Below are 57,671 nucleotides of genomic sequence, written 5' to 3'. Positions count from 1 at the left end.
TTAAAAAGAGTGGATTTTCCAACGTTAGGGCGCCCGACAAGCGCGACCACAGGTACCATGTTTGAAGCCTCATAAAATTCAAAATAACGTCGCTTTCGCGGCGTTTTTAAAAATGTCAAAACGGCTCCTGAGTGAACAGGAGCCGTTTAGTATACTACAACCGCCGGGTAATTAACGCGTGATCGCGTACAGCGTGCCGTCTTTTGCCTGAATCAGCAGTTTGCCGTCAGCCACAACCGGGTCGGTGAGGAAGCCAGAGCCGTCGACTTTTTGCTGCGCAGTAAAGCGACCCGTCTCCGGATCGATCCAGTGCATATAGCCTTCGCTATCTCCCACCACCAGGCTACCGTTGTACAGTGCCGGAGCGGTCAACAGACGGTGCAGCAGATCGCTTTGCGTCCACAGCGTCACGCCGCCATCGGTGCTCAGCGCCAGCAGACGGTCGTTCTGGTCAACCATATAGATACGGTTACCATCAACAATGAAATCATTCACTGAGCCCAGTTCACGTTTCCACATGATCTGGCCACTGCGCAGATCCAGCGCGGTCAGGTTGCCGTTGTACGCCAGCGCATAAACCACACCGTTGACGATAACAGGCGTCGTGTCGACGTCGTTCAGACGGTCGATTTCAGTTGACCCCGTCGCCTGAGAGATACGCTGCTGCCAGATCATCTGACCTTGCTGCATCAGTACCGCGCTCACGCGACCGTTATCCCCCCCCACAATGGCTGCACCAAAGGCTGTCGCCGGGGCAGATTCACCGCGCAGGGAGAGTGATGGCATATCCAGGTTTACGGTCCATTTCACCAGACCATCGGCTTCATTCAACGCCTGCAGCTGGCCATTGCTGGTGTGGATCAGCACCAGGCCGTCGCTCACCACCGGACGAGACAGAGACTCACCGGCAACCGTCGTTTGCCAGGCAACAGAACCATCGCTTGTGTTCAGGGCATAGACCTGTGCTTTTTCGCTACCCACATACACGTGGCCACCGGCAACGGTCAGGCCGCCAGAAAGCAGTGCAGGTTTACGGGAGAACCAGCCGTCTTTCTCCGCCAGGTTAATGGACCACACTTCTTTCCCGTCATCGGCATTAAGCGCTTTTACGGTACCTTTGCGGTCAGCCGCATAGATAACACTGTCAGCAAAAGCCGGATGCAGGTTGGAGTAGAAATCACCAATTCCATCACCGACGGAGGTGCTCCACGCGGTTGACGGGGTAAACTGGTTTTCAACAGTCGGCAGCGGGGACATTTTCACAACGTCTTCTTCGCCACTGAACAGTGAACAGCCACTCAATAACGTAACAGAAAGCAGTCCTGGCAGAAGTAATTTACGCAATTGCATCGGGTCCCTCTCAGACGGACAAATTATTTATTTTCATCTGCATCATTTCGCTCAGCGCAGGTGACGCTTTGCTATCCACACCAGCTTGCCACGCTTTACGCGCGCCCGCTTTATCACCTTTGCTCAGCAGTGCTTCACCGCGCAGATCGGCAACAATGGCAGCAAAACCTTCGCCTTTGATGGTATCGAGCGTTTTCAGCGCTTCGTCAGCTTTTTTCTGCTGAACCTGGATACGGGCCAGGCGCAGATTGATAACCGCTTTCAGGTTGTCATCGCTGGCGGCCGCAAGCCCCTGCGACAGCTGGGCAGCCGCTTTATCCAGTTCGTTCTTATCAATGTACTGCTGAGCCACTTCCAGCGCGGCCAGCGCACCGTAGGTGTTTTTATTGTCAGCGGCAAATTTCTCCGCAGCCGTCAGCGTTTGTGGCTGATCGGCACGAATTGCGCTTACGGTATTTTCATAAGACAGAGACGCGCCGCGCGCGGAATCCGCCTGATGATTGTTCCAGTAGCGCCAGCCAATCAACGCACCCACACCTAAAATAACCCCAACAACCAGCGCTTTGCCGTTTTCAGCAAAGAAGCGTTTGATCGCGTCGACCTGGTCGTGTTCGTTCTCGTAAATTTCCACGCCGTCCTTCTCCTTAGCCCAATAGAGTGCGCAAGTGCGCCGCAACGCCGTCCTGCGTTACCGTTGTCTGCTCACCAGAGCGCAGGTCTTTCACCACCACTTCGCCGTTAGCCACTTCGGACTCACCCAGCACCAGTGCGATACTTGCGCCCCACTTATCGGCACGAGCAAACTGTTTTTTGAAGTTGCCGCCGCCATGGTTGGTCATCAGCTTCACGTCCGGCAGTGCATCACGCACGCGTTCGGCAAGCTGCATTGCCGCAGACTGCGTTTCCGCGCCTGAGGCCACCAGGTATATATCGACAACAGAATCTGCTTTAAATTCCGGATTAACTGCCTGAACCAGCAAAACAAGTCGCTCAAGGCCCATCGCGAAGCCAACCGCAGGCGCGGCACGACCGCCAAGTTGCTCAACCAGACCGTCATAACGGCCGCCAGCACACACGGTGCCCTGCGAACCGAGGCTGGTGGTAACCCACTCAAACACGGTACGGTTATAGTAGTCCAGACCGCGTACCAGGCGCTGATTAACGGTATAGGCAATGCCTGCCGCTTCGAGCAGTTTGCACAGACCGGCAAAGTGTTCGCGAGAATCGTCGTCCAGATAGTCGCCCAATGCAGGGGCGTCATTCAGCAGCGCCTGCACATCCGGGTTTTTGGAATCAAGCACGCGCAGCGGGTTGCTGTACATGCGACGTTTGCAGTCTTCGTCCAGCTTCTCTTTGTGCTGCTCCAGGAACGCCACCAGCGCGTCGCGGTAATTCGCACGTGCTTCCAGAGAACCGATAGAGTTCAGCTCCAGTGAAACATGCTCAGAGATACCCAGCGCGCGCCACCAGCGGGCGGTCAGCATAATCAGCTCAGCGTCAATGTCGGGTCCTTGCAGACCAAACACCTCTACACCCAGCTGATTGAACTGGCGATAACGACCTTTCTGTGGACGTTCGTGGCGGAACATCGGGCCGATATACCACAGGCGCTGCTCCTGATTGTACAGGAGACCATGTTCGATGCCGGCGCGTACACAGCCCGCCGTACCTTCCGGACGCAGCGTCAGGCTGTCGCCGTTGCGGTCCTCAAAGGTATACATCTCTTTTTCAACCACGTCGGTCACTTCACCGATCGCGCGTTTGAATAACGGGGTCTGCTCTACAATCGGCAAACGGATTTCGCTGTAACCGTAGCTGCCGAGCACCTGCTTCAGTGTGCCTTCAATGCGCTGCCAGATGGCGGTTTCGCCAGGCAGATAATCGTTCATGCCGCGGATGGCTTGAATGTTTTTTGCCACGTTTATTCTCTTTCTATATACAAAAAAGAACCCAAAGAATGGGTTCAATCATACATGGGAAGCACTTCGCTTCCCATCACGTTATTTTTCAACCTGCTGAACGCTGATGCGCTGCGCTTCGTCCATCATCGACGCTTTGGCACGAATGCGCGCTTCAAGCTGGTCGATCATATCACTATTATCCAGACGATCTTTACGAACGCCATCTTCATAGAGACCACTTTTCTTGTTACCGCCGGTGACGCCCAGCGTTGACACCAGCGCTTCACCCGGGCCATTCACCACACAACCGATGATGGAGACGTCCATTGGGGTGATGATGTCTTCAAGACGCTGCTCCAGGGCATTCACGGTTCCGATGACGTCAAACTCCTGACGTGAACAGGTTGGGCAGGCGATGAAGTTGATCCCACGCGCACGGATACGCAGCGATTTCAGAATGTCGAAGCCGACTTTGATCTCTTCGACCGGATCGGCCGCCAGCGAAACGCGCAGGGTATCGCCGATCCCTTCCGAGAGCAGCAGACCCAGGCCGATGGCTGACTTGACGGAGCCACTGCGCAGGCCACCCGCTTCGGTGATCCCGAGGTGCAAAGGCTGATCGATCTGTTTTGCCAGCAGACGATAAGACTCTACCGCCAGGAAGACGTCGGAGGCTTTTACGCTGACTTTGAACTGATCGAAGTTAAGACGATCCAGGTGATCAACGTGACGCATTGCGGATTCAAGCAGCGCCTGCGGCGTGGGTTCGCCGTACTTTTCCTGCAGATCTTTTTCCAGTGAACCGGCGTTCACGCCGATACGGATGGGGATGTTCTTATCACGGGCGCAGTCCACCACCATGCGGATACGCTCTTCGTTACCGATGTTGCCTGGGTTAATACGCAGGCAGTCGACGCCGTATTCGGCGACTTTCAGCGCAATGCGGTAGTCGAAGTGGATATCTGCTACCAGCGGAACACTGACCTGCTGTTTGATCAGTTTGAACGCCTCAGCGGCGTCCATTGTCGGCACGGAGACGCGAACGATGTCCGCGCCTACGCGTTCTAATGCTTTGATTTGGTTGACCGTCGCTTCCACGTCCGTGGTGCGCGTATTGGTCATCGACTGGACGGCGATAGGGGCACCATCGCCGATTGGCACATTCCCAACGTAAATCCGTTTCGATTTTCTACGTTGAATCGGAGCCTGGTTATGCATGAAAAATCTCCCGCGTAGCCCGTCTGTTACTGTGCTGCTGATTGTTCGGCATTAACGGTAAGACGTGCAACCTGGTTAGTTCTGATAAAGCGGCTCAGATCGACAGGTTTTCCTTGATACTGGATCTGTACCGCTGCCGGAGCGCCGATTTTAAGTTTATACGGAGCCTGGCCGGTTAGGTTTAACGTGCCATCTTTACGCTGCAGACCGCTGAACAGTTTTTTACCTGTTGCGTCAGTGACTTCTAACCAGCAGTCAGCAGTGAAATTCATCACCAGCGCATTTGGATCCGCCGCCGGCGTTGCCACGCCCGCCTGGTCAGTCGGCAGTGGTACCGTGCTGTTGGCCGCCGGTGCATTCGTTGCGGTATCCACAGGAGCCTGAGACGGTGCAACCACCGCGTTTTGATCCTGAGTCGGAGCCTGAGTCTGAGGCGCTGGCGTGTTGGCCGTTGCTGCTGGAGCCTGCGTCGCGTCCGTTGCTGGCGTATCAGTCGTCGTGGTTTGTGGTTCGCTGGTCGTTGCCGCGCCGTCGGTGCTCAGTGGAACGCTCTGCGCGTTGCCGTTTCCAGCCTGGTTAAGTTCCGCGGAGGATTGATCGGCCATTGTGGTGATCTCTTCCTGCTGCGCCTTGTGGTTTTGCCACCACCACGCGCCGGTCAGGCCGACAACCACAAACAGCACCAGCCAGGTAAAGCTCATCAGCCAGCCATCACGTTTTTTACGACGTTTCCCCAGGGAGAAAGTTTGCATCGGCGCAACTTTTGCTGCACGCACCGGTGCCTGCTTCTCCATCATCGGCAGTAATTCGTCTTCGGGGATATGCACCAGTTTTGCGTAAGAGCGGATATACCCGCGCAAGAACGTTGAAGCCAGATCGGCAGGCGCCTTATCTTCTTCAATATCGCGAACCGTGGAAACCTTCAGGCACAAGCGTTCTGCAACGGCTTGCTGGCTGAGTCCGAGTTGTTCACGGGCGTTGCGAAGACGAACGCCAGTGGAGAGTGCTTCATGTTGGTCGTGAGTGGCTTCAGTATTCATTCGCTACAACTACTGGTACGTGAAAAATAAGGGTTCAGGTGCCGGTGAGTCACAATGCCACCCGCACCGCGAAACTTCTGGTCAGTTAACCTTGAACAGTCAGTATAAGACTGTCAGCCCGGAGATGACAGTGCAGCCCTGCCCGTGAAGCTAAACTGTTGTTACGTCGTTACATACTGCCCGAAAGTCGTATGAAACGCACCGTAATTATTACTCAGCCATCACGAATCTGACTGATTATTCAGTAAGATTATGCTTCACGGCGCAATAATGCGCCGTGATTGCATAATAATCAAACAGCTTTGACCGCAATCGTCTCGCCCTGCATGCGTTTACGCAAGGTACGTTTGGTTCGGTCAATCACATCACCCGCCAGCTGTCCGCATGCGGCATCGATATCATCACCACGGGTTTTACGCACGATGGTGGTGAATCCGTACTCCATCAACACTTTCGAGAAACGGTCGATACGGCTGTTCGAACTGCGGCCATACGGCGCGCCCGGGAACGGGTTCCATGGGATCAGGTTGATTTTGCACGGCGTGTCTTTCAGCAGTTCAGCCAGCTGATGCGCGTGCTCGGTACCGTCGTTCACGTGATCGAGCATCACGTACTCGATGGTTACGCGGCCCTGGTTAGCGTTGGATTTTTCCAGGTAGCGACGCACCGCCGCAAGGAAGGTTTCGATATTGTACTTTTTGTTGATCGGCACAATTTCGTCACGAATTTCGTCGTTTGGCGCATGGAGGGAGATCGCCAGCGCCACGTCAATCATGTCGCCAAGCTTATCCAGTGCCGGAACCACGCCGGAGGTAGAGAGCGTCACGCGGCGCTTGGAGAGGCCAAAACCGAAATCGTCCAGCATGATTTCCATCGCCGGAACCACGTTGGTCAGGTTCAGCAGCGGTTCACCCATCCCCATCATCACCACGTTGGTGATGGGCCGGGTACCGGTCACTTTCGCCGCGCCGACGATTTTCGCGGCACGCCAGACCTGGCCAATGATTTCAGATACACGCAGGTTGCGGTTAAAACCTTGCTGCGCGGTAGAGCAGAATTTGCACTCCAGCGCACACCCAACCTGAGAAGAGACGCACAGCGTGGCGCGATCCTCTTCCGGGATATAGACAGTTTCAACGCGCTGATCGCCAACGGCAATCGCCCATTTGATGGTGCCATCTGACGAGCGCTGTTCTTCCACCACTTCCGGTGCGCGGATTTCAGCCACTTCTTTGAGCTTATTACGCAGCACTTTGTTGATGTCCGTCATGTCATCAAAGTTGTCGCTGCAATAGTGGTACATCCATTTCATGACCTGATCGGCACGAAACGGCTTCTCGCCCATCTCTTTAAAGAACTCGCGCATCTGCTGACGGTTCAGATCCAGCAGGTTGATTTTTCCATTTTTATTTGGAACCGCAGGCGTGGCGACTTCGGAGGTATTCACTAATTCAGACATAATATTTTCCGGCCTCGTTGTTACACGTTATGGCCCATGGAGGGTTGAAAAGAAACGCCCCGGAAAGCGTTCTGCTCGTCCGGGGCGTTGCATTGTACAAAGTCTGGCGCAGGGATGCCACGTTTGCACGTGGCATTTACGAAAATAATGTGTAAACGAAACCGTTAAATTAACGGGTACGTGGACACACTTCGCCTTCTGCGAAGAAGAACGCGATTTCGCGCGCAGCAGATTCAACAGAGTCAGAACCGTGGGTGCCGTTCTCAGTGAAGCTGTCAGCGTAATCAGCGCGCAGCGTACCAGCCAGCGCGTTATCCGGGTTGGTTGCACCCAGCAGGTCACGGTGACGCTGTACCGCATTTTCGCCTTCCAGTACGGATACGACGATCGGACCGGAAGTCATGAACTCAACCAGACCGTCAAAGAATGGGCGACCTTCGTGCTCAGCGTAGAAACCACGCGCCTGCTCAACGGTCAGGTGCAGCATTTTGGTGCCAACAATTTTGAACCCTGCAGATTCGAAACGCGCGAAGATGCTGCCAATAACGTTTTTTGCCACCGCGTTTGGTTTGATGATGGAAAAAGTACGTTCAATAGCCATGATAACCTCTGTAAAATGTTCTGTTGTTTTGCATACCTGAGTATGGTGTGGCGCGGATTATAATGAGCAATGGCGCCATTGCCTATGGATTCGGGTAACATTTTTTTAAAATAAGACGAGTTTTAGCAACAGCTCACATCTGAGGCCGCTTTTACCGTTACTGCAGCGTAAAATTCACCGTCGCCACCTGACCCGTTTCATCCATGACCAGCAACTGATAATCGCCCGCTTTATCAAGCTGTAATGTATAGATTCTTCCTTTCACACTCAGCGGCTCTCCGTTTAAAAACCACCAGCGCTCACCGCTGTTACCGGTCGCCTGAAGCGGCAACGAAACGCGAGACTCACCGGGCAGCCGTTTGATAACGGCTCCCTCACGCACGCCAGTCAACATGAGCGGTGCAGGTGCATCCTGCGATAACGGCGGACACGTTGCTGAAGAGGGAGGCACCCTGACCGCACGACGCTCCGGGGCAGGCAGCCATGGCTCAAGCGGTAACGGCCAGACATCCAGCACCTTCTCTGTGGCATCCGGGCAATCTGCCGCCACGCGTTTGCCAGTTTTATCCAGCCAGACCGGGAAACGGATCCCGCGGATGCCCTCCTGCTCCGGCAGCAACAGCGTCGGCGGCTCACTTCCTTCCAGCAGCCAGGTCGACAGGCGTCGACGGCAGTTTTCACTGCCCTCCGGCAACGACTGCCCGCCAGGCCAGCAGATCATGCCTCGCCCGACGCTTTCCGGGCGCGGATCGCGTGGCAGGCGCGCTTCGTCTATCGTTGAGCGCGACTGAAGCAGGTTATTCACCTGATTTAACAGCGGCACGGCACTGGCAAAACCAAACTGCCCGGCCACGGGCGTGCCGTCCGGCCTTCCGGTCCAGATGCCAATCACGTAACGCGCATTCAGGCCAATGGCCCAGGCATCGCGATAGCCGTAGCTGGTGCCCGTTTTCCACGCCAGCGGCGCAACCTGCGGCAGTGCGTTATCCGGTAACGGTTGGGCCTCATTCGCCAGAATACGGCGGATAATCCAGGCCGAGCCAGGTGACAACAGCGGACGCTCAACCAGCGCATCACCTGGCTGTAACCGCAGCCTTCCCGCTTTACCGTGCCGGGCAAAGGCGCTGTAGGCAGCCGTAATGTCTGCCAGCCGCGCCCCTGCCCCGCCCAGGATCAGCGACAGATTTGGCTGCGCGCCCGCAGGCAAAATAAGCGGCAACCCTGCATTGCTCAGCATGCCTGCAAAACGCTTTGGCCCGTAGGCCTCCAGCACCTGCACGGCAGGCAGGTTGAGAGAGCGCACCAGCGCTTCGCTCATACTCACCGGTCCATGAAATCCGCTGTCAAAATTACCGGGACGATAATCACCGGTTTTCCTGGGGACATCCTGAAGCAGCGAGGCGGGATGGATCAGACCATCGTCGAGCGCCATACCGTAGATAAAAGGTTTCAGTACCGATCCCGGGGATCGGATCGCATTCACCATATCCACATGGCTAAAGCGGGTGTCATCATTAATATCCACCGAACCGACCCAACCGCGCACCTTCATAGTAGTATGATCCACAACGATCATTGCCAGCGAACTGCGCGCCGGCAGGCGGGATTTCCAGTTCTTTGCCAGCTCTTCCAGCTGCCGTTGTAAGGGGGCATCCAGGGTGGTGACAATTTTGGTATCACGGCTTTTCCCCAGCATCATGCGTGCGAAGAGCGGCGCCAGCTGAGGCATCTGCCGGGGAGCCAGCCATACCGGCTCCTCACGGGATTCGTTAACCTGTCGGGCTGACCAGACGCCCTGTGTCACCATCCGATCGAGCACTTTGTTGCGCGCTGCTTCCGCGCGCGCCGGCCAGCGGTCGGGACGTAAACGGCTGGGGGCCTGGGGTAACACCGCCAGCAGGGCCGCTTCGGAATAGCTGAGCTGTGACGGCGGTTTCCCCAGGTAGGTCCAGCTTGCGGCACCTATCCCCTGCAGCGTGCCGCCAAACGGGGCCCGGTTAAGATAGAGCGTGAGGATCTCGCGTTTGGAGAGGTGCCATTCAAGCTGCATCGCCCGCCAGAGCTGACGAATTTTTCCGCCAAAGGTGCGCGGATGCGGATCCAGCAGACGCGCGACCTGCATGGTCAGCGTGCTGCCGCCGGAGACCACCTTACCGGACGTCAGATCCTGCCAGGCGGCGCGCAGCACAGAGAAAGGATTCACGCCTGGATGATCCCAGAACCAGCGATCTTCATACTGGATCAGGGCCTCAAGATAGCGGGGAGAGACCTCTTCAATCGTGACCGGATAGCGCCAGATCCCGTCGTTGTCGGCAAAACGCCAGAGCGGTGTGCCCTTCTCATCCACCACCACCCGGGCGGGGTTAACCTCTTTCAGCGGCAACGGCCAGAGGCGGTCGGCGGCGACAATCAGCCCCCCTAAAATGAGAAGCGCCCCCGCCAGCCACAGCCAGCGGGAGCGTATCAGACGTGCAACTGACATATTACGGTACAACAATCAGCGGGCCACTGGCCGCACCCGTTGCCCGCCACTGCGGAACATACATGGACTCCACCAGCGGCACCGGTACCTGATACGTTCCCGGCGTCACGGCGCGCGCCAGATAAACCAGCGTCACCGGTTGCCCTTCGTTAACCGGCACGGCGGCCACAAAGCGGTCGTCACGGAACTCCATATGCTGAATATCCGCCTGCTGCATCTGGCTAAGCAGGTTCTGCACTTCGCTGCCGCTGTCCTGCAGGCTGGCGCTGCTGCTCGCCAGGTTCTGGTTCTCCAGCTCCAGACCCGCCGGGAGGAGATCCACCACCAGCGCATCTGGCACGTTCTGGCTGGCTTTCACTTCCAGCCATACCAGCACCAGCTCACCGCTCTTCAGCGAAGAGAGCGATTTCGAACTGCCGTCGGTTGCCAGAATATGGCGTTCAATCTGCAGCACATTCGAGGATGGCTGAGGGGCTGAGTCCGGGTAACCGGTGCTATCCAGACGCACCCACAGCGGGGCCGTGCCGGTGTTGGTGACCTGCAGCGCACCAAGCTGATCGCCATTCATATTCTGCACCAGCGCCTTGTCACCGCTCAATGCGGTACCCGAAAGTGAGGTTTCCGCCTGCCATGCTCCGGACAAAGTCTGCAGCGAACGTCCGGCCAGGAACAGCGCGTTACTCTCCTGTGTTGACAGCCAGCGCTGGCTGAAGGCCTGTTCAGACAGGGCATTCAGCAGCGTATTTTGCGCATCCGGCAGCAGCTTGTACTCCTCCAGAAGGGAGAGCATCAGCGCGTTATCGCGAAGCTGGCTGCCATAATCCGCCATCCAGTTTCTGCTGTCGTTGCGCGGCGTTTTAAGGGCCAGATCCAGCGCCTGCTGGCTGCGCGGGGCATCCCCCATCAGTTTGAGTGCCATACCGAGCTGCATCAGCGGCAGACCCGAAGCCGCCTGTCCGTGACGCTCCCAGATTTCACGCAACGCCCCCAGCGGGGCTTTTTGCTGGCGCGCCAGTACCAGTGCAGCATAGGCCTGCACGGCAAATTTGCTGGCCTGGGTATCGTCGCTGTAGCGGATGGACATCATGCCCGGATCCTGCAGGTAGCGGAGCAGTCGGCTATTGGCATTATTGACCGCATCCGTCGGCACGCTGTAGCCTTGCTCACCGGCACGTACCAGGAAGTCAGTGACATAGGCAGTCAGCCAGTACTCTTCCGGACCGTTTTTATCCCAGAGCGCAAAACCACCGTCGTCACGCTGCATCTGCAGCAGGCGGGAGATGCCAATATCAATGGCAGCACGACGCTTGTCGTCCGTGTCGCCTTTAATGCCAAGCGCCTTCAGCTGTGCCGCGTTGGTATAGAGCGACGGGAACAGGCCACTGGTGGTTTGTTCAAGACAGCCATAAGGATATGCCTGCAGCTCACGGATATAGCGCGCCAGATTAAGCGGCGGTTTGCCGCTAAGCAGCAGTTGTCCCTGCAATGTAGCGGGAGAGAAGCCGTTGATATGCTGCCCTGGCGCAGTCCAGGACTCACCCGGGTTCAGCATGGCCCCGGTATTCACCGTCTGCGCCGGGAACGCAGGACGGACGCCGATTTTCCAGCTCTTCTGCTGCGGAGCGAAAGTCTCGCCAGGCAGTTGAAGCCCTGTTACCTGCGCCGTCACTTCGCCATCACCGTAACCGTCCAGTGCACGCACCGGAATAAACAGCGTGCTACGCGCACCCGGTGGCAGTTTGACAGGCTGCGGCTGCGCCCCTTCCAGCGACAGCTTGCCGGTCGCAGTTAAGGACACATTGAGCGTTTGCGGCCGATCGGTCAGGTTGGTGAGATCCAGCGTCAACCGTGAGGTATCGCCGCTTGCCAGGAAGCGTGGCGTATTCAGTTCGGTAATGACCGGCGCGGCCACAATCACTTTGCTTTCGCTGCTGCCGAAATCCTCTTCCGTCCAGGCCTGCGCCATCAGACGCAGCTCGCCGTTAAAGTCTCCAATTGGCAGAGTGATGGATCCTTCACCATTCGCATCAAGCGTCACTGGCTGTGCCTGCTGAGCGATAATGGTGACATGGTTCACCGGTGGCTTACCGCCGCGTTTAAGCTCATCGCCGTCACCACCAAAACGCAGCGCGGCCATACGTCCCTGGCCTTCAATCACCTGGCCGTAGATATCGTAGATATCCGCGCCATAGCGCTTCTGACCAAAGAAGGCCTGCCAGGGATCCGGCGTGACGTAATCGGTAATGTTCAGCACGCCGCTGTCCACCGCGGAGACCAGCACGTTCACTTTTTGTGGTACCGGGCCCTCTTTCACGCTAGCTTTTACCTTCACAGAAAGCGTCTGGTTCGGGCGCATTTTTTGCGGGTTATCCAGCGCGATATTCAGACGGCGATTTTCATCCCCCATCGGCAGATGCAGCAGGCCAACCGCCCGCTTTGGCGTGGCGGATTTGGATTTATCGCCAGGACGAACCACCAGCGTGCTGAGATAGAGGTCGTGGCGTTTCCATGCTTTGTCTACCGGAATAGAGAGATCCAGCCCGTTGGCCGGCACGTCGATCTCTTTCCACCACAGCGGTCCTTCGCTGGATTCGATCATCGCATAGCCTTTACCCGCCGCCGGTGCGGCGATATGCAGCTGGACAGTGTCACCCGGCTGGTAAGACGGCTTATCCAGTTTCAGGGTCACGCGATCGGGCCGCGCGGCTCCCGTGCCGTCACTGTTATCCTGCCAGCTGTACCCGGCCCAGAAACGCACGCTGCTGACCATGTCATCAGGCGCTTTCACTTCCAGACGATAGGAGCCCCACTCTACCGGGAAAGTCACTTTACCCGTTTCATCGGCCTTGAGGGTCAGTTCCTGCTCGCCTTCAATGAGATCTTTTTGATCAAACTGAGACTGCCAGCCATCGCTTTCTGACCAGTTCCAGTAGTAGTCGCGGCGTTCGCGGATCAGGCGCACCTGTAACCCGGACACAGCCTTTTTCGCCCCGCTGGCATCGGCATAGACAATGTCGAAACTGGCGTTGCCGTTTTCATCGACGATAGGCTGGTTAACAGTGGTATCGGTGCGGTAATCATACACCGCCTTGCTGGCGAACTGAGGACGAATACCCGGTAATTCGGCTGCTGGCCAGATAGCCTGTTCAGCACGACGCGTCACCGGACGACCGCCTGATTCCAGCAGGCTGGCCTGCAGGATCAGCTGAAGCGGAGAGTGCACCTCTTTCCACTGGCTTTCTGTTGAGACCTGCCCACGCCCCTGTTCATCAAGCGTAAGCTGCACTTCATCCAGGCTGCGACTCAGGTTGTCTTCGGCGATATCACCAAACTGGAAGCCAGGCAATGCCGGAACCGCTTCACGCAGTGGACGCAGGAAAAGTTGCCCCTGCAGGGCATTACCGTTGGCCGGTGCGCCGTACAGGTAATATCCCACCACGTTAAAGTCGACGTTATCCTGCGGTGAAACCGGCGTTTTTTGTCCGCTGAGATTCAGCGCCATACGCTCTGGCATGAAATCTTCGACGTGGAAGTCCCACAGACGCTGCTGGTTATCGCCCGTATTGGCGCGGATATGCCACATGCCGGTTTGCGCCCCGCTGTCCAGCGGATAGTTAAAGCGATAGAGACCGTTCTCCGGCTGGACGACGACGGTACGCGCCACCTGCCCGTCCGGACGCAGGACATCCAGCTTCACCGGCTGCGCGGGCAGCGGTTTACCGTCGCTGTCACGCAGTAAGCCGTTCAGGATCACCGTTTCGCCTGGGCGATAGAGGTCACGCGGGCCAAACATAAAGAATTGTTTGCTGTAGCCAGGGCTACCGGCAATGTCGAACTCCGCCAGATCGAGCGCCGGCAGCTTGAGGTCAAGCAGCGTGGTCTGGCCGTCTTTACTGGCTAGCAGCAGCGCGGCTTCTTTGTCAGTTTCGAGCTTTGCATGGCCGTCGGCATCGCTGTTCGCCTCAGCCAGGGTCTGCCCTTTATCGTTTAACAGCGTGACGGTTACGCCGGATTGCGCCGCACCGTTTTCCAGGCTCTGGGTGAAGATATCGAGACGGTTATGATAACGGTGAGCGGACAGCCCAATATCGCTTAAGGTGAAGAGCGTGGCGGCATTGCTGTAGTTATAGTGCCCTGCCTGATTCATCACCGCGATATAAACGCCAGACTGCTGGAGCGGCTTGATATCTTTCAGCGGCAGCAGCAGTTTTTCACGCGTGTTGCGCGCCGGGTTAAGATCGAAACGGCCGGTATAAACCAACTCGGCCATCTTCAATAAATTGTCAGACTCCCAGTTGGTCAGCGAGTTACGGTATTCCCACTGGCTAACGAACGAAGCCAGCGATTCAGGCTTCACGCGGTAGAAATTCACGTCCACGTTGTTAACGTTAAGCGCCATCACCGGCAGACCTTCCACCACCTTACCCGGCAGCAGTGACCCGCGGCTGGCGAAGCCGACCGTCGGCTCGATATCCCGGGTGGTCAGGGCTTTTTCGTAGTCGATGCCAAAAGTCGCTTTGTTCAGCGCCTGCAGATCGCGTTCCACGGTGACGACCAGATTGCGGTTGGGCTCCAGATGGCGCAGACGAAGCTCTTTCAGGTTCGGCGCCAGTTCCCACGCCCCGTCAACCTTGCCGCTTTTCTTATCCACGACATGCACGGTTTTCGAGAAATCCTGATCCGGATTCAGTGGAACAGAGAATGTCAGCACCAGCGTGGCGGCGCCGTCCAGCTGCACTTCAGAGGCATCAAGCAGAGTGAGCGCTTTGCCCTGACTTTGTGCCGCCAGTTTTGCCAGCTTGTCAGCGTCTGGCTTTTCCGCCGCTTTTGGTGTGGTTGCTGTAGATGCCGCGGGAGCCGCAGCCTGAGGTTTATCGTCGCTGTTATCACAGCCGACAAGCGTAAACGTGGTGAGCAGCGCAAGAGAGAGCGCGGCTAAGCGAAACGGTTTCATCCTTTGTCCCTGGCCCATGGAGCCTGTTGGTCGTCTTCCGGATAAGTATTATCCGCAAGTTTCGTTAATACAAAAAGTCCATTTTTAGGATCTGGAAGGCGGCTCGCATCGTCAACGTGGTGATGTTACGCCGATCACAACGTCAAACGTCACATGTTACCTTTCACGTCATTTGTTTTTAAAACAAGAAGATAGCTGGATAAGCTCGCCGGGAGCCTGCTAGTTTTAAGCTCAAGACGCACCCCGAGTGCGCGGTTCAATAAGAGAGAAAGCCATGAAACGAGCCGTGAACGCCCTACAAAATTTCGGAAAATCATTGTACGGACCGGTACTTATTTTACCGATCGTCGGTCTGTTTATCGCCTTTGGCAATGTGCTGGGCAATGGCAACCTGGCCGAGTATCTGCCGTTTCTCGGCCATCCGCTGATCCAGAATATCGGCCAGCTGATCGCCAAATCTGCCGTGTCGGTGCTGGTTAACCTGGCCCTGGTGTTTGCCGTCGGCATCCCGATTGGTCTGGCAACACGGGACAAAGGCTATGCGGCGCTGATTGGGCTGGTAACGTTTGTGGTGTTTATCAACGCCATGAACGTCACGCTACAGCTTCAGGGCGAACTGGCACCCGCAGCACAGATGAAAGCCGCCGGGCAGACCATGGTGCTGGGCGTTCAGGTGCTGGAGATGGGCGTGTTCGCCGGGATCCTGACCGGCGCGCTTTCCGGATACCTGTACAACAAATACTCCGGCGTACAGTTTAACGGTGCGATGGCGATTTACTCTGGCCACTGTTTTGTCGCCATTGTGATGCTGCCCGTTTCCATGCTGCTCGGCGTAGTGATGAGCGAGCTGTGGCCGTTTGCTCAACACGGCATTAGCGCAATGGCGCTTGCTATCAAAGGTTCCGGTCCGTTCGGCGTGGCGATCTACGGCTTCCTTGAGCGCATTCTGGTGCCCACCGGTCTGCATCATCTGGTCTATACCCCATTCCTGTATACCGAACTGGGCGGCACGCAAGAGGTGTGCGGTACGCTTTATCAGGGCGCGCGCAACATTTACTTCGCGGAGATGGCCTGCCCGGAGGTGAAACAGCTCAGCAGCACGGTGGTATGGGATGCGCGCGGCATCAGCAAGATGTTTGGCCTGCCGGCGGCGGCGCTGGCGATGTACATGACCGCAAAGCCGGAGCGTAAAGCGGCAGCAAAAGCGATTCTGATCCCGGCGGCGCTCACTTCGCTGCTGGTCGGCGTCACCGAGCCCATTGAGTTCTCCTTCCTGTTTGTCGCCCCGCTGCTGTTCGTGGTGCACGCGGTGCTGACAGGTATCGGGATGATGCTGTTCTCCCTGCTGGGTGTTCACGCCATCGGCGCTAACGGGATTATCGATTTTATTCTCTACAACCTGCCGCTCGGCACGGAGAAGTCCAACTGGCCGATGTACATCGTGGTCGGGCTGATCATGTTCGCCCTCTACTTCGTGGTGTTCCGCTTCCTGATCCTGCGTTTCAACATGAAAACGCCAGGGCGTGAAGATGAGGACCAGGAGACGCGCCTTTACAGCAAACAGGAGTACCAGGCGAAGGGCAATAACGACGGGCTGGGTGAATCCATCGTCGTCGGTCTGGGCGGCCGGGAAAATATTGAAGTGGTGGATAACTGCTACACCCGCTTACGTGTGACGGTGAAGGATGTCGCCATCATTGATGAGCCGCGGCTGAAAGCGACCGGCGCGAAAGGGATTATCAAACAAGGTAACAACGTTCAGGTGGTCTACGGGCTGCATGTCAAAAAAATGCGAGAAGCCGTTGAGACGTTTCTCTGAAAGGAGCTAAAGATGTTTACACCCCCATTCATTCTGTCGATTGCTGGCGGCGGTAGCACCTACACGCCAGGTATTGTGAAAAGCCTGATGGTGCGTCTGCAGGACTTCCCGCTGGCCGAAATCCGCCTCTACGACATCGACGAGGCGCGTCAGAACACGATTGCCCCGGTGGTGGAAAAAGTGATCCGCGACCACAGCCAGAGCATCAAATTTACCGTCACCAATGACCCGGAAGTGGCCTTCAGCGGCGCACACTTCGTCTTCGCCCAGATGCGCGTCGGCCAGTACAAGATGCGCGAGCAGGATGAGAAGATCCCGCTGCGCCACGGCGTGGTTGGTCAGGAGACCTGCGGCCCCGGCGGGCTGGCGTACGGGCTGCGTACGATCCTGCCAATGGTCGAGCTTATCGATCTGGTGGATCGCTATGCGCATGAGAAAGCGTGGATCGTAAACTACTCCAACCCGGCGGCGATCGTCGCGGAAGGGGTACGCCGCCTGCGCCCGAACGCCCGCGTGTTGAATATTTGCGATATGCCGGTTGCCGCTATGCGTAACATGGGGGCGATTCTGGGGGTTGATCGCCACAAGCTGGAGGTGGACTACTTTGGGCTGAATCACTTCGGCTGGTTTACCCGTGTGTGGGTGGACGGCGAGGACAAGCTGCCGGAGCTGCGTAAACATATCGCGAAGTTTGGTCTGCTGACGGAAGATGCCGCCAAAACCGACCCACAGCACTCCGATCCGTCGTGGGTGAAAACCTGGCGCAACATCAAGCCGATCATGGATAACTTCCCGGAGTATCTGCCGAACCCGTATCTGCAGTACTACCTGATGCCGAACCAGATTGTTGAGCATCAGAACCCGGACTACACCCGCGCTAATGAAGTGATGAACGGGCGTGAGAAAAAGCTGTTTGCCGCCGCCGAAGAATATAAGCGTACCGGGATCCTGCCGGATGCCTTCCACGTTGGCGTTCACGGCGAGTTTATCGTCGATGTCGCCTGCTCGCTGGCCTTCAACCTGCGGAGCCGTCATCTGGTGATGGTGGAAAACCGCGGGGCAATTACCAATCTGCCGTACGATGCGGTCGTCGAGGTACCCGCTTATATCACCTCCGAGGGGCCAGAGCCTGTCCGCGTGGGCCAGGTGCCGCTGTTCCATCAGACGCTGCTGCAACAGCAACTCGCCTCTGAACAGCTGCTGGTGGAAGCAACTATTGAAGGGAGCTATGAGAAAGCACTGCAGGCATTTACCCTGAACCGCACCGTGCCGACCATGGAGCACGCGAAAGCGATTCTGGATGAGATGATCGAGGCTAACCGCGCGTACTGGCCTGCCCTGCAAAAAGCCTGGCTGAACGGCGAAGCGGTGAAAAAATAGGGGCTTGCTCGCGAGTTGAACGTGGTTTGCTTGTCGGTGTCAGAAAAAACACCGACAATCCTTTTTTACGGAAAAGAATGGAGGCAACCCATGTCCACCTCATATTTTGTCGCCGCCGACTGGCTGATTGAGCACGGCGACGATCCTGAAGTGCAGATTATTGACGCGCGTATGGCTCCTCCGGGCCAGGAGCATCGTGACGTTCCCGGTGAATACCGCGCAGGGCACCTGCCGGGCGCGGTATTTTTTGATATCGAAGCCCTCTCCGATCACACCTCCCCTCTGCCGCACATGCTACCGCGCCCGGAAGCCTTCTCCGTGGCGATGCGCGAGCTGGGCATCAGCAAAGACAAACACCTCGTTGTTTATGATGAAGGTAACCTCTTCTCTGCACCGCGCGCGTGGTGGATGCTGAAAAACTTCGGCGTCGAGAAGGTCTCGATTCTGGCGGGGGGTCTGGCTGGCTGGAAGCGCGACGAACTGCCGCTGCAGCAGGGGGACGTGACGCTGCCGGAGGGGGATTTTGACGCGACGTTTGACGCAAATGTGGTGAAACGCCTGACCGACGTGCTGGTCGTCAGCCATGAAAACACTGCCCAAATCGTCGATGCCCGCCCAGCCCCGCGTTTTAACGCTGAAGCGGATGAACCACGTCCAGGACTGAAGCGTGGTCATATTCCGGGGGCGTTGAACGTGCCGTGGGGCGATCTGGTATTTGAGGGCGAGCTGAAAACCACCGATGAGCTACGCGCGATTTTTGATCGTCAGGGCGTGGATTTACACCGTCCGATTATTGCCAGCTGCGGTTCCGGCGTAACGGCCTGCGTGGTGATCCTGGCGCTCGCCACGCTCGGCGTAAACGATGTCACGCTGTACGACGGCGCCTGGAGTGAGTGGGGTGCGCGGGACGATCTGCCGGTTGAACCCGCGAAATAATGGATAACCGCCTGGCCACGCTGTTAACGCGCGGGGAATCGCTGACCCGCGCAGAGTATCGCGTACTCGCCCACCTCACGGAGCATCCGCTGCTGGTGGGTAACATCACGGTGCGGGAACTGGCGCAGGCGACATTTGTCTCTACCGCGACGATTATGCGGCTGTGTCAGAAGCTGGGGTTCAGCGGGTTTAGCGAGTTTATCTGGCACTGCAAACAGCTCCTCACCGACACGCCGCATATTACGAAGCAAGGAAACGCCCTTCCGCAGTTGCCTGCGCTGTTCAGCCAGTTTATTGCCAACTATCAGCAGACATTCCAGTGGGTGACCGATGAGAAGCGTCTGCAGTTTGCCGACCTGCTGCGTCACAAAGAGAGCTTCTTTCTCTACGGTGCCGGGTTTTCCTATCTGTTTGCCGAATACCTGACCAAAAAACTGCAGGTGCTGGGGAAAACGGCGTTTATCTCCGGGCCGGGTGACAGCCGGAACATCTTCCTCAGCAACGCCGCCCGTTATCAGGTATTTATTGCCGTCTCGCGCAGCGGCGAAACAGAGCAGGTGCTGGATAAAGCGCGGATCGCCAAAAACGTCGGGATGACGATTGTCGCGTTTACCCGCGCCTCGGCCAATACGCTGGCGGGTATGGCAGACGTGCACTTCGCTCTCTATGACGAGGCGGTGCATTACGCCGCGGAAGCCGCAGGGGTGACGTCGTTTGAATCGAATCTGGTACTGCTGATGGATTTACTGCTGCTGGAAGCAACGGGGTGACAGTCACCCCGCTGTAATCAGATGATGCGGTTGGTTTTGAGATCGCGCAGGAAGCCGCCCCAGCGACGCTCATAGAACGGTGTGATGTGCTCGGTAATAAAGTGGCTGATGCCCTTCTCACCATTCTTCACCTGGCAGATATCAATTGGCTCATCGCCCGGCAACGTATCGGTGGCCACGCTGCCCGCCGCCTGGATGATCTCGTCGATATCGCTGTCAGCTTCAATACCAATCAACAGTACCGGCTGTTCATCCGCTTGCTCTTTAATCGAACAGAGGAACGCGCGTCTTACCGGCTTCAGGGTTTTGAACAACGTGGTCAGGGAATCGATCATCTGCGCTGGCGGTTCGGCCACTTCAGAGAGCAGCAGCGTTTCGCCCCCTTCCAGCACTTCCTGGGTGCTGAGCGGGTTACCCTCTTCACCAATCAGATGGCTGATTTCACGCGGCGTGAACTCTTTCCCGGTCGGCAGTTTCGCGTTAAGGAACAGGGTCTGGCCCAGCGTCATTTCAAACAGCGTGCGCACCGGCATCACCACGAACGCCTGTTCGTCTTCAACGGCTTTCTGCAGTGCTTCCAGCGAGGTAAAGAACGGGATGACTGAGGTACCGTCGTCTTTCTCCCAGTGCAGCAGATCCAGCGCGCTATCTTCAACAACCTGCTCACCTTCCGCCGCGGTGCCCGGCACCCAGACGGTGGATTCCAGCAGCGTGCGGAAAAATGCCGGACGGTGGGCGGGCTCGGTCGCCGCCTGTTCCAGCAGGGTTTCTAATTCGTTTTTGGTTTCTGACATAACAATTCCAGATCTCGAATTTCCCCCTCACCCCGGCCCTCTCCCTCAAGGGAGAGGGAGCAAACCAACCCTCTCCCCGTGGGAGAGGGTTAGGGTGAGGGCAAAAAGCATTACTCAGCCGTCAGCAGGTTCGCCACGGTACGCACGCCCAGGCCGGTCGCGCCCGCAGACCACTGCTCAACCGCCGCTTTACGGTAGGTTGCGGAGCAGTCGATATGCAGCCAGCCTTCGTGATAGTTCTCAACGAAGTGGGACAGGAAGCCTGCTGCAGTGCTGGCACCCGCCGGGTACGCCGCGCTTGCGGTGTTATTCAGTTCGGCAAAGTTAGACGGCAGCTGGCTGCGGTGGAACTCTGCCAGCGGCAGACGCCAGAACGGTTCGTTTTCTGCCGCAGCGCTTGCCAGCAGGCGGGCCGCCAGCTTGTCGTCAAAGCTGAACAGCGCATGGTAGTCGTTACCCAGCGCCGTTTTTGCCGCGCCGGTCAGGGTGGCCATATCGATAATCAACTCTGGCTTCTGGGCAGAAGCATCGATCAGACCATCGGCCAGCACCAGACGGCCTTCGGCATCGGTATTCATCACTTCAACATTTTTGCCGTTGCGATAGCGAATGATGTCGCCCAGCTTGAAGGCATTACCACTAACCATGTTGTCAGCGCAGCACAGGTACAGCTTCACGCGTTTTTTCAGGCCACGGGTAATTGCAAACGCCAGCGCACCGGTGATGGTTGCCGCCCCGCCCATGTCGGATTTCATGGAGTCCATGAACGCGCTCTGCTTCAGGCTGTAGCCACCGGTGTCGAAGGTGATACCTTTCCCGACCAGGCAGGCAAACACTGGCGCGTCTTTATCGCCGGTTGGGTTGTAGTCCAGCGCCAGCAGCACCGGAGGACGCTCAGAGCCACGACCCACGGTGTGAATGCCCATGTAGTTCTGCTCGCGCAGGTCTTCACCTTTGGTGATGCGGTAAGACATGTTGTCGCCAGCCACGCCGCACAACAGGTCAACGGCGCGCTGTGCCAGCTGTTCCGGCCCCAGCTCTTCCGCCGGCGCGTTGATGGTGTCACGCACCCAGTCGATAATGGTCAGGCGGCTTTCCAGCTCTTTTTGACCGGCTTCATCAAGGTTGGCCCACTCAATTTTGCGGGTGCCTTTCGGCCCTTTATAACCAGCCCAGTACGCCCAGCTGCGGTCGGTGTCCCAGCCCTCGCCTGCCAGAGAGACATGCTTAATGCCGAGCCCATCAATTTTGCGCGCGGCGCGCTGGATCAGACCCAGATCGTCGTTGCCCGTCAGGTGCAGGGTAATACCGTCGTTGTTGATACTGTAAGTGGCTTTCTCGCCCCAACGCGCATCGGCGGGTTGCGTAGTGAGCGTAATCTTCATCGCTTCGGTCATTTTATTTATCCTTATTAGCAAACGGGCCGCCTGAAGGCAGCCCGTTACGTGATTTACTCTGCTTCATCTAACCAGACTAACAGAATCGCCTCCAGAATTTTTTCATTGGATGCGTTGGGATCGTCGTCGAAATCCTCTAAATCGCAGATCCACTGATGCATATCGGTGAAGCGTACGGTTTTTGGATCGAGATCCGGGTTAGCGTCGTAGAGCGCTTCGCCGATTTCACGGCTGTCTGTCCACTTCAGTCCCATATCAATGCTCGCGTGCGTGGTTGATGGTGTAACGTGGGAATTCCACGACCAGATCTTCGTCGGTCACCGCCGCCTGACAGCTTAAGCGGCTGTCGGGCTCCAGACCCCATGCTTTATCCAGCATGTCGTCTTCGTCTTCAGTGCTTTCGGCAAGCGAGTCGAAACCTTCACGCACGATGCAGTGGCACGTTGTGCAGGCACAGGATTTTTCACAGGCGTGTTCCACTTCGATACCTGCACGCAGGGCAACATCGAGAATGGTTTCACCGGTCTTCGCTTCCAGAACAGCGCCATCCGGACAGAGGTCCGCATGAGGCAAAATAACAATCTTTGGCATATTAAACCTCGTCCACGGACTGGCCTTTCAGCGCGACGCGGACAGATTTGTCCATGCGGCGAGCAGCAAAGTCCTGGGTTTGTTTATCAACGTTTTTGATGGCTTCTTCTATTGCGTCAGCATCATTGCCCTGGGCGACCACGCTTAAGTGCGAAGCAGCCTCGTCAATCACCTGACGCTCAGCGGCGCTTAACAGCGCGGCATCGGCAGCGAGCGCGCCGTTCAGGCTTTCCAGCACGCGTGCGGCTTCCACTTTTTGTTCGGCCAGCATACGCGCCTTCACATCCTGCTCGGCGTAGCTCATTGAGTCCTGAATCATGGAGGCGATTTCGCCATCGGTCAGGCCGTAGGACGGCTTCACCTGAATGGACGATTCGACACCGGTCGATTTTTCCATCGCCGTGACGCTCAGCAGGCCGTCCGCATCCACCTGGAAGGTGACGCGAATATGCGCCCCCCCCGCAGGCAGCGCCGGAATGCCCCGCAGCGCAAAGCGCGCCAGAGAACGGCAGTCCTGCACCAGTTCGCGTTCGCCCTGCATCACGTGGATGGACATCGCGGTCTGGCCGTCTTTGAAGGTGGTAAACTCCTGCGCACGTGCCACCGGAATGGTGGTGTTGCGCGGAATGACTTTCTCCACCAGGCCGCCCATGGTCTCTAAACCCAGCGAAAGCGGGATAACGTCCAGCAGCAGCATTTCACTGTCCGGCTTGTTGCCGACCAGAATATCGGCCTGGATTGCGGCCCCCACGGCAACCACTTTGTCCGGGTCAATGGAGGTCAGCGGCGTGCGGCCAAAGAATTCGCCCACGCGCTCGCGCACCAGCGGCACGCGGGTCGAACCGCCCACCATGACCACTTCCAGCACCTCGTTCGCCTCAACACCGGCATCTTTCAGCGCACGACGGCAGGCTAACAGCGTACGTTTCACCAGGGGGGCGATCAGATCGTTAAACTGTTTACGGGCGATTTCACCCTGCCAGCCCGCCACGTTCACACTGACTGACTCAGCATCGCTTAGCGCAATTTTGGCCTCGATAGCCGCATCCAGTAGTTCACGCTGTATGCGCGCATCGCTGCGATCGCTGATGCCCGCCTGCTCGCGGATGTAATCCGCCAGCAGATGGTCGAAGTCATCGCCGCCCAGCGCGGAATCCCCGCCGGTCGCCAGCACTTCAAACACCCCGCGGCTTAAGCGCAGGATCGAGATATCAAAGGTACCGCCGCCAAGATCGTAAACTGCAATGACCCCTTCCTGACCGGAGTCGAGGCCGTAGGCAATCGCTGCCGCCGTCGGTTCGTTCAGCAGTCGCAGCACGTGCAGGCCCGCCAGACGCGCGGCGTCTTTGGTGCCCTGACGCTGTGCGTCGTCAAAATAGGCCGGAACGGTAATGACTACGCCGTCCAGATCGCCACCGAGCGTGGCGGTCGCACGCGCCGCCAGCGCTTTGAGGATGTCGGAGGAAACACGAATCGGGTTCAGCAGACCGGCCGCAGTCGCAATCATCGGCAGGCCGTTTTCACTGGCCTGCAGCTGATACGGCAGATGCGGGTAGCGGGTCTGAATATCGGCCAGCGAGCGGCCCATCATCCGCTTAACGGAGCTGATGGTATTCGCCGGATCGCGCGCGGCGTTAGCGCGGGCATCAAAGCCCACCGCGTGGCCCTGCTGCTGGTAGTGGACCACGGAAGGCAGCAGATGGCGGCCCTGCTCGTCAGCCAGCGTCTCCGCCTGGCCGCTACGCACGGTCGCCACGAGGGAATTGGTGGTGCCCAGGTCAATACCCACCGCCAGACGGCGCTGGTGCGGTGCGGCACTTAAGCCAGGCTCACTAATTTGTAATAAGGCCATAATTGCTTCCGAAATTAAAAATCGAGCAGCTTTTCTTCGAGTTGTTCAGCACTGCTTCGCAGTTTATCGAGAAAACGGAGTTTGCGCACAGTGTCTGCCGCCACGTCCCAGGTCTCGTTGTTCAGTTGCTCCACCATCTGCTGATGGCGGGTATCGAACATGCCCTTCACGCGCGTGATGAAACTTTCCAGACGCGCTTCGTCTTTGGCCTGTTCAATCTCATCCAGCTCTTCGCGAAGCGTAAGCTGTTCCATCAGAAACGCCGTGTCGCGTACGGTGTGCTGTTCGCTCGCCAGATCAAAGCCGTGGAGCGAAAGCAGATATTCTGCACGCGCCAGCGGATGGCGCAGCGTCTGCCAGGCCTGGTTAATGGTCGCGGATTGCGACACCGCAGCCAGTTGTTCTGCCTGAGTACCGCTGGCGAATTTGTCCGGATGATACTGACGCTGCAGGTCCTGAAAACGGATCGTCAGCGCCTGGAGATCAATCGGGTATTGAGCGGGTAAACCGAAGAGAGTGAAGTAATCCATAACAATCTCAGGGGTAGCCTGTTAGAAGAAACCCCACGCGCAGCAGATAAAGCCACGGTGGGGTTTCGGATGACGCGCGATTAAACGTGGAAGCTTTCGCCGCAACCACACTCGTCTTTGACGTTCGGGTTCGTGAATTTGAACCCTTCGTTCAGGCCTTCTTTTACAAAGTCCAGCTGAGTGCCGTTGAGGAATTGCAGGCTTTTGCCATCGACCACCACCTTCACGCCCTTGTCTTCAAACACAGTGTCATCAGACGCTGGTTCGTCAACAAACTCCAGTACGTAAGCCATACCAGAACAGCCGGAGGTACGTACGCCCAGTCGCAGGCCAAAGCCTTTACCACGGTTCGCCAGAAAAGAGCTTACTCGCGCGGCAGCGCTGTCGCTAAGGGTAATCGACATACTCAAACCTCAATTATTTTGCTTCACGTTTGCTTTTGTAATCCGCAATGGCGGCTTTGATCGCGTCTTCTGCCAGAATAGAACAGTGAATTTTCACCGGTGGCAGTTCGAGTTCTTCAGCAATATCCGTGTTCTTGATTGCCTGTGCTTCGTCCAGAGACTTGCCCTTCACCCACTCGGTGACCAGGGAGCTGGACGCAATAGCAGAACCGCAGCCGTAGGTCTTGAAGCGCGCGTCTTCAATGATACCTTCATTGTTGACTTTAATCTGCAACTTCATCACGTCGCCACAGGCTGGCGCGCCAACCATACCGCTACCTACGCTCTCGTCGCTGTTGTCAAAAGAGCCAACGTTGCGCGGGTTCTCGTAATGATCGATAACTTTTTCGCTGTATGCCATGATTGAATTCTCCTTATGTACCGATTAGTGATGTGACCATTCAATGCTGTTCAGATCCACGCCCTGCTTGAACATTTCCCACAGTGGAGAAAGGTCGCGCAGACGGCCGATGGAGTTGCGAACCAGCTTGATGGTGTAGTCAATCTCTTCTTCGGTAGTGAAACGACCTAAAGAGAAACGGATAGAGCTGTGTGCCAGCTCGTCAGTCATACCCAGCGCGCGCAGCACGTAGGATGGCTCCAGGCTTGCAGAGGTACAGGCAGAACCGGAAGAGACCGCCAGGTCTTTCAGCGCCATGATCAGCGATTCGCCTTCAACATAGTTGAAGCTCACGTTGAGGATGTTGGGTGCGCCCTGCTCGAGATCGCCGTTCAGATACACTTCTTCCATATCTTTCACGCCGTCCCACAGACGGTTACGGAGCGTGCGCAGGCGCGCCATCTCGGTTTCCATCTCTTCTTTCGCAATACGGTAAGCTTCGCCCATGCCCACGATCTGGTGAACAGGCAGCGTACCGGAACGCATGCCGCGCTCGTGTCCGCCACCGTGCATCTGCGCTTCAATGCGGATACGTGGTTTACGACGAACGTACAGCGCGCCGATGCCTTTCGGGCCATAGATTTTGTGGCCGGAGAAGGACATCAGGTCGACTTTCAGCTGGCTCAGGTCGATAGGCAGTTTGCCCACGCTCTGGGTCGCATCAACGTGATAGATGATGCCGCGCGCACGGCACATTTCGCCGATGGTCGCGATATCCTGCACCACGCCGATTTCGTTGTTAACGTGCATGATGGAAACCAGAATGGTGTCATCACGCATGGCCGCTTCGAGCTCTTTCAGGTCGATGATCCCGTTGCTCTGTGGCGCCAGATAAGTGACTTCAAAGCCTTCACGCTCGAGCTGACGGCAGGTGTCCAGCACGGCTTTATGTTCGGTTTTGCTGGTGATGATGTGCTTGCCTTTTTTCTGATAAAAGTTGGCTGCACCTTTGATCGCCAGGTTATCGGATTCGGTCGCACCGGAGGTGAACACAATCTCACGCGGGTCGGCACCCACCAGGTCAGCAATCTGATTACGGGCGATATCCACCGCCTCTTCAGCATGCCAGCCAAAACGGTGTGAACGGGAAGCTGGGTTACCAAAGTTTCCGTCCAGGGTCAGACACTGCATCATTTTCTCGGCAACACGCGGGTCCACCGGCGTGGTTGCGGAGTAGTCGAGATAAATCGGTAATTTCATTGCTCTATAAACTCCGTACATCGCTTCAATGCAAGGAATCAGGCAACCGGCTGGATGTACGACCGAGTACACGGGGCAGCTTCGCCCCGGCCTGATTCTGAAATACTTATCTTTTTATTACGCGCGTAATTTAACGTCGATAGCGTCCTGCGCGCGGGTGCTGCGTTGAGATTCCTGGCTGTGCTGACGGCCCGATACATCCAGAACTTCCTGGTTATTCACCAGTTCACCGAGGGTGATGTTGTTCAGGAAGCCGGTCAGGCGGTCGCTCAGATCGCGCCACAGCGCGTGGGTCAGGCACTTATCGCCGCCCTGGCAGCCACCTTTACCCTGGCAACGGGTCGCGTCAACGGATTCGTCAACCGCACTAATGACTTCGCCAACCGCAATACTGCCCGCGTCTTTACCCAGCAGATAACCGCCGCCTGGGCCACGAACGCTGGAAACCAGTCCATTTTTACGCAGTCTGGAGAACAGCTGTTCCAGATAAGAGAGGGAGATCCCTTGTCGTTCAGAAATATCAGCCAACGGAACCGGGCCCGCTTCGGAGTTGAGCGCAACGTCCAGCATCGCGGTTACGGCATAACGCCCTTTAGATGTCAGTCTCATGTCTTACTTAACCTCAAACTCGCCCCTGCCCGGGGTTTTTTATAGTAAAATGGGGTATTGCATAGCAGGGCCAAGTCTGACATTCCTGACTAAATTGGTCAACTATTTACTTGACTGTTTTAGTCAGGTATTTAACGTTCCGTGCCTTCATAATATAGGTGCGGCCTGATGCCCTCACCCCAGCCCTCTCCCACGGGGAGAGGGGGAAATCAACACTACTCTTTATTCTTCTGCTCAATCGACGCCAGAATCCCACGCAGGATGTTCAGCTCCTGGCTTTCCGGGCGCGCACGGGTGAACAGACGACGCAGCTTATTCATTACCTGGCCCGGATGCCCTTCACGGATAAAGCCGGTAGAGAGCAGGGTCTGCTCCAGGTGACCATAGAAGCGCTCCAGATCGTCAACCAGGGGATAGGCGGTCTCTTCTTTCGGTTCTACCTGCTGCTCCTGCGTCGCCAGCCAGGCCATACGCACTTCGTAGGCAATGACCTGTACCGCCATCGCCAGGTTCAGGGAGCTGTATTCCGGATTCGCCGCTATCGCGACGTGGTAATGGCACTTCTGCAGCTCGTCGTTAGTCAGGCCGACGCGCTCACGCCCAAACACCAGCGCCACCGGCGCCTGCTCCGCTTCCGACACGCTTTTCAGACCGCATTCGCGCGGATCCAGCATTGGCCACGGCAGCGTACGCGAACGCGCGCTGGTACCGACGACCAGGCTGCAACCCGCCAGCGCTTCGTCCAGGGTATCAACAATTTGCGCGTTGCCAATTACGTCACTGGCACCGGCGGCCAGTGCGATGGCCTGAGAGTCCGGTTTCACCAGCGGGTTAACCAGCCACAGATTCGTTAAGCCCATGGTTTTCATAGCGCGGGCAACGGAGCCCATATTGCCGGTATGCGATGTTTCGACCAGCACGATTCGAATGTTTTGCAGCATAGTTTTTGGATGTCTGAATTCAGTGTCTAAAGAATATTCGGGCATATTATCATAAACGAGAGACATATTCCGATCCCGCTGCTATACTCTGCGCCGATTTTCCTGTTCTTTAACATCCAGTGAGAGAGACCGATGCATCCGATGCTGACCATCGCCGTGCGCGCAGCGCGCAAGGCGGGTAATGTAATTGCCAAACACTACGAAACGCCAGACTCCGTAGAAACCAGCCAGAAAGGCAGCAATGATTTCGTGACTAACGTCGATAAAGCCGCAGAAGCGATTATTATCGAAACGATCCGCAAATCTTACCCACAGCACACCATCATCACCGAAGAAAGCGGTGAACATGAAGGTACCGATCAGGATGTTCAATGGGTTATCGATCCACTGGATGGCACCACCAACTTCGTCAAACGCCTGCCACACTTCTCTGTGTCTATCGCAGTACGCATTAAAGGCCGTACTGAAGTCGCCGTTGTTTATGATCCAATGCGTAACGAACTGTTCACCGCTACCCGCGGTCAGGGCGCGCAGCTGAACGGTTACCGTCTGCGCTGCAGCAACGCACGCGATCTGGACGGCACCATTCTGGCGACCGGTTTCCCGTTCAAGGCGAAACAGCACGCGACCACGTATATGAATATCCTCGGCAAACTGTTCACCGAATGCGCGGACTTCCGCCGCACCGGTTCTGCCGCGCTGGATCTGGCCTACGTGGCGACCGGTCGCGTTGACGGTTACTTCGAACTGGCGCTGAAGCCGTGGGACTTTGCTGCGGGCGAGCTGATCGCGCGTGAAGCAGGCGCACTGGTATGCGATTTCACCGGCGGTCACAACTATATGTCTACCGGCAACATCGTTGCAGGTAACCCACGCGTTGTTAAAGCCATGCTGGCAAACATGCGTGATGAACTGAGCGATGCGCTGAAGCGTTAATCCCGGTAATTCCCTCTCCCTGTGGGAGAGGGTCAGGGTGAGGGCATCAGACCACACCCTACTAAAACGGCCGCAATCCCCTTCCCACCGGCACCGCGCTCATCCACATCGTCACCGCCGCCACCAGCAGAATCACCCCGCCCGCCAGCGCGAGCGTAGTCCACCCTACCTGTCGCCACAGCACCGGCGTTTTATTGCCGCTGAGTTTAACCGCCAGCTGACGGAAGCTGTGTACCAGCAGCGCTAAAGACGAAATGGTGAGAGACGTTCCTGCCGCCATCGCCAGCGCGGACAGCATTCCCCAGCCAAACACGCCGATTACCTTACTGAACAGCAGCACCATGATCGCCCCCGAGCACGGGCGCATACCCATCGAGAGAACAATCATCAGCCGCGCGCGCCAGTCGTCGCCGTTCTGTAATTGTTCCTGCGTGGGTAGATGCTGATGCCCGCATCCGCAGTTTTCATCATGAACGTGGTGCGGCGTAAAGGTCTTGAATTTCGGCTTTTGCAGCAGCACGCGCAGCTTTTTGAGCGCCCGCCAGCAGAGGATCAGCCCCAGCACGCCCACCAGCGCATAGCTCCCTTTTTCAAGCCAGAAGCTGCTCATGTGTAGCTGACGGGCAGGAAGCTGTAAGAGTGAAAGGACTATCAAGACGAGCGCAATCGCCACGCCGCCCTGCAGCAGCGAGGAGGCCAGCGTCAGGCCAATGCTCGATCTCAACTTCGACGGATGGGTAGCAAGCCAGGTGGTGATGACAATTTTGCCGTGCCCCGGCCCCAGCGCGTGCAGAACACCATAGATAAAGCTAAACGCCAGCAGGGAACCGCCCGCTTTTGTCGGGTTCTCCGCCACCGCCTTCAGCAGCCCGCTCATCTGTTGATTGACTTCACGCTGCCAGAGGATGCTTTTCATCATCACCTGCGGCCAGGCCTGCCATAACCACAGCGCGCCGCACACGGCCAGCAATAAAAAGAGCGCCAGCGGCCAGAGATGAAGCCAGCGACGTGGTTTTCGGGCGGGAGACGCGATCACTGACATTGTAACGTCACCTGCTGTGCAAACTGTTTACCCAGTTCCATATCTTCGGGTGGTGCATCCTCTTTATCCAGAGAGACGGCAAAGTTGAGCGTCTCTTCGCTGGGTTTTGGCGTATGAACAGCGAGTTTGCAGGATTTTTGCAGGGTAGTCGGTAGCGTCACATCACTCTCCTTCGCATAGCTCATATCGACGTAATAGGTGGGGTCGAAGGTGGAAAAGGTATAAGTCTGCCCTGCCAGCGGCTGAGGATGCGCCAGCGGAAGAACAAACGTCAGCACCGCCTGATGGCCCTCACGCGACATGCCATACTCCGTCGGGCGATTCATAAACTTCACCTTTTGCCCGTTATGCCAGAACTCGGTGAAGTAGTGCTGCCCCAGCACGTTGGCCATGACCTCCGCCGCCAGCTTTTTCCAGATCTCATCGCCTGGCTTTGCATTTCCCGCGTCATACAGCAGATCGGCCGAGGTGATTTCATCCATCGTCCAGCGCATTTTCAGGCCGCTCAACTGGGTTCCGTCAGTCACCAGCTCGGTTTTGAGACTGATAAAACTGTGAGGATGCGCGCCGGCGGTGAAAGTGATAACCGCCAAAAATAACGCCATCGCGCTGTGTTTAACTGTTTGCATCAATTCCTCACGTCAAAAATTCTGTGATGTTCGCCAGCAATCCTGAGTGAAAGGCCTGCCGGTACGCTTTTCAGCGTCGATCCTTTAGCTATTCTTACCAGACATTCACACTGGATACCCAACAGATGATGACAACGCTTGAAATTCCATCTGTGCTTTCCAGTTCGCAGCGCCGCTGCCAGGTGCTTTTGATGCTTTACCTGCCCGATGCTGCCGTCACCGCACAGAGCATAATCGCAGCCAACGGCGTGGACGACGCCATGGCACGGCAAGATATAGCCGAGACGCGCGATGAAATCCAGCGCTATCACCGGCTGGACATCGTCACGCACCATGACGGCAGCTACCGGATTGAAGGTTCGGTCCTGAATCAGCGTTTATGTTTGCTGCACTGGTTGCGCAGGGCGCTCCGCCTGTGCCCGCAGTTTGTTTCGCATCAGTTTACCCCGGCGCTTAAAACCGCGCTTAAACAGCAGGGCATTGCGCGTCCGCTTTATGACGATACCAATCTGCGGGCGTTGATCAGCTTCTGTTCGCGGAAGCTACAGCGCCCCTTTGACTGCCGCGACGTGCAGTTTTTACAGCTCTTTTTGCAGTACTGTCTGATCCAGCATCATCTCGGCAATACGCCGCAGTTTTCCCCTGTTCAACGCAACTGGACGCAATCGCGAGGGGAATACTTCGCGGCGCAGGAAATCGTGCGTCACTGGAAGCGCCGCGTGCCGCAGGGGACCCACAGCGACGAACAACTGTTCCTCGCGCTGCTGTTTATGATGCTGCGTACGCCCGACCCGGTGCTCGATAGACATCAGCAGGATCAACGTTTGCGCCGGGCCATTGTGCGCATGATTGCCCGTTTTCGGGCACAGACGGGGATGAACTTCAGTGATGAACAAGGGCTGACCGATCAGCTGTATATTCATCTGGCGCAGGCGCTGGATCGTTCGCTGTTTGAAATCGGCATCGACAATAGTCTGCCTGAAGAGATTCACCGCCTTTATCCCCGCCTGTTGCGTACCACCAAAGAGGCGCTGTTTGAGCTGGAAGCGGAGTTTGGTCTGCGTTTTTCCGATGAAGAGATGAGTCTGGTGGCGGTGATTTTTGGTGCCTGGCTGATGCAGGAGTCCGATCTGCATGAAAAACAGGTAGTGTTGCTAACCGGAGAGGATAAATCCTGTGAGGAGGTGATTGAACAGCAGCTGCGCGAGTTAACGCTGCTGCCGCTCAATGTTCGCTATCTGACGCTGCAGGCTTTTCAGAAAGAGGGAGCCCCGCGCGAAGCGGCGCTGGTCATTACCCCTTATCCTACCGCCCTGCCCCTGTTCTCGCCACCGCTGATCCACGCCGTTGAATCGCTGAATGCGCAGCAGCAAGAACATATTCGCGCCATGCTGGAATCATAGTCAGGCGCGCGCGGTCACTTTCGGGCGAATGAACATCGCCGGCAGCGCGACCAGTGCCATTACCCAGAAGACGCCGTGCCCCAGATGCTGGTACAGGAAGCCCGCAAAGACCGTCATTACGGCAATGCTGCCGCCCATCGCCACCGCGGAATAGACCGCCTGCAAGCGGATCACATCCCCGCCTTCACGCGCAGCGATATAGCGCATGGCCGCCAGATGGCACACGGTAAAGGTGCCGCAGTGCAGAATTTGCGCCACAATCAGCCAGGGCAGTTCGGTCGTCCAGCCCATAATGCCCCACCGCGCCACGCCACACACGGCGGAGAGCAGCAGCAGATCCCGCGCGCCGAAGCGGCGGAACAGTTTCTTGCTGAGCGCAAAGATAATCACCTCTGCTACCACGCCAAGTGACCACAAATAGCCGACGGCGGAAGCTGAATATCCCGCGCCCTGCCAGTAGATGGCACTAAAGCCATAATAGGCCGCGTGCGCCCCCTGGAGCAGGCAGACACAGGCGAGAAAACGCCAGCTTTGCGCCACCAGGCTTCGCCAGGCGGGCCAGCCTGCGCTTTCCTGATGACGGCTTTCGCCTTGCGGCATCACCGATGGTCGCAGCAGCATGCCCAGCAGCATGGAGGCGATCCCGATACTCAGCAGAGCCAGGATTGCGCGGTAATCATAAAGGCTGACCAGTTTACCCACCAGCGCAGAGCCAATCACAAACGCAATGGAGCCCCACAGGCGCACGCGGCCGTAGTCCATGGTGATCTGTTTTTGCCAGGTGTTTGCCAGGGCGTCCGTCAGGGGAACCAGCGGAGAGAAGAACAGGTTAAAGCCAACCATCACCACCATCAGCCAGGCAAACTGATGGCTGACCCAGAAGCAGGCCACAAAGACCAGCGTTAACAGGGCAAGTATACGCACCGCCTTGATCAGTAAGGAGGGATCGCTGACGCGCGGTGCAATCAGCAGGCTGCCGAGGAAACGCGCCACCAGCCCCGCTCCCAGCAGGACACCAATGGTCTCCGGAGTAAGGCCAATCCCCTTGAGCCAGACGCTCCAGAAAGGCAGAAAAATACCGTAGCTAAAGAAATAGGTGAAATAGCTGAGCGCCAGCCAGCGCGTGGAATGCAAGACCATGAATCCCTCCCGAAATGGAGGCCATAGTCTGGCGAGAATATAAAAATTAAGCAAGTAGATAGCCTGCTATAAATTAACGAAAAATTAACATTGCATGCAGTCGTCTGGCTTATGGCAGGGAATGAAAATGTGTATTACGTTTAAATTACTCCACTTGCAGAGGTTTTCTGCCATGAACTCACTTCGCTATTTCGATTTCGGTCAGTCACGCCACCTGTTGTTGTTGATTGCCCGCATCGCACTTGTCGTGCTCTTTATTATCTTTGGCTATCCAAAACTGACGGGGTTTAGCGGCACCGTGCAATATATGACATCCCTTGGCACACCAATGCCCATGCTGGCGGCCATTATTGCGGTGGTGATGGAAGTCCCTGCCGCGATCCTGATCGTGCTGGGCTTTTTCACCCGCCCTCTCGCCATACTGTTTGTTTTCTACACGCTGGGCACGGCGATTATTGGTCACCATTACTGGGATATGACCGGTGACGCGGTTGTGCCAAATATGATTAATTTCTACAAGAACGTCAGTATTGCTGGTGCATTTATTCTGCTGGCGATTGTGGGACCGGGAGCAATATCCCTCGACCGACGTTAAGCCATAAAAAAAGGCCGCAAGCGCGGCCTTTTTTATTTCTGCAAAGCAGAAGAATTATGCGTATACCGGGAAGCGTGCGCAGATATCCAGAACTTTACCTTTAACGCGCTCGATAACCGCTTCGTCATTGATGTTGTCCAGAACGTCACACATCCAGCCAGCCAGCTCTTTCACTTCCGCTTCTTTGAAACCGCGGCGAGTGACAGCCGGAGAACCGATACGGATACCGGAGGTCACGAACGGGCTCTTCGGATCGTTTGGTACGCTGTTTTTGTTCACGGTGATGTTGGCGCGGCCCAGGGCGGCGTCAGCTTCTTTACCGGTCAGGTTCTTATCAACCAGATCCAGCAGGAACAGGTGGTTTTCAGTGCCGCCGGATACCACTTTGTAACCACGGTTCAGGAACACTTCCACCATCGCTTTGGCGTTTTTGGCAACCTGCTGCTGGTACACCTTGAACTCTGGCTCCATCGCTTCTTTCAGCGCGACGGCTTTTGCCGCGATAACGTGCATCAGCGGGCCGCCCTGTGCGCTTGGGAACACAGCGGAGTTCAGTTTTTTGTACAGCTCTTCATCACCGCCTTTCGCCAGGATCAGGCCACCGCGTGGACCCGCCAGGGTTTTGTGGGTAGTGGTGGTCACAACGTGCGCATGCGGAACCGGGTTCGGGTAAACGCCCGCAGCGATAAGACCGGCAACGTGCGCCATATCCACGAACAGGTAAGCACCGATGCTGTCTGCGATTTCACGCATTTTTGCCCAGTCAACAATACCGGAGTAAGCAGAGAAACCACCGATGATCATCTTCGGCTTGTGCTCTTTAGCCTGCTTAGCCATGTCTTCGTAGTCAATTTTGCCTGACTCATCAATACCGTAAGGAATGATGTTGTACAGTTTGCCAGAGAAGTTTACCGGGGAGCCGTGAGTCAGGTGACCGCCCTGCGCCAGGTTCATACCCAGAACGGTATCGCCCGGCTGCAGCAGCGCGGTGTAGACCGCGAAGTTTGCCTGAGAGCCGGAGTGCGGCTGGACGTTAGCGTAGTCAGCACCAAAGAGTTCTTTCGCACGGTCAATCGCCAGTTGCTCAACGATATCCACGTACTCACAGCCGCCGTAGTAGCGCTTGCCCGGATACCCTTCAGCATATTTGTTGGTCAGCTGAGAACCCTGCGCCTGCATGACGCGCGGGCTGGTGTAGTTCTCGGAGGCGATCAGTTCGATGTGCTCTTCCTGACGTACTTTTTCCTGCTCCATAGCCTGCCACAGTTCGGCATCATAATCGGCAATGTTCATTTCACGCTTTAACATCCGCATCTCCTGACTCAGCTAACAAGTAAATTTTGGCCTGAAAAGGCAGTCCTGTTGGACGACGGGCAACAGTATAACTGAATAGTTCTGTGATAACAGGTCTTGACAAACGATTTTACGCAAACGTTTTCCTTCACGCCACGCAAGGGTTTGAGGAATAAAGCCCTCGTCATTTTCAACGGATTTCTTTTCAGGTTTGTGATGCATATATTTCATCTTGCAAAGAACCATTTACATCGCAGGGGTATTTTTATAAGATGCATTTAAAATACATCATTAAGTTCACATCAGAAGGACGCGCTCATGCTCGACGCTCAAACCATCGCTACCGTTAAAGCCACCATTCCCCTGCTGGTGGAGACCGGCCCTAAGCTCACCGCGCATTTCTACGACCGCATGTTCGCGCACAACCCGGAGTTGAAAGAGATTTTCAACATGAGTAACCAGCGTAACGGCGATCAGCGGGAAGCGCTTTTTAATGCCATCGCGGCCTACGCCAGCAACATTGAAAATCTGCCAGCCCTGCTGCCTGCGGTGGAGAAAATCGCGCAGAAGCATACCAGCTTCCAGATCAAACCCGAGCAGTACAACATTGTGGGCGGTCACCTGCTGGCGACGCTGGACGAGATGTTCAGCCCGGGCCAGGAGGTGCTGGACGCATGGGGCAAAGCTTACGGCGTGCTGGCAAACGTCTTTATCAACCGTGAAGCGCAGATCTACAGCGAAAACGCCAGCAAGAACGGTGGCTGGGAAGGGACCCGCGCCTTCCGCATTGTTGAGAAAACGCCGCGTAGCGCGCTGATTACCAGTTTTGAGTTCGAGCCGGTGGATGGTCAACCCGTTGCCGATTATCAGCCGGGGCAGTATCTCGGCGTCTGGCTGAAGCCTGAAGGTTTTCCGCATCAGGAGATCCGCCAGTACTCCCTCACCCGCAAGCCAAACGGTAAGGGCTATCGTATTGCGGTGAAACGCGAGGACGGCGGTCAGGTTTCCAGCTGGCTGCATAACGAAGCCAGCGTGGGCGACGTGGTTCAACTGGCCGCGCCGGCGGGCGATTTCTTTATGGCTGTTGAGGCCAATACGCCGGTCACGCTCATCTCCGCCGGTGTGGGTCAAACGCCAATGCTGGCGATGCTGGACACGCTGGCGAAATCCAGCCACAGCGCGCAGGTTAACTGGTTCCACGCTGCGGAAAACGGGGATGTGCATGCCTTTGCTGACGAAGTGAAAACCCTGGGTGCTACCCTGCCGCGTTTCACCGCACACACCTGGTATCTTCTGCCAACGGATGCCGATCGTACAGCGGCCCGCTTTGACAGCGAAGGGTTGATGGATTTACGCCAGCATGAAGGTGCGTTCAGCGCGCCGGAGATGCAGTTCTACGTCTGCGGTCCGGTGGCGTTTATGCAGTATGCCGCGAAGCAGCTGGTTGAACTGGGCGTCAATAAAGACAACATCCATTACGAATGTTTTGGACCGCATAAAGTGCTGTAATACAAAAAGCCCCTCGTTCGAGGGGCTTTTTTTGCCAGATGGCGGCTGCGCCTGACCCGGCCTGCAAAACCGCAGACAATGTTAAATCGCGGCGTCGTCTTCTTCGCCGGTACGGATACGGATGACGCGCGCCACGTCAAAGACGAAGATTTTACCGTCACCGATTTTACCCGTTTGCGCCGTACGGATAATGGTATCCACACAGGTATCGACAATATCGTCGCTCACCACGATTTCAATTTTCACTTTCGGCAGAAAGTCCACCATGTACTCTGCACCACGGTAAAGCTCGGTGTGGCCCTTCTGACGACCAAAACCTTTCACTTCAGTCACGGTCATCCCGGTGATGCCCACTTCCGCCAGCGCTTCACGTACATCATCCAGTTTGAAAGGTTTAATAATCGCATCAATCTTTTTCATGGTGGGTCCTTAAACTCTTGCCTGTAAGCTGCTTCGTAATCGATTGCTCACAGTATCATATTCATTCGAAGTTTGCGGTACTACTCTTTAAAATCGTTGGCTTCCAGTTCATGCCGTGACAGCAGCTTATAGAACTCGGTGCGGTTGCGTCCGGCCATGCGTGCTGCATGGGTCACGTTGCCTTTGGTGATCTGCAGCAGCTTACGCAGATAGTTTAGCTCGAACTGGTTACGCGCTTCGGCAAACGTCGGCAGTGCCGTGTTCTCGCCTTCCAGCGCCTGCTCCACCAGCGCGTCACTGATGACAGGTGACGACGTCAGCGCCACGCACTGCTCGATCACGTTGACCAACTGACGCACGTTTCCCGGCCAGCTTGCGGCCATCAGCCGCTTCATCGCATCGGTGGAAAACGCCCGAACAAACGGTTTGTGGCGATCCGCAGACTGGCGCAACAGGTGATTCGCCAGCAAAGGAATATCTTCCGCACGCTCGGCCAGCGCCGGGATTTTCAGGTTCACGACGTTCAGACGATAGTAGAGATCTTCACGAAACTCATTGCGCGCCATCACCTTCGGTAAATCACGGTGCGTGGCGGAAATGATACGCACGTTAATGTCGATATCGCGGTTGCTGCCCAACGGGCGCACTTTTCGCTCCTGCAGCACGCGCAGCAATTTGACCTGCAGCGGCGCAGGCATGTCGCCAATCTCATCCAGGAAAAGCGTGCCGCCTTCCGCCGCCTGGAATAACCCTTCCCGGCTGCTGACTGCGCCGGTGAACGCACCGCGGGCGTGGCCGAACAGTTCAGATTCGAGCAGCTGTTCCGGCAGTGCGCCGCAGTTAATGGCGATAAAGGCGTTCTTGCTGCGAGGACTGGCATTATGGATGGCCTGCGCCAGGATCTCTTTCCCGGTGCCGCTCTGCCCGTTAATCAGCACGCTGACGTCCGACTGCGCCACCATCCGGGCCTGTTCCAGCAGACGCAGCATAATAGGGCTACGCGTGACAATCGGCTCCCGCCACGCCTCATCGCTCGACGGGGCAGCATGTTCCAGCGCACTGTCGATAGCCTTATACAGCGCGTCTTTGTCCACCGGTTTGGTCAGGAAGCTGAATACCCCCTGCTGTGTCGCCGCCACGGCATCCGGGATCGAGCCGTGCGCCGTGAGGATAATCACCGGCATACCCGGCTGCTGCTTCTGGATCTCCGCGAACAGCTGCAGTCCATCCATTTCATCCATCCGCAGGTCGCTTATTACCAGATCAATTTTTTCACGGGCGAGAATTTTCAGCCCCTCCAGCCCGCTTTCAGCCGTCACGACGCTGTAGCCTTCACTGACCAGACGCATTCCCAACAGCTTCAGCAATCCGGGATCGTCATCCACCAGTAAGAGATGGGCAGGTTTACGGCTCGTCATGCTTCACATCCTCTTGTTTCGGCGTATCGCTGTCCGGTACTGCGGATGAACTCCCTGGCTGATATTTACGCGACGAAAGCTGTCTTTCGATATCGGTCAGGTTCTCCAGCTTACGCGTCGTGGTATCCAGTTGCGTACGCAAATGTTCTTGCTGTTGACGCAGGGTATCAAGCTCGCTGTCGGTTGACTGTTGCAGCTTGCTGTAACGGGTACGCTCTTCAGACAGCTGAAGTTGCAATGTCTGCCCATTACGCCAGAGCTGATATACCGGGCGGACCTGAGCGGGAAGATATGCCACGAAGGTGTCGAGCCGCGTGACGTTTGTGCGTCGTTCGACAGGGGTAATTTTGGCATCCCCAAGCAATATCCCGCGCTTGAAGGCGTCCTGCCAGGTATCGTCGTCCAGCATCGCCGCTTTTGAGCGGGCTTCAACCGGGGCCAGGCGCTGCGCGCAATCTATTCCGCGTAGCCAGAACAGAGGATTGGTTTCGACGTCATGCCCCGACAGGTTCCAGATATCATCGCAGCGGGTTGAGAGGAAATCTGCCAGCTGACTCTCAGGCCATTTATCTGCCTGCTTATCGCTAATGGCGCTTTTCGGCACATGGGAAACACACCCCGCCAGCAATAAACAGGGCAGGCTCAGGCGCAACGTTTTACGGGAAAACACCGCGCATATGGCGCGGAAAAAAACGTGTGACATACTCACCAGACATAGCTTCATTTTATTGGTTTTTCCGGCTCTGGGGCAGTTCGATACGGAAGCAAACATCGGAACGTTCGTCCGTGACAATGTTTAGCTCCCCCTGCATGCGTCGTATGCAGTCCCGGGCGATACTCAAGCCCAGACCGCTTCCTTTAACCGCACCTTTTCGCTGATGACTTCCCTGGAAGAAGGGTTCAAATATCATCTCTCTTTCGTCATCGGGGATCGGGGTGCCGGTGTTGGCGACATCAATAAACACCCGTGAACCATTCGTATAGCTTCGGATATAAATGTTACCGGATTCAGTACCATAGTGCACCGCATTGGAATAAAGATTATCCAGAACGCTCATCAATAACATCGGTTCAGCCAGGCAGGTTGGCTCACTCAGCGCCACCCCGGTATGCATCATTTTAGCTCTTGCTGGCAAGCTATGGGCAGAGATCACCATATCCACCAGCGGCTCAATCTCCACATTCTCCAGAACGACCGCCCCATCCGCCAGCTTGCGGTTGTAATCGAGCAGCTGCTCAATTAATTTCTGCAGATTGCGGCTGCTGGCGTCGAGGATCTCGACAATCTCTTTCTGCTCCACCGTCAGCGGCCCCGCCACTTCGTCCGCCAGCAATTCCGTACCTTCGCGCATACTGGCCAGCGGCGTTTTAAGCTCATGGGAAATATGACGTAAAAACTGATGACGCTGGGATTCCAGCCACGACAGGCGTTCCGAAAGCCAGATAATTCGCTGCCCCACGGAACGTAACTCGCGCGGGCCCTTAAAGGCGACCGTATCACCCAGTGATTTCCCCTCCCCCAGACGATTGATCATTCGCTGGATACCCTTCACCGGGCCGATGATCATCCGGGTAAAGAGCAGCACCAGCGCGAGGCTCACCAGAAACAGCACCAGCGCCTGCCAGCCAAAGAACTGACCGCGTTCGGCAATCTCCTGCTGCAACTGCTGACCGCGAGAGAAAATTACCGCGCGGGTAGACTGCACCATCTCGGTGTTGGCATTCGCGAAGGCTTCAAGACGAGCGGCCGCGGCCGCATCCGGGCCACTGTTCTTACACTGTAGCTGGGCCAGGTCGTTCAAATCCTGACGTAATGCCTGGTAGAGTTTATCGTCCGGCAGCACGCCGGCATGCGCATCCAGCATCTCGCTATAGCGTTTACGCTGATTCTGGTAGACCTTTTCCAGCGTGCGATCGTCCAGCACGCAATACTGACGATAGCTACGCTCCATCTCCAGCGCGGCGTTGGTCATCGCTTCACTGCGTCTGGCGTCAATGAGCGTCGTGCGGTTAGTCAGTGCCGCCTGGGCACTGAGCGCGTTCAGGCTTTGCCACGCCTGCCAGGCCAGAATCAGTAAAGGCAGCAGGATCAGCAAAAAGGCCATCATCACGAGTTGACGCAGGGAGCGGGGGAAAACGGGCCAGCGTTTCAACGCATTACTCTCTTTGAATGGGTTTGAGGAGAGCGTAACTGAGTCTGCCCTTCAGATACAACAAAGCCGGGTAAAAACCCGGCTTTGTCATGGAATGAGGCGGTGCCTAACTCGACGTTTCGCCCTGTCCTGATAAAGCAACGCTATGATCAGTAGTTGGACGGCAGGCACCTTTTTGTGCGTCATTCGAAGTTTATGTAGCACGTCCCGAAGGGGCTGACATAAGAAGGTGAATGAGCCACTGGTTAATATTATGCAATAGCTGTGCCAAAATGCAAACCAATATATTATCACATTGATATTTATATAATTTATAGGTTTGTACCGTTAATTGCTCGCTGAATGATTTCCAGGCTAAGTGTCGCTAATCAGCAACACCTTAACGGGAACCGCACCTGCCATATATAAATCAAAGAGTTAAATGTCTCCATTTGGAGACAGCGGCATTGCGGGTCTGTCGCGAAATTGCGACACACATAAAAAAGCCCGGTAGCGCTTTCGCGTACCGGGCTTTAAAGGGCAATACCGATTAACCCAACTGTTTACGCGCGTTGCGGAAGATACGCATCCACGGGCTGTCCTCGCCCCAGTTTTCCGGGTGCCAGGAGTTGCTCACGGTACGGAACACGCGCTCCGGGTGTGGCATCATGATGGTCGCACGGCCGCTTTCGCTGGTCACCGCCGTAATACCGTTGGCAGAACCGTTCGGGTTAGCCGGGTAGGTTTCCGTCACCTTGCCGAAGTTATCGACAAAGCGCAGCGCCACCAGGCCCTTGCTCTCAAGCTGAGCCAGATGGGCAGCATCACGCACTTCAACCTGACCTTCACCGTGAGAAACGGCGATTGGCATCTGCGACCCTACCATTCCCTGCAGCAACAGAGACGGGCTTTGAGTCACTTCCACCAGGCTGAAACGCGCTTCAAAGCGGTCGGACTGGTTACGCACAAAGCGAGGCCAGGCTTCGCTACCCGGGATCAACTCGCGCAGGTTGGACATCATCTGGCAGCCGTTACACACGCCGAGCGCCAGGGTTTGCGGACGATGGAAGAAGCTTTCGAACTCATCGCGCACGCGGCTGTTGAAGAGAATGGACTTCGCCCAGCCTTCACCCGCGCCCAGTACGTCACCGTAGGAGAAACCGCCGCACGCCACCAGCGCCTGGAAATCTTCCAGACCGGTGCGACCTGCCAGCAGGTCACTCATGTGAACGTCGATGGCATCAAAGCCTGCACGGTGGAAGGCTGCAGCCATCTCAACGTGGGAGTTAACGCCCTGCTCACGCAGCACGGCGACTTTCGGGCGCGCGCCAGTCGCAATGTACGGCGCAGCGATGTCTTCGTTGATGTCGAAGGAGAGCTTCACGTTCAGGCCAGGATCGTTGTCGTTGGCCTTGGCATTGTGTTCCTGATCGGCACATTCCGGGTTATCACGCAGGCGTTGCATCTGCCAGGTGGTTTCCGCCCACCACATACGCAGCGTGGTGCGGCTTTCGCTGAACACCGCATGGCCGTCTGCTTCAATCACGAAACGGTCACCCTGAACGGCTTTACCCAGGTAGTGTACGCAGTCTGCCAGGCCATGCTGAGCCAGCAAGGCTTCAACCGCGTCACGATCTGCCGCACGCACCTGAATCACCGCGCCCAGCTCTTCGTTAAACAGTGCCGCCAGACGATCTTCGCCAAGCGTCGCGATATTCGCTTCAACACCGCAGTGTCCGGTGAAGGCCATCTCTGCCAGGGTCACCAGCAGGCCGCCGTCGGAACGGTCGTGGTAGGCCAGCAGTTTACGCTGCGCCACCAGCGCCTGAATGGCGTCGTAGAAGCCTTTTAACTGCGCCACATCACGCACGTCAGCCGGTTTATCACCCAGCTGACGGTAAACCTGTGCCAGCGCGGTGGCACCCAGCGCGTTGTGACCTTTACCCAGGTCAATCAGCAGCAGGGCGTTGTCTTCGGTCGACAGCTGTGGGGTCACGGTATGGCGCACATCTTCCACACGGGCAAACGCGGAGATGATCAGCGACAGCGGCGAAGTCATTTCGCGCTGCTCGTTGCCTTCCTGCCAGCGGGTTTTCATCGACATGGAGTCTTTACCCACCGGAATGGTCAGGCCGAGTGCAGGACAGAGCTCTTCACCCACCGCTTTAACGGCTTCATACAGGCCTGCGTCTTCGCCCGGGTGACCGGCAGCGGCCATCCAGTTCGCGGACAGTTTGATACGTTTGATATCGCCAATCTGCGTCGCGGCGATGTTGGTCAGCGCTTCACCGACGGCCAGACGAGCAGAGGCCGCGAAGTCCAGCAGCGCTACCGGGGTACGTTCGCCCAGCGCCATCGCCTCACCGTAGTAGCTGTCGAGGCTCGCGGTGGTCACGGCGCAGTTCGCCACCGGGATCTGCCACGGACCTACCATCTGATCGCGCGAGACCATGCCGGTCACGGTACGGTCGCCGATGGTGACCAGGAAGGTTTTCTCTGCCACCGCAGGCAGGTGCAGCACGCGATTCACCGCCTCTGCTACGGTAATGCCCTGACGATCCAGCGCGTTGCCCGCCGCTTTGCGGGTCTGTACGTCGCGGGTCATCTTCGGCGTTTTGCCGAGCAGCACGTCCAGCGGCAGGTCGATTGGCTGGTTGTCGAAATGGGTATCGCTCAGGGTCAGGTGTTTCTCTTCAGTCGCTTCACCGATGACGGCATACGGAGCGCGCTCTCGACGGCACAGCTCGTCAAACAGCGGCAGCTGATCGGCTGCGACGGCCAGCACATAACGTTCCTGGGATTCGTTACACCAGATCTCCAGCGGGCTCATGCCCGGCTCATCGCTCAGAATGTCGCGCAGGTTGAAACGCCCGCCGCGCCCCCCGTCGCTCACCAGCTCCGGCATGGCGTTGGACAGGCCACCCGCCCCAACGTCGTGAATAAAGAGGATCGGGTTAGCATCACCCAGCTGCCAGCAGCGGTCGATCACTTCCTGGCAACGACGCTCCATTTCAGGGTTGTCGCGCTGAACGGAGGCAAAGTCGAGATCCGCGTCAGACTGACCGGACGTCATTGAAGAGGCCGCACCGCCGCCCAGACCGATGTTCATCGCCGGCCCACCGAGGACGATCAGCTTCGCACCGACGACGATCTCACCTTTCTGCACGTGATCGGCACGAATGTTACCGATCCCGCCCGCCAGCATGATCGGCTTGTGGTAGCCGCGCAGCTCTTCGCCGTTGTGGCTGTCCACTTTCTCTTCATAGGTACGGAAGTAACCGTTCAGTGCCGGACGACCAAATTCGTTGTTGAATGCCGCGCCGCCCAGTGGGCCTTCGGTCATGATATCCAGCGCGGTCACAATACGCTCTGGCTTGCCGAAATCTTCTTCCCACGGCTGTTCAAAGCCCGGGATACGCAGGTTGGAGACGGAGAAACCGACCAGACCCGCTTTTGGTTTAGCACCACGGCCCGTCGCCCCTTCGTCACGGATTTCGCCGCCGGAACCGGTCGCCGCACCCGGCCACGGAGAGATCGCCGTCGGGTGGTTGTGAGTTTCCACTTTCATCAGGATATGCGCCGGCTCCTGATGGAAATCATAGCGCCCTGCTTCGCGATCGGCGAAGAAGCGGCCCACCTCGGAACCTTCCATCACCGCAGCGTTGTCTTTATAGGCAGACAGCACGTGGTCAGGGGTTTTCTCCATGGTGTTTTTGATCATTTTGAACAGCGACTTCGGCTGCTGTTCGCCGTCAATAATCCAGTCGGCGTTGAAAATCTTGTGGCGGCAGTGCTCGGAGTTAGCCTGCGCGAACATATACAGTTCGATATCGTTCGGATTACGGTTCAGCTTAACGAACGCATCCTGCAGGTAGTCGATCTCGTCTTCTGCCAGTGCCAGGCCGAGACGCAGGTTGGCGTCAATCAGCGCCTGACGGCCTTGCCCCAGCAAATCCACGCTCTGGACTGGCGCAGGCTGATGGTGGGAGAAAAGTTTCTGCGCATCATCCAGAGAAGCAAACACGCTCTCCATCATGCGGTCATGCAGCTCTGCGGCCACCGCCTGCCACTGCGCGTCGCTCAGGGTGGAGGCTTCAACATAGTACGCCACGCCGCGTTCCAGACGGTTAATCTGGTTCAGACCACAGTTGTGTGCGATGTCAGTCGCTTTGGAAGACCAGGGGGAGATGGTGCCTGGACGAGGCGTCGCAAGAATCAGTTTACCGGTTGGGGTATGGCTGCTCAGGCTTGGGCCATACTTGAGCAGGCGTTCCAGCTGTACGCGCTCCTCTGCATTCAGGGGGGCATTCAGGTCAGCAAAATGGACATACTCAGCGTAAATATTGCTTACCGGAAGGTCGGCTGCCTGAAAACGTGCCAGCAGTTTGTTAATACGGAAGGCAGACAGTGCAGGCGAACCACGCAGAATTTCCATCATAAGTCTCTCGTCTTCGAAGCGCCGGGGCGCTTACAGTGTGCGCAAGGGGGGAAAACGGGCGTCATTATAGAGAATCCTGAGCGTCGACGAAACCGTTTGCGTCGAAATAAAATCGGCAAAGACATTTAACAATAGATGTGACCTGTCTCTCTAATTGGTTGCCAAGTGGCGTAACTTTACGCAAAATGCCGCTCAATCAATGGCAAACCTTATTTTTAACATGGCTACAGCAGACTAAGGCAACCGGCGTCGCAGAGAATTAACTAATTGAAAAAATTAAAGATTAATTATCTGCTCATCGGCATTGTAACGTTGCTGTTGGCAGTGGCCCTCTGGCCTTCCATCCCCTGGTTCGGCAAAGCCGAAAACCGCATCGCCGCTATTCAGGAGCGGGGGGAGCTGCGCGTCAGTACCCTCAGCTCTCCGCTGATTTACAGCGACATCAACGGCAAAACTATCGGTCTGGATTATGAACTGGCCCAGCAGTTTGCTGATTATCTCGGCGTGAAGCTCAAAATCACCGTGCGCCAGAACATCAGCCAGCTGTTTGATGACCTGGATAACGACGATGCCGATATCCTCGCCGCCGGGCTGGTGTACAACAGCGAGCGCAGCAAGAATTACCAGCCGGGCCCGACCTATTACTCCGTTTCACAGCAGCTGGTCTATCGCGTCGGGAGCCTGCGCCCGCGCACGCTCGCCTCGATCAATGCTCAACAGCTGACGATTGCCCCTGGCCATGTGGTGATTGACGATCTGCGTGAGCTGAAGGAGAAGAAATACCCCGATCTGAGCTGGACCGTTGACCCTAAACTCGGCACGACGGAGCTGCTGGACCAGGTCAAAGATCAGAAACTGCCTTACACCATCGCCGACTCCGTGGCGATCAGCCTGTTCCAGCGGGTGCATCCTGAAATCGCCGTGGCGCTGGACGTGACGGACGAACAGCCGGTCACCTGGTTTACCCATCTGGATGACGATCAGACCCTCTCTGCGGCCATGCTCGATTTTTATAACACCATCAATGAAGACGGTACGCTGGCACGCCTTGAGGAGAAGTACCTCGGCCATGGTGACGACTTTGACTACGTCGACACCCGTAGCTTCCTGCGCGCCGTAGATAGCGTACTGCCGGACCTGCAGCCGTTATTCGAAAAATATGCCCAGGAGATCGACTGGCGGTTGCTGGCGGCGATTTCTTATCAGGAATCACACTGGGACACCCAGGCCACCTCGCCGACCGGCGTGCGCGGCCTGATGATGCTGACCAAAAATACCGCGCAGAGCCTCGGGCTGACCGACCGTACCGATGCGGAACAGAGCATCAGCGGCGGCGCGCGCTACCTGCAGGATATGATGGCCAAAGTGCCTGAGACGGTGCCGGAAGAGGAGCGCATCTGGTTCGCGCTGGCCGCCTACAACATGGGCTATGCCCACATGCTGGACGCCCGTGCCCTGACGGCAAAAACAAAAGGCAACCCCGACAGCTGGTCTGACGTAAAACAGCGTCTGCCGCTTCTGAGCCAGAAGCCGTGGTACAACAAGCTGACCTACGGTTATGCGCGCGGGCATGAGGCTTATGCTTACGTGGAAAATATTCGTAAGTATCAAATTAGCCTGGTGGGGTATCTGCTGGAGAAAGAAAAAGAGGCGACGGAGGCCAGGCAACTGGCGCAGAGCTATCCCGTTGTGGCACCGGACGAAATTAATCGCCCGAGGACTTCAATTCTGCCTTTTGTTGCTTTTTCTGCTGACGGCGCATTCGAAAGAAATCACTTAATAGCCCCGAACACTCTGGTGCAAGTACCCCACCGATAGTCTTCACCTGATGGTTCATTCCCGGGTGTCCGAGCACATCCATCAGCGAGCCCGCAGCGCCGGTTTTTTCATCCCGCGCACCAAAGACCAGCGTACCGATACGGCTGTGCACCATCGCGCCGGAACACATGACGCACGGTTCAAGCGTGACGTACAGCGTGGTGTCGAGCAGACGGTAGTTTTGCAGTACCAGCCCCCCCTGACGAAGTGCCATGATTTCTGCGTGAGCGGTAGGATCGTGGCGGCCAATCGGGCGGTTCCACCCTTCGCCAATCACCTGATTGTTATGGACAAGCACGGCCCCCACGGGCACTTCCCCCTCGTCCCAGGCGCGCCGGGCAAGCGTTAGCGCATGACGCATCCAGTATTCATGTGTGAATTCAGGGTTGGACAACGGTTGATACTCCAGTCGAAAAGCGGGCGGCATTATACACACCCACTATGGATAAAACTATTCGAGTTGCTGAAGTTCACCCGCAGGTGTCACGCGCCAGCGGTGCTGGCAAAAATAGAGCAGCGGGTTGTCCTGCTTACTGTCGCTGTAACCGCTGTACAGACGCAGCGGCGTGCCAATGCGCATCTCCAGCTGGGCCACCTTTTCGTGCCCCAGACAGCGCATGCTCAATACCCACCCGCCGTAACCACGGGAGATCTGCGTGGCGATCAGGTTCACTCTCGGCAACCACGGCGTATCAAAATAGACCTGCTCTACCAGCGACTGCGGCGAGCCGGTAATCAACCAGATATCGGCATCGTTCGCATCGAGGTAGCTGGTCAGTCGCGCCTGCACAACCGGAAACGCCGTCACATGACCCCGAAACCAGTGCGCAAAATCCTGCTCAAGCTGTTTGAGCCGGGCTTCACTGTGGCCAAAGGTGCAGCCCCAGAGCAGCAGACTCATTGGCCAGCGCGCAGCCCGGCCTTTCACCAGCAGCGCAAGGCCAATCACGGGTAACAAAGGTAAGACGAGCAGTGCGTTCAGGGGCTGACGCCGCAGCAGGTAGCGCATAAACGTACCAAACATATCCTGCTGATGCAGCGTTCCATCCAGATCGAAAAAGACAACACGACGCTCGTGATTAGCCAAACCTTACTCCTCTGGGTCGTTGAATCCCGCCAGCCAGGTAAACAGGAACCCGGCGATCACCGCTACCAGATAGCCTAACAGATAGAGCATGACTTTTCCGGTCACGATGGTAAGCGCCAGCGGTAAACCGGAGAGACCAAAGGTAATAACGGTGGCGACTTTCCAGTAGCTGATAAGCGCCCCGCCTACCGCGCCGCCCAGACAGGCCGCAAGGAAAGGCTTACCGAGCGGCAGCGTGACACCAAAAATCAGCGGCTCGCCAATGCCCAGTAATCCAACCGGTAGCGCCCCTTTAATCACTTTTTTCAACCGCGCGTTGCGGGTTTTCATCAGCACGGCAATCGCCGCACCGACCTGACCTACCCCCGCCATCGACAGGATGGGCAGCAGCGCGTTATAACCATGCGCCTGCACCAGCTCGACGTGGATCGGTACCAGTCCCTGATGCAGCCCGGTCAGCACCAGCGGCAGGAAGGTCCCTGACAGCACAGCCCCCACGAACAGCCCACCGCGATCGATAGCCAGAGAAGCGCCGTGGGCAATCACCTCTGAGATCCAGCCGCCCAGCGGCTGCAGGGCCACAATCGCCACACAGCCGGTGATAAGCGTGGTCAGCAGCGGATTGAGGATCAGCTCAATTGAACCGGGGAGAACGGCGCGCAGCTTTTTCTCAATCCAGCACATCAGAATGACCACCAGCAGCACCGCAATCACCCCGCCGCGACCGGGCTGGAGGGCCTCGCCGAACAGGGTTATCTGCGCCAGCTGCGGGCTGGAGAGAATACCGGCCATCACCCCGCCCATGGCCATGGAGCCGCCAAACACTTTAGCGGTATTGACCCCAACCAGAATGTTCATGATGGCGAAGACAGCGCTACCAAAGATCCCCAGAATCCCGAGCAGGTTCGGATAGTGCGTGGCAAAATCGCCGACTATATCCGGGCGCTTGAGGATATTGATGATCCCGGTGATCAAGCCGGAGGCAATAAATGCCGGAATAAGAGGGATAAAGACGTTTGCCAGCTGCCGCAGCGCATCGCTCATGGGGGCTTTGTATTTGGCCTTCGCCTGCGCTTTGGTGCGCCCGGCATCGTCAACCGGCACGGCCGCCCCTCCGCCCATCAATGCGCGCATGGCATCAACGACCTGTGCCGCTTTTCCCGGCCCGACGATCAGCTGATGCTGCTGCCCCTGCTTAACGTATCCGCTGACGCCAGGAAGTTGCTTAAGATGCGCGATATCAAGCTGGTCGTCGTCATGCACCTCGACGCGCACGCGCGTCATGCAGTTTTCCAGACGCTGAATGTTCTTCTCTCCGCCGATCCCCTGCAAAATATGGCTGGCGAGCGCTGCTGTTTTTTCCATACACGCCTCTTTTTAGTTTTCTAATGCCGCCCGTAAGAACCCATCATGCGCAGCGAGTTTAGCTCGTGCGGCGGCGGCATCCAGCCCGCTCAGGATCATCAGAATGGCCGGTTTCACATCGTGATCGGTTTGCGTGAGGACGGCTTCCGCCTCTTCGCGGCCTGCGCCTGTCGCTTCCATCACCATGCGACAGGCCCTGTCCACCAGCTTGACGTTGGTGGCCTGCATATCCACCATCAGGTTCTGATACACCTTGCCGAACTTCACCATCGCGCCGGTGGAGATCATATTGAGTACCAGTTTTTGCGCAGTCCCGGATTTGAGGCGCGTGGAGCCGGTAAGCGCTTCGGGCCCGACGACCGGAGAAATCGCGATGTGGGCCACCTGCGCAATGGGTGAGCCAGGATTACAGGAGATAGCCACGGTAGTACAACCCGTCTGGTTGGCATACTCCAGACCGCCAATGACGTAAGGTGTGCGCCCGGAAGCGGCCAGTCCGACGACCAGATCCTTTGCGTTGAGGTTAATCCCTTTCAGGTCATCTTCGCCGAGCTGTTTGTTGTCTTCCGCCCCTTCCACCGCCTTCAGCAGCGCACCAGGCCCACCGGCAATGAGGCCGACCACCAGCCCGTGCGGAACGCCGAACGTGGGTGGACATTCAGACGCATCCAGCACGCCGAGACGTCCGCTGGTTCCGGCGCCCATATAGATAATGCGGCCACCCGCCTTGAGCGCCTGCGCCGCGGCATCGACGGCCTTCGCCACCTCTGGTAATGTCTCTTTCACTGCCAGGGCGACCAGCGTATCCTGTTGATTAAAACGGTTAACCAGCTCCAGGGTGGAGAGTGCATCCAGATCCATGGTTTGCGGGTTACGCGTTTCTGATACAAGTGAGCCAAGATTCATCTTTTTTACCTCTGGAATTTTTAATTCATAATAATCGCACTATAATGGAATATAAAATTCATTCAGGCGAGCAAAATTCGTATTTGCGCAGACAATCACATTTTCGCCAGGAGAACGTATGAACTGTTTAATTCGCATTCGCCAGCGTTATGCCGGCTTTGCTCAAAGCGACAAAAAGCTGGCGGATTTTTTGCTTTCTCAGCCCGACCACGCCCGCCATCTGAGTTCGCAGCAGCTGGCAAGCGAAGCGGGTGTGAGTCAGTCCAGCGTGGTGAAATTTGCCCAGAAGATTGGCTTTAAGGGCTTCCCGGCACTGAAGCTGGCGATTAGCGAAGCCCTGGTGAGTAACCCCAATCCGCAATCCATGCCGGTGCATAATCAGATCCGTGGCGATGATCCCATGCGTCTCGTGGGCGAGAAGTTGATCAAAGAGAATGTCGCGGCCATGCACGCCACCCTCGATGTGAACACCGAAGAAAAATTACTGGAAAGCGTGGCAATGCTGCGTGCGGCACGTCGGATCATTTTGACCGGCATCGGCGCGTCCGGACTGGTGGCGCGCAATTTTGGCTGGAAGCTGACAAAGATCGGGTATAACGCCATCGTCGAGCAGGATATGCATGCCTTGCTGGCCACAGTGCAGGCTATGGATCCTGACGATCTGCTGCTGGCGATCTCCTATACTGGCGAACGTCGCGAAATCAACATGGCCACCGATGAGGCGCTGCGTGTAGGCGGGAAAATACTGGCCATCACCGGTTTTACCCCCAATGCACTGCAGCAGCGGGCAACGCGCTGTTTATATACGATCGCCGAGGAACAGGCCACGCGCAGTGCCGCTATCTCATCAACGAGTGCGCAGATGATGCTGACGGATCTGCTGTTTATGGCGCTGGTACAACAGGATCTGGAGCATGCGCCTGAGCGCATTCGTCACAGCGAAGAGCTGGTAAAAAAACTGGTTTGAGCAACGAATGAGCGTATAATGCCCGCCCTGTTTGTGTTGTTTCTGAGAATTTCCTGATGGCGCTGTTAATCACCAAAAAATGCATCAATTGCGATATGTGCGAACCGGAATGCCCAAACCAGGCGATTTCGATGGGCGACAGCATTTATGAGATTAACAGCGACCGCTGCACCGAGTGCATCGGCCACTATGAGACGCCGACCTGCCAGAAGGTGTGCCCGATCCCCAATACCATCCTGAAGGATCCGGCACACGTCGAAAGCGAAGAGCAGCTGTGGGATAAGTTTGTCCTGATGCATCACGCGGACAAACTTTAACTTTCGATAATCACCGTTGCGCTGGCATAGTGCCGTTCATCCGCGATTGTCACGTGCATGTGCGCCACGCCGAGTTTCTCTGCCAGCTTCAACGCCTCGCCCCATAAACGCAGGCGCGGCTTACCCAGCTCATCGTTAAACACTTCAAACTGGTTAAACGCCAGACCGTTACGAATACCGGTGCCAAAGGCTTTGGCCGCTGCCTCTTTAACGGCAAAGCGCTTGGCCAGGAAACGCACCGGCTGCTGATGCGCTTCCCAGATGGCCCATTCGTTATCGCTCAGCACGCGCCTTGCCAGGCGATCGCCACTACGGGCGATCACCGCTTCAATGCGGGCTATCTCGACGATGTCGGTACCTAAGCCCAGAATAGCCATTACTGACGCGCTTCCTGCATCAGGCGTTTCATTTCTGAAACCGCCTCTTTCAGGCCACTCATCACCGCACGGCCAATAATGGCGTGGCCGATATTCAGCTCATGCATTTCCGGCAGGGCGGCGATGGCTTTAACGTTGTGGTAGGTCAGTCCATGCCCTGCGTTTACCTTCAGACCCAAGCTCGCGGCGTAAGTGGCCGCTTTCGCGATACGCTCCAGCTCTTTAGCCTGCTCGGCGTCGTTTTTGGCATCGGCGTAGCAGCCGGTGTGAATTTCAATATACGGTGCGCCCACTTCAGCCGCCGCTTTGATCTGCTCCGCATCAGCGTCGATGAACAGAGAAACCAGGATACCCGCGTCCGCCAGACGTTTGCAGGCATCGCGCATTTTGTCACGCTGCCCCGCCACGTCCAGACCGCCTTCGGTGGTCACTTCCTGACGTTTTTCCGGTACCAGGCAGCAGAAATGCGGTTTGGTGTCACAGGCAATCGTCAGCATCTCTTCGGTGACCGCCATCTCCAGGTTCATCCGGGTATCCAGCGTCTGACGCAGAATACGCACGTCACGGTCGGTGATGTGGCGGCGGTCTTCGCGCAGATGAACGGTAATGCCATCGGCGCCAGCCTGCTCAGCGATAAACGCCGCCTGAACCGGATCGGGATAAGCCGTACCGCGTGCATTACGCAGCGTGGCGATGTGATCGATGTTGACGCCTAACAGTAATTCAGCCATGACAATCCTCGGTATTTTGATTCATTTCCCTTCCCCCTCTCCCTCCGGGAGAGGGCTGGGGTGAGGGGTAAAACGTTAACGTTTCGGCATAAACTGCCTGAATAATTCGCGGCTCTTTAAGGGCTTGCCGCCAAGATACGGCTTGAGGGCAATCCGGGTAAAGCGTTTTGCAGCACGAAGGGTATCCTGATCCGGAAATTCTCGCTCATACAGCGCCCGGAGCTGGCGTCCGGTGAAGGTGTTGTTATCGATCACGACGCTGGCGATAAAGCCTTTTTCTTCACGGTAACGGTAGGTCATCGTCTCATCCACCTCTTCCCCACTGCCCGCGCAATGCAGGAAATCAACGCCATATCCCAAATGACCCAGCAGCGCCAGCTCGAAACGGCGCAGGGCGGGTTCGGGCGAACCGGCGGCGCCCGCAAGAGCCTGGATACAGTGCAGATAGTCGAAGAAAAGTTCAGAGAAGCGAGTCTCATGTTCCAGAACGCGTGAGATGAGTTCATTGACGTACAGACCGCTGTAAAGCGTGATGCCAGAAAGGGGAAGCGCCAGAGAGACGGCTTCAGCGCTGCGCAGGGTTTTGACTTCCCCTCGCCCGCCAAAACGGACCAGCAGCGGCGTAAAGGGCTGTAAGGCGCCTTTGAGGTTAGAACGTTTGGAACGTGCGCCTTTTGCAACAAGGCGCACGCGACCCGACTCTTCCGTGAAGACGTCCAGCATCAGGCTGGTTTCGCTCCAGGGACGACTATGCAGAACAAAAGCGCGCTGCCAGCCTTCCATTTGCGCGTCGTCTTGGTTTACTGATCTTCGCCGTAACCGAGGCTGCGCAGAGCACGCTCATCATCGGCCCAGCCAGATTTCACTTTCACCCACAGCTCCAGGTGAACCGGTGCTTCAAACATCTCCTGCATGTCTTTACGGGCTTCGATACCGATGGTTTTGATCTTGGCACCTTTGTTGCCAATCACCATCTTCTTCTGCCCTTCACGCTCAACAAGGATCAGGCCGTTGATGTCGTAACCGCCACGCTCGTTACTCTGGAAACGCTCAATCTCTACCGTCACGGAATACGGCAGTTCTGCACCAAGGAAACGCATCAGCTTTTCGCGGATGATTTCAGAGGCCATAAAGCGCTGAGAACGATCGGTGATGTACTCTTCCGGGAAGTGATGAATCGCTTCCGGCAGATGCTTACGCACGATGCCAGCGATGGTATCCACGTTCAGGCCGGTCTCTGCAGACAGCGGAACGATGTCGAGGAAGTTCATCTGGCTACCCAGCCACTGCAGATGCGGCAGCAGATCGGCTTTTTCCTGCACGTTGTCCACTTTGTTGACTGCGAGGATCACCGGCGTTTTACCGTCACGCAGCTTGTTCAGGACCATTTCGTCGTCCGGCGTCCAGCGGGTGCCTTCAACAACGAAAATAACCAGTTCCACATCACCAATCGAGCTGCTCGCCGCTTTGTTCATCAGGCGGTTGATGGCACGCTTCTCTTCCATGTGCAGGCCTGGGGTATCGACGTAGATCGCCTGATACGCGCCTTCAGTATGGATCCCGACAATGCGGTGACGCGTGGTCTGCGCCTTACGCGAGGTGATCGAAATCTTCTGCCCAAGCAGATTATTCAGCAGGGTGGATTTCCCCACGTTCGGACGTCCGACGATGGCAATAAATCCGCAATAGGTTTTTTCTTCGCTCATTCCAGCTCCAGCATTTTCAACGCCTGTTCGGCGGCAGCCTGTTCAGCCTTGCGACGGCTTGAACCTGTGCCCACCACCGGTTCACTCAGGCCACTGACCTGGCAATGGATGGTAAATTCCTGATCGTGCGCTTCACCACGCACCTGCACCACCAGATAAGATGGCAGCGGGAGGTGACGACCCTGCAAATATTCCTGCAAACGCGTTTTTGGATCTTTTTGTTTATCGCCCGGACTGATTTCGTCCAGACGGGTCTGATACCAGTTCAGGATCAGCTTTTCTACGGTCTGGATATCGCTGTCCAGGAAGACGCCACCGATTAATGCTTCAACCGTATCGGCAAGAATAGATTCACGACGGAAGCCGCCGCTTTTCAGTTCACCCGGTCCAAGACGCAGACATTCGCCCAGTTCAAATTCGCGTGCGATTTCCGCAAGGGTGTTACCCCGTACCAGCGTGGCGCGCATGCGGCTCATATCACCTTCATCCACTCGCGGGAAACGATGATAAAGCGCATTGGCAATCACGAAACTTAAAATAGAGTCACCTAAAAATTCGAGGCGCTCATTATGTTTGCTGCTGGCACTGCGATGGGTTAATGCCTGTTGCAACAGCTCCTGATGATGAAAAGTGTAGCCCAGCTTCCGTTGAAGCCGATTAATTACGATGGGGTTCATGCGATACCAATAAATGAATGCGTCAAAAATGCAGCACACGAAACCGACCTGAGAAAACCAACGCGGTTTCGTGTGCCGTGGCACCCTTGCAGGGCCAACCTTAAACTTCGGGGGAATATTCTATACACAACGACAGGGGATGTCGTTAGTTCGAAGAGATTTATCGCTGAAATAATTCACGTAGCCGCTAATTAAAGCGACTACGTGTTCATTTATTGAGAATTAATGGATCCCGCCAATACGATTCAGGCGAACCCCGGTCGGCCATTCGCCTTCCTGCTTCTCAAAACTCATCCAGATTGCGGTTGCTTTACCTACCAGATTCGCTTCCGGCACAAAGCCCCAGTAACGGCTGTCCGCGGAATTATCGCGGTTATCACCCATCATGAAGTAGTGTCCCGGCGGGACGATCCAGCTGGCCAGTTGCTGACCCGGCTGTTTGTAATACATCCCCACCTGATCCTGGGCAATGGGTACGGTCAGGATCCGGTGCGTCACATCACCCAGCGTCTCTTTACGTTCGACCAGACGAATACCGTTCTCTTTGGTTTCATCTTTCGGCACCTGGAAGAAACCGTTGGTCGCTTCACCGCCGTTACGACGGGCAAAGGTCTGCACAAAATCACTCGGCTCAACGTTTGAGTAGGTGATTGGCAGCGCGTTTTCACACGCGGTACCGGAGCTGCAGCCAGGCTGAACGGTCACTTCTTTGGCAACCGGATCGTAGGTGACTTTATCACCCGGCAGACCCACCGCGCGCTTGATGTAGTCAAGGCGTGGATCGTCCGGGTATTTAAACACCACAATGTCGCCACGTTTCGGATGGCCCGTTTCGATCAGCGTTTTCTGGTAGATCGGATCTTTGATGCCATAGGCAAACTTCTCGACCAGAATAAAATCACCAATCAGCAGCGTTGGCATCATGGAGCCTGACGGGATCTGGAACGGCTCGTAAATAAACGAACGCACCACCAGCACAATCGCCAGCACCGGGAATACCGATGCCCCGGTCTCCAGCCAGCCCGGTTTCGGGCCAACTTTCTTCAGGGTTTTCGCATCAAGCCCATCACCTGTGGCTGCCTGCGCGGCAGCCTGACGTTCACGGCGTTTTGGGGCGAAAATAAACTTATCCAGACACCACAACAGACCTGTCACCAGGGTAGCGATGACCAGGATCAGGGCAAACATGTTCGCCATGCCAACTCCTTAGGGTTATTTGCCGTCTTTACCAACATGAAGGATGGCAAGGAATGCTTCCTGCGGCAGCTCGACGTTACCGACCTGCTTCATACGCTTCTTACCTTCTTTCTGCTTCTGCAGCAGCTTTTTCTTACGGCTGACGTCACCGCCATAGCATTTCGCCAGAACGTTTTTACGCAGCTGTTTCACGGTAGAGCGGGCGATAATGTGGTTACCGATGGCCGCCTGAATCGCGATATCAAACTGCTGACGTGGGATCAGATCTTTCATCTTCTCAACCAGTTCACGGCCACGGTATGGCGCATTGTCGTTGTGGGTGATCAGCGCCAGCGCATCAACACGTTCGCCGTTGATCAGCACGTCCACACGCACCATGTTTGAAGCCTGGAAGCGTTTGAAGTTGTAATCCAGTGACGCATAGCCACGAGAGGTAGACTTCAGACGGTCGAAGAAGTCGAGAACCACTTCCGCCATCGGGATTTCGTAGGTCAGCGCGACCTGGTTACCGTGGTAAACCATGTTGGTCTGAACACCACGCTTCTCAACGCACAGCGTAATGACGTTACCCAGATATTCCTGCGGCAGCAGCATATGACACTCTGCGATAGGCTCACGCAACTCATCGATGTTGTTCAGCGGCGGCAGCTTGGACGGGCTGTCGACGTAGACGATCTCTTTGTTGGTGGTCTGCACTTCGTAGACTACGGTCGGCGCGGTGGTGATCAGATCCAGATCGTATTCACGCTCCAGACGTTCCTGAATGATCTCCATGTGCAGCAGACCAAGGAAGCCGCAACGGAAGCCGAAGCCGAGCGCTGTTGAGCTTTCTGGCTCATAGAACAGGGAGGCATCGTTCAGGCTCAGCTTGCCGAGCGCATCGCGGAAGTTCTCGTAATCG

General features: G+C 56.5%; 52 protein-coding genes (2 of these 52 only partly in view). 11 read left to right on the top strand and 41 right to left on the bottom strand.

Annotation, left to right across the window (positions count from 1 at the left end):
• The 10 genes from der to NQ842_RS07095 form a co-directional block, all read right to left on the bottom strand.
• Positions 1-59: the 5' portion of a ribosome biogenesis GTPase Der gene (gene der / locus NQ842_RS07140; protein ID WP_014832892.1), read on the bottom strand. Its footprint begins 1,417 nt before the window's first position; only the first 59 of its 1,476 coding nucleotides appear in the window; it begins with the start codon at positions 57-59; its stop codon lies beyond the left edge, outside the window.
• Positions 60-171: 112 nt separating this feature from the next.
• Positions 172-1,350, bottom strand: a complete 1,179-nt coding sequence (gene bamB / locus NQ842_RS07135; protein WP_046888208.1) for an outer membrane protein assembly factor BamB — start codon at positions 1,348-1,350, stop codon at positions 172-174.
• A gap of 10 nt (positions 1,351-1,360) precedes the next feature.
• Positions 1,361-1,981 (bottom strand): YfgM family protein, encoded by a 621-nt coding sequence (locus tag NQ842_RS07130; protein WP_014832893.1) that lies wholly within the window; start codon positions 1,979-1,981, stop codon positions 1,361-1,363.
• Between the two features lie 13 nt (positions 1,982-1,994).
• Positions 1,995-3,269 (bottom strand): histidine--tRNA ligase, encoded by a 1,275-nt coding sequence (gene hisS, locus NQ842_RS07125; protein ID WP_046888207.1) that lies wholly within the window; start codon positions 3,267-3,269, stop codon positions 1,995-1,997.
• Between the two features lie 81 nt (positions 3,270-3,350).
• Entirely contained in the window at positions 3,351-4,469 is a 1,119-nt protein-coding gene (ispG, locus tag NQ842_RS07120) for a flavodoxin-dependent (E)-4-hydroxy-3-methylbut-2-enyl-diphosphate synthase (RefSeq protein WP_013098277.1), read from the bottom strand.
• A 26-nt stretch (positions 4,470-4,495) separates the two neighbouring features.
• Complete coding sequence (gene rodZ, locus NQ842_RS07115; protein WP_257256669.1) at positions 4,496-5,509, bottom strand: cytoskeleton protein RodZ; 1,014 nt, start codon at positions 5,507-5,509, stop codon at positions 4,496-4,498.
• 292 nt (positions 5,510-5,801) lie between these two features.
• Positions 5,802-6,968, bottom strand: coding sequence for a bifunctional tRNA (adenosine(37)-C2)-methyltransferase TrmG/ribosomal RNA large subunit methyltransferase RlmN (locus NQ842_RS07110; protein ID WP_014832896.1), 1,167 nt, complete (start codon positions 6,966-6,968; stop codon positions 5,802-5,804).
• Positions 6,969-7,137: 169 nt separating this feature from the next.
• The gene (gene ndk, locus NQ842_RS07105) at positions 7,138-7,569 is read right to left on the bottom strand and encodes a nucleoside-diphosphate kinase (RefSeq protein ID WP_003860625.1); all 432 of its coding nucleotides are present in this window, start codon (positions 7,567-7,569) and stop codon (positions 7,138-7,140) included.
• Between the two features lie 157 nt (positions 7,570-7,726).
• The gene (gene pbpC / locus NQ842_RS07100; RefSeq protein ID WP_257256668.1) at positions 7,727-10,051 is read right to left on the bottom strand and encodes a peptidoglycan glycosyltransferase PbpC; all 2,325 of its coding nucleotides are present in this window, start codon (positions 10,049-10,051) and stop codon (positions 7,727-7,729) included.
• 1 nt (position 10,052) lies between these two features.
• Entirely contained in the window at positions 10,053-15,005 is a 4,953-nt protein-coding gene (locus tag NQ842_RS07095) for an alpha-2-macroglobulin (protein ID WP_257256667.1), read from the bottom strand.
• Between the two features lie 274 nt (positions 15,006-15,279).
• Here NQ842_RS07095 and NQ842_RS07090 point away from each other — a divergent pair, with 274 nt between their 5' ends.
• The 4 genes from NQ842_RS07090 to NQ842_RS07075 all read left to right on the top strand — a co-directional run bounded on the left by NQ842_RS07090 (position 15,280) and on the right by NQ842_RS07075 (position 19,910).
• The gene (locus NQ842_RS07090; RefSeq protein ID WP_014832899.1) at positions 15,280-16,824 is read left to right on the top strand and encodes a PTS transporter subunit EIIC; all 1,545 of its coding nucleotides are present in this window, start codon (positions 15,280-15,282) and stop codon (positions 16,822-16,824) included.
• A gap of 12 nt (positions 16,825-16,836) precedes the next feature.
• Complete coding sequence (locus NQ842_RS07085) at positions 16,837-18,204, top strand: 6-phospho-alpha-glucosidase (protein WP_257256666.1); 1,368 nt, start codon at positions 16,837-16,839, stop codon at positions 18,202-18,204.
• A gap of 90 nt (positions 18,205-18,294) precedes the next feature.
• Positions 18,295-19,140 (top strand): 3-mercaptopyruvate sulfurtransferase, encoded by an 846-nt coding sequence (gene sseA, locus NQ842_RS07080; protein ID WP_014832901.1) that lies wholly within the window; start codon positions 18,295-18,297, stop codon positions 19,138-19,140.
• Positions 19,140-19,910, top strand: a complete 771-nt coding sequence (locus NQ842_RS07075; protein WP_257256665.1) for a MurR/RpiR family transcriptional regulator — start codon at positions 19,140-19,142, stop codon at positions 19,908-19,910. Before sseA ends, NQ842_RS07075 begins: the two co-directional genes overlap by 1 nt.
• A 17-nt stretch (positions 19,911-19,927) precedes the next feature.
• On the opposite strand, the gene sseB is transcribed toward NQ842_RS07075, so the two are convergent.
• The 11 genes from sseB to trmJ form a co-directional block, all read right to left on the bottom strand.
• Complete coding sequence (gene sseB, locus NQ842_RS07070; protein WP_047360363.1) at positions 19,928-20,704, bottom strand: enhanced serine sensitivity protein SseB; 777 nt, start codon at positions 20,702-20,704, stop codon at positions 19,928-19,930.
• 110 nt (positions 20,705-20,814) lie between these two features.
• Complete coding sequence (gene pepB / locus NQ842_RS07065) at positions 20,815-22,101, bottom strand: aminopeptidase PepB (RefSeq protein WP_063412064.1); 1,287 nt, start codon at positions 22,099-22,101, stop codon at positions 20,815-20,817.
• 53 nt (positions 22,102-22,154) lie between these two features.
• Entirely contained in the window at positions 22,155-22,355 is a 201-nt protein-coding gene (gene iscX, locus NQ842_RS07060) for a Fe-S cluster assembly protein IscX (RefSeq protein ID WP_003860650.1), read from the bottom strand.
• A 1-nt stretch (position 22,356) separates the two neighbouring features.
• Positions 22,357-22,692 (bottom strand): ISC system 2Fe-2S type ferredoxin, encoded by a 336-nt coding sequence (gene fdx / locus NQ842_RS07055; protein ID WP_003860652.1) that lies wholly within the window; start codon positions 22,690-22,692, stop codon positions 22,357-22,359.
• A gap of 1 nt (position 22,693) precedes the next feature.
• Positions 22,694-24,544: a Fe-S protein assembly chaperone HscA gene (gene hscA / locus NQ842_RS07050; RefSeq protein WP_257256664.1), complete on the bottom strand. Its 1,851-nt coding sequence runs from the start codon at positions 24,542-24,544 to the stop codon at positions 22,694-22,696.
• Positions 24,545-24,558: 14 nt separating this feature from the next.
• Positions 24,559-25,074 (bottom strand): co-chaperone HscB, encoded by a 516-nt coding sequence (hscB, locus tag NQ842_RS07045; protein ID WP_163281511.1) that lies wholly within the window; start codon positions 25,072-25,074, stop codon positions 24,559-24,561.
• Positions 25,075-25,154: 80 nt separating this feature from the next.
• Positions 25,155-25,478, bottom strand: coding sequence for an iron-sulfur cluster assembly protein IscA (gene iscA / locus NQ842_RS07040; protein WP_003860659.1), 324 nt, complete (start codon positions 25,476-25,478; stop codon positions 25,155-25,157).
• Positions 25,479-25,491: 13 nt separating this feature from the next.
• Positions 25,492-25,878 (bottom strand): Fe-S cluster assembly scaffold IscU, encoded by a 387-nt coding sequence (gene iscU / locus NQ842_RS07035; RefSeq protein ID WP_003860661.1) that lies wholly within the window; start codon positions 25,876-25,878, stop codon positions 25,492-25,494.
• A 24-nt stretch (positions 25,879-25,902) separates the two neighbouring features.
• Positions 25,903-27,117 carry a cysteine desulfurase gene (gene iscS / locus NQ842_RS07030; RefSeq protein ID WP_003860663.1) on the bottom strand — a complete coding sequence of 405 codons (1,215 nt, stop codon included), beginning with the start codon at positions 27,115-27,117 and terminating at the stop codon, positions 25,903-25,905.
• Positions 27,118-27,234: 117 nt separating this feature from the next.
• Positions 27,235-27,726 (bottom strand): Fe-S cluster assembly transcriptional regulator IscR, encoded by a 492-nt coding sequence (iscR, locus tag NQ842_RS07025; RefSeq protein ID WP_013098294.1) that lies wholly within the window; start codon positions 27,724-27,726, stop codon positions 27,235-27,237.
• 215 nt (positions 27,727-27,941) lie between these two features.
• Positions 27,942-28,667, bottom strand: a complete 726-nt coding sequence (trmJ, locus tag NQ842_RS07020) for a tRNA (cytosine(32)/uridine(32)-2'-O)-methyltransferase TrmJ (protein ID WP_014832906.1) — start codon at positions 28,665-28,667, stop codon at positions 27,942-27,944.
• Between the two features lie 132 nt (positions 28,668-28,799).
• On the opposite strand from trmJ, the gene suhB reads away from it, so the two are divergent.
• Complete coding sequence (gene suhB, locus NQ842_RS07015) at positions 28,800-29,603, top strand: inositol-1-monophosphatase (protein ID WP_013098296.1); 804 nt, start codon at positions 28,800-28,802, stop codon at positions 29,601-29,603.
• A gap of 61 nt (positions 29,604-29,664) precedes the next feature.
• Here suhB and NQ842_RS07010 read toward each other — a convergent pair whose 3' ends face one another.
• Together NQ842_RS07010 and NQ842_RS07005 are read right to left on the bottom strand one after the other, a co-directional pair.
• Positions 29,665-30,645 (bottom strand): nickel/cobalt transporter, encoded by a 981-nt coding sequence (locus NQ842_RS07010; protein ID WP_257256663.1) that lies wholly within the window; start codon positions 30,643-30,645, stop codon positions 29,665-29,667.
• Positions 30,636-31,274 carry a DUF1007 family protein gene (locus tag NQ842_RS07005; protein WP_257256662.1) on the bottom strand — a complete coding sequence of 213 codons (639 nt, stop codon included), beginning with the start codon at positions 31,272-31,274 and terminating at the stop codon, positions 30,636-30,638. The genes NQ842_RS07010 and NQ842_RS07005 overlap by 10 nt, the downstream gene beginning before the upstream one ends.
• 125 nt (positions 31,275-31,399) lie before the next feature.
• Between NQ842_RS07005 and csiE the strand changes: the two genes are divergently transcribed.
• Positions 31,400-32,677: a stationary phase inducible protein CsiE gene (gene csiE, locus NQ842_RS07000; protein ID WP_257256661.1), complete on the top strand. Its 1,278-nt coding sequence runs from the start codon at positions 31,400-31,402 to the stop codon at positions 32,675-32,677.
• Here csiE and NQ842_RS06995 read toward each other — a convergent pair whose 3' ends face one another.
• Positions 32,678-33,817, bottom strand: coding sequence for a 3-phenylpropionate MFS transporter (locus NQ842_RS06995; RefSeq protein ID WP_046888198.1), 1,140 nt, complete (start codon positions 33,815-33,817; stop codon positions 32,678-32,680). It lies immediately after the preceding gene.
• 172 nt (positions 33,818-33,989) lie between these two features.
• Between NQ842_RS06995 and NQ842_RS06990 the strand changes: the two genes are divergently transcribed.
• Positions 33,990-34,412, top strand: coding sequence for a DoxX family protein (locus NQ842_RS06990; protein WP_014832911.1), 423 nt, complete (start codon positions 33,990-33,992; stop codon positions 34,410-34,412).
• Between the two features lie 54 nt (positions 34,413-34,466).
• On the opposite strand, the gene glyA is transcribed toward NQ842_RS06990, so the two are convergent.
• On the bottom strand, positions 34,467-35,720 hold the full coding sequence (gene glyA, locus NQ842_RS06985) for a serine hydroxymethyltransferase (RefSeq protein ID WP_008502165.1): 1,254 nt from the start codon (positions 35,718-35,720) through the stop codon (positions 34,467-34,469).
• A 303-nt stretch (positions 35,721-36,023) separates the two neighbouring features.
• On the opposite strand from glyA, the gene hmpA reads away from it, so the two are divergent.
• The gene (gene hmpA / locus NQ842_RS06980; protein WP_014832912.1) at positions 36,024-37,214 is read left to right on the top strand and encodes an NO-inducible flavohemoprotein; all 1,191 of its coding nucleotides are present in this window, start codon (positions 36,024-36,026) and stop codon (positions 37,212-37,214) included.
• An 81-nt stretch (positions 37,215-37,295) separates the two neighbouring features.
• Here the strand turns inward: hmpA and glnB are convergent, their stop codons facing one another.
• The 5 genes from glnB to purL form a co-directional block, all read right to left on the bottom strand.
• A complete protein-coding gene (glnB, locus tag NQ842_RS06975) occupies positions 37,296-37,634 on the bottom strand; it encodes a nitrogen regulatory protein P-II (RefSeq protein ID WP_003860685.1) in 339 nt (112 codons plus the stop codon).
• 80 nt (positions 37,635-37,714) lie between these two features.
• Positions 37,715-39,052, bottom strand: a complete 1,338-nt coding sequence (glrR, locus tag NQ842_RS06970; RefSeq protein WP_013098304.1) for a two-component system response regulator GlrR — start codon at positions 39,050-39,052, stop codon at positions 37,715-37,717.
• Positions 39,039-39,776, bottom strand: coding sequence for a two-component system QseEF-associated lipoprotein QseG (qseG, locus tag NQ842_RS06965; protein WP_063412061.1), 738 nt, complete (start codon positions 39,774-39,776; stop codon positions 39,039-39,041). Before qseG ends, glrR begins: the two co-directional genes overlap by 14 nt.
• A gap of 1 nt (position 39,777) precedes the next feature.
• Complete coding sequence (gene qseE / locus NQ842_RS06960; RefSeq protein WP_014832914.1) at positions 39,778-41,205, bottom strand: two component system sensor histidine kinase QseE/GlrK; 1,428 nt, start codon at positions 41,203-41,205, stop codon at positions 39,778-39,780.
• Between the two features lie 529 nt (positions 41,206-41,734).
• The gene (gene purL / locus NQ842_RS06955; RefSeq protein ID WP_063412060.1) at positions 41,735-45,622 is read right to left on the bottom strand and encodes a phosphoribosylformylglycinamidine synthase; all 3,888 of its coding nucleotides are present in this window, start codon (positions 45,620-45,622) and stop codon (positions 41,735-41,737) included.
• A 267-nt stretch (positions 45,623-45,889) separates the two neighbouring features.
• On the opposite strand from purL, the gene mltF reads away from it, so the two are divergent.
• Entirely contained in the window at positions 45,890-47,440 is a 1,551-nt protein-coding gene (mltF, locus tag NQ842_RS06950) for a membrane-bound lytic murein transglycosylase MltF (protein ID WP_050860383.1), read from the top strand.
• Here mltF and tadA read toward each other — a convergent pair.
• The 4 genes from tadA to murQ are packed head-to-tail and all read right to left on the bottom strand — an operon-like array spanning position 47,328 to position 50,798.
• On the bottom strand, positions 47,328-47,867 hold the full coding sequence (tadA, locus tag NQ842_RS06945; protein ID WP_014832917.1) for a tRNA adenosine(34) deaminase TadA: 540 nt from the start codon (positions 47,865-47,867) through the stop codon (positions 47,328-47,330). The genes mltF and tadA overlap by 113 nt on opposite strands.
• Positions 47,868-47,891: 24 nt before the next feature.
• Entirely contained in the window at positions 47,892-48,527 is a 636-nt protein-coding gene (gene yfhb, locus NQ842_RS06940; protein WP_014832918.1) for a phosphatidylglycerophosphatase C, read from the bottom strand.
• A gap of 3 nt (positions 48,528-48,530) precedes the next feature.
• On the bottom strand, positions 48,531-49,892 hold the full coding sequence (locus tag NQ842_RS06935) for a PTS transporter subunit EIIC (RefSeq protein ID WP_046888192.1): 1,362 nt from the start codon (positions 49,890-49,892) through the stop codon (positions 48,531-48,533).
• Positions 49,893-49,904: 12 nt separating this feature from the next.
• Positions 49,905-50,798: an N-acetylmuramic acid 6-phosphate etherase gene (gene murQ / locus NQ842_RS06930; protein WP_014832920.1), complete on the bottom strand. Its 894-nt coding sequence runs from the start codon at positions 50,796-50,798 to the stop codon at positions 49,905-49,907.
• 118 nt (positions 50,799-50,916) lie between these two features.
• Here murQ and NQ842_RS06925 point away from each other — a divergent pair, with 118 nt between their 5' ends.
• Together NQ842_RS06925 and NQ842_RS06920 are read left to right on the top strand one after the other, a co-directional pair.
• Entirely contained in the window at positions 50,917-51,765 is an 849-nt protein-coding gene (locus tag NQ842_RS06925) for a MurR/RpiR family transcriptional regulator (RefSeq protein ID WP_013098313.1), read from the top strand.
• 56 nt (positions 51,766-51,821) lie between these two features.
• Positions 51,822-52,082, top strand: a complete 261-nt coding sequence (locus tag NQ842_RS06920; RefSeq protein ID WP_008502177.1) for a YfhL family 4Fe-4S dicluster ferredoxin — start codon at positions 51,822-51,824, stop codon at positions 52,080-52,082.
• Here NQ842_RS06920 and acpS read toward each other — a convergent pair.
• The 7 genes from acpS to lepA form a co-directional block, all read right to left on the bottom strand.
• Entirely contained in the window at positions 52,079-52,459 is a 381-nt protein-coding gene (gene acpS / locus NQ842_RS06915) for a holo-ACP synthase (RefSeq protein ID WP_013098314.1), read from the bottom strand. The genes NQ842_RS06920 and acpS overlap by 4 nt on opposite strands.
• Complete coding sequence (gene pdxJ / locus NQ842_RS06910) at positions 52,459-53,190, bottom strand: pyridoxine 5'-phosphate synthase (RefSeq protein ID WP_257256660.1); 732 nt, start codon at positions 53,188-53,190, stop codon at positions 52,459-52,461. Before pdxJ ends, acpS begins: the two co-directional genes overlap by 1 nt.
• 75 nt (positions 53,191-53,265) lie before the next feature.
• Positions 53,266-53,973 (bottom strand): DNA repair protein RecO, encoded by a 708-nt coding sequence (gene recO, locus NQ842_RS06905; protein WP_014832922.1) that lies wholly within the window; start codon positions 53,971-53,973, stop codon positions 53,266-53,268.
• 17 nt (positions 53,974-53,990) lie between these two features.
• Positions 53,991-54,896, bottom strand: coding sequence for a GTPase Era (gene era / locus NQ842_RS06900; protein WP_008502181.1), 906 nt, complete (start codon positions 54,894-54,896; stop codon positions 53,991-53,993).
• A complete protein-coding gene (rnc, locus tag NQ842_RS06895; protein ID WP_003860711.1) occupies positions 54,893-55,573 on the bottom strand; it encodes a ribonuclease III in 681 nt (226 codons plus the stop codon). The genes era and rnc overlap by 4 nt, the downstream gene beginning before the upstream one ends.
• Before the next feature lie 222 nt (positions 55,574-55,795).
• Positions 55,796-56,770 (bottom strand): signal peptidase I, encoded by a 975-nt coding sequence (gene lepB, locus NQ842_RS06890; protein ID WP_014832923.1) that lies wholly within the window; start codon positions 56,768-56,770, stop codon positions 55,796-55,798.
• Between the two features lie 15 nt (positions 56,771-56,785).
• Positions 56,786-57,671: the 3' portion of a translation elongation factor 4 gene (lepA, locus tag NQ842_RS06885; RefSeq protein WP_063427688.1), read on the bottom strand. Its footprint extends 914 nt past the window's final position; the window shows 886 of its 1,800 coding nt (coding positions 915-1,800); the start codon falls outside the window, past its right edge; its stop codon occupies positions 56,786-56,788.

Source organism: Enterobacter cloacae complex sp. R_G8 (assembly GCF_024599795.1).
Lineage (GTDB): Bacteria > Pseudomonadota > Gammaproteobacteria > Enterobacterales > Enterobacteriaceae > Enterobacter > Enterobacter dissolvens.
The sequence above is the reverse complement of the archived record's forward strand: the minus strand, read 5'-3'. Positions and strand labels throughout refer to the sequence as shown.

Excerpts from the sequence above, each read along its gene's own strand:
- bamB (WP_046888208.1), bottom strand. The coding sequence starts at position 1,350 with ATGCAATTGCGTAAATTACTTCTGCCAGGACTGCTTTCTGTTACGTTA.
- ispG (WP_013098277.1), bottom strand. The coding sequence starts at position 4,469 with ATGCATAACCAGGCTCCGATTCAACGTAGAAAATCGAAACGGATTTAC.
- rodZ (WP_257256669.1), bottom strand. The coding sequence starts at position 5,509 with ATGAATACTGAAGCCACTCACGACCAACATGAAGCACTCTCCACTGGC.
- NQ842_RS07110 (WP_014832896.1), bottom strand. The coding sequence starts at position 6,968 with ATGTCTGAATTAGTGAATACCTCCGAAGTCGCCACGCCTGCGGTTCCA.
- ndk (WP_003860625.1), bottom strand. The coding sequence starts at position 7,569 with ATGGCTATTGAACGTACTTTTTCCATCATCAAACCAAACGCGGTGGCA.
- pbpC (WP_257256668.1), bottom strand. The coding sequence starts at position 10,051 with ATGTCAGTTGCACGTCTGATACGCTCCCGCTGGCTGTGGCTGGCGGGG.
- NQ842_RS07095 (WP_257256667.1), bottom strand. The coding sequence starts at position 15,005 with ATGAAACCGTTTCGCTTAGCCGCGCTCTCTCTTGCGCTGCTCACCACG.
- NQ842_RS07090 (WP_014832899.1), top strand. The coding sequence starts at position 15,280 with ATGAAACGAGCCGTGAACGCCCTACAAAATTTCGGAAAATCATTGTAC.
- NQ842_RS07085 (WP_257256666.1), top strand. The coding sequence starts at position 16,837 with ATGTTTACACCCCCATTCATTCTGTCGATTGCTGGCGGCGGTAGCACC.
- sseA (WP_014832901.1), top strand. The coding sequence starts at position 18,295 with ATGTCCACCTCATATTTTGTCGCCGCCGACTGGCTGATTGAGCACGGC.
- NQ842_RS07075 (WP_257256665.1), top strand. The coding sequence starts at position 19,140 with ATGGATAACCGCCTGGCCACGCTGTTAACGCGCGGGGAATCGCTGACC.
- sseB (WP_047360363.1), bottom strand. The coding sequence starts at position 20,704 with ATGTCAGAAACCAAAAACGAATTAGAAACCCTGCTGGAACAGGCGGCG.
- pepB (WP_063412064.1), bottom strand. The coding sequence starts at position 22,101 with ATGACCGAAGCGATGAAGATTACGCTCACTACGCAACCCGCCGATGCG.
- iscX (WP_003860650.1), bottom strand. The coding sequence starts at position 22,355 with ATGGGACTGAAGTGGACAGACAGCCGTGAAATCGGCGAAGCGCTCTAC.
- fdx (WP_003860652.1), bottom strand. The coding sequence starts at position 22,692 with ATGCCAAAGATTGTTATTTTGCCTCATGCGGACCTCTGTCCGGATGGC.
- hscA (WP_257256664.1), bottom strand. The coding sequence starts at position 24,544 with ATGGCCTTATTACAAATTAGTGAGCCTGGCTTAAGTGCCGCACCGCAC.
- hscB (WP_163281511.1), bottom strand. The coding sequence starts at position 25,074 with ATGGATTACTTCACTCTCTTCGGTTTACCCGCTCAATACCCGATTGAT.
- iscA (WP_003860659.1), bottom strand. The coding sequence starts at position 25,478 with ATGTCGATTACCCTTAGCGACAGCGCTGCCGCGCGAGTAAGCTCTTTT.
- iscU (WP_003860661.1), bottom strand. The coding sequence starts at position 25,878 with ATGGCATACAGCGAAAAAGTTATCGATCATTACGAGAACCCGCGCAAC.
- iscS (WP_003860663.1), bottom strand. The coding sequence starts at position 27,117 with ATGAAATTACCGATTTATCTCGACTACTCCGCAACCACGCCGGTGGAC.
- iscR (WP_013098294.1), bottom strand. The coding sequence starts at position 27,726 with ATGAGACTGACATCTAAAGGGCGTTATGCCGTAACCGCGATGCTGGAC.
- trmJ (WP_014832906.1), bottom strand. The coding sequence starts at position 28,667 with ATGCTGCAAAACATTCGAATCGTGCTGGTCGAAACATCGCATACCGGC.
- suhB (WP_013098296.1), top strand. The coding sequence starts at position 28,800 with ATGCATCCGATGCTGACCATCGCCGTGCGCGCAGCGCGCAAGGCGGGT.
- NQ842_RS07010 (WP_257256663.1), bottom strand. The coding sequence starts at position 30,645 with ATGTCAGTGATCGCGTCTCCCGCCCGAAAACCACGTCGCTGGCTTCAT.
- NQ842_RS07005 (WP_257256662.1), bottom strand. The coding sequence starts at position 31,274 with ATGCAAACAGTTAAACACAGCGCGATGGCGTTATTTTTGGCGGTTATC.
- csiE (WP_257256661.1), top strand. The coding sequence starts at position 31,400 with ATGATGACAACGCTTGAAATTCCATCTGTGCTTTCCAGTTCGCAGCGC.
- NQ842_RS06995 (WP_046888198.1), bottom strand. The coding sequence starts at position 33,817 with ATGGTCTTGCATTCCACGCGCTGGCTGGCGCTCAGCTATTTCACCTAT.
- NQ842_RS06990 (WP_014832911.1), top strand. The coding sequence starts at position 33,990 with ATGAACTCACTTCGCTATTTCGATTTCGGTCAGTCACGCCACCTGTTG.
- glyA (WP_008502165.1), bottom strand. The coding sequence starts at position 35,720 with ATGTTAAAGCGTGAAATGAACATTGCCGATTATGATGCCGAACTGTGG.
- hmpA (WP_014832912.1), top strand. The coding sequence starts at position 36,024 with ATGCTCGACGCTCAAACCATCGCTACCGTTAAAGCCACCATTCCCCTG.
- glnB (WP_003860685.1), bottom strand. The coding sequence starts at position 37,634 with ATGAAAAAGATTGATGCGATTATTAAACCTTTCAAACTGGATGATGTA.
- glrR (WP_013098304.1), bottom strand. The coding sequence starts at position 39,052 with ATGACGAGCCGTAAACCTGCCCATCTCTTACTGGTGGATGACGATCCC.
- qseG (WP_063412061.1), bottom strand. The coding sequence starts at position 39,776 with ATGAAGCTATGTCTGGTGAGTATGTCACACGTTTTTTTCCGCGCCATA.
- purL (WP_063412060.1), bottom strand. The coding sequence starts at position 45,622 with ATGATGGAAATTCTGCGTGGTTCGCCTGCACTGTCTGCCTTCCGTATT.
- tadA (WP_014832917.1), bottom strand. The coding sequence starts at position 47,867 with ATGCCGCCCGCTTTTCGACTGGAGTATCAACCGTTGTCCAACCCTGAA.
- NQ842_RS06935 (WP_046888192.1), bottom strand. The coding sequence starts at position 49,892 with ATGGAAAAAACAGCAGCGCTCGCCAGCCATATTTTGCAGGGGATCGGC.
- murQ (WP_014832920.1), bottom strand. The coding sequence starts at position 50,798 with ATGAATCTTGGCTCACTTGTATCAGAAACGCGTAACCCGCAAACCATG.
- NQ842_RS06925 (WP_013098313.1), top strand. The coding sequence starts at position 50,917 with ATGAACTGTTTAATTCGCATTCGCCAGCGTTATGCCGGCTTTGCTCAA.
- NQ842_RS06920 (WP_008502177.1), top strand. The coding sequence starts at position 51,822 with ATGGCGCTGTTAATCACCAAAAAATGCATCAATTGCGATATGTGCGAA.
- acpS (WP_013098314.1), bottom strand. The coding sequence starts at position 52,459 with ATGGCTATTCTGGGCTTAGGTACCGACATCGTCGAGATAGCCCGCATT.
- pdxJ (WP_257256660.1), bottom strand. The coding sequence starts at position 53,190 with ATGGCTGAATTACTGTTAGGCGTCAACATCGATCACATCGCCACGCTG.
- recO (WP_014832922.1), bottom strand. The coding sequence starts at position 53,973 with ATGGAAGGCTGGCAGCGCGCTTTTGTTCTGCATAGTCGTCCCTGGAGC.
- era (WP_008502181.1), bottom strand. The coding sequence starts at position 54,896 with ATGAGCGAAGAAAAAACCTATTGCGGATTTATTGCCATCGTCGGACGT.
- rnc (WP_003860711.1), bottom strand. The coding sequence starts at position 55,573 with ATGAACCCCATCGTAATTAATCGGCTTCAACGGAAGCTGGGCTACACT.
- lepB (WP_014832923.1), bottom strand. The coding sequence starts at position 56,770 with ATGGCGAACATGTTTGCCCTGATCCTGGTCATCGCTACCCTGGTGACA.